This window comes from Pseudonocardia acidicola (assembly GCF_012911935.1).
Taxonomy (GTDB): domain Bacteria; phylum Actinomycetota; class Actinomycetes; order Mycobacteriales; family Pseudonocardiaceae; genus Pseudonocardia; species Pseudonocardia acidicola.
On sequence record NZ_JAAXLA010000037.1, the window covers coordinates 1 to 55120 of the forward strand.

General features: G+C 71.6%; 62 protein-coding genes and 1 pseudogene (1 of these 63 cut by a window edge). 37 read left to right on the forward strand and 26 right to left on the reverse strand.

Going from position 1 to position 55120, the window contains the following annotated elements:
* The 13 genes from HF526_RS19435 to HF526_RS19495 form a co-directional block, all read left to right on the forward strand.
* A partial coding sequence (locus HF526_RS19435) for a thiamine pyrophosphate-dependent enzyme (RefSeq protein ID WP_239028884.1) occupies window positions 1-883 on the forward strand: 883 nt, incomplete at its 5' end.
* Between the two features lie 178 nt (window positions 884-1061).
* Complete coding sequence (locus HF526_RS19440) at window positions 1062-2417, forward strand: MFS transporter (RefSeq protein ID WP_338051599.1); 1356 nt, start codon at window positions 1062-1064, stop codon at window positions 2415-2417.
* Between the two features lie 161 nt (window positions 2418-2578).
* Window positions 2579-4168, forward strand: a complete 1590-nt coding sequence (locus tag HF526_RS19445) for a histidine kinase (protein WP_169382961.1) — start codon at window positions 2579-2581, stop codon at window positions 4166-4168.
* Window positions 4165-4857, forward strand: a complete 693-nt coding sequence (locus tag HF526_RS19450) for a response regulator transcription factor (protein ID WP_169382962.1) — start codon at window positions 4165-4167, stop codon at window positions 4855-4857. Before HF526_RS19445 ends, HF526_RS19450 begins: the two co-directional genes overlap by 4 nt.
* A 193-nt stretch (window positions 4858-5050) precedes the next feature.
* The gene (locus tag HF526_RS19455) at window positions 5051-6043 is read left to right on the forward strand and encodes a PDR/VanB family oxidoreductase (RefSeq protein WP_338051600.1); all 993 of its coding nucleotides are present in this window, start codon (window positions 5051-5053) and stop codon (window positions 6041-6043) included.
* 49 nt (window positions 6044-6092) lie between these two features.
* Window positions 6093-6827: a PIG-L deacetylase family protein gene (locus HF526_RS19460; protein WP_169382963.1), complete on the forward strand. Its 735-nt coding sequence runs from the start codon at window positions 6093-6095 to the stop codon at window positions 6825-6827.
* The gene (locus HF526_RS19465) at window positions 6824-7540 is read left to right on the forward strand and encodes a 4-carboxy-4-hydroxy-2-oxoadipate aldolase/oxaloacetate decarboxylase (RefSeq protein ID WP_169382964.1); all 717 of its coding nucleotides are present in this window, start codon (window positions 6824-6826) and stop codon (window positions 7538-7540) included. Before HF526_RS19460 ends, HF526_RS19465 begins: the two co-directional genes overlap by 4 nt.
* An 18-nt stretch (window positions 7541-7558) precedes the next feature.
* Window positions 7559-8626, forward strand: a complete 1068-nt coding sequence (locus HF526_RS19470; RefSeq protein WP_211177498.1) for a Rieske 2Fe-2S domain-containing protein — start codon at window positions 7559-7561, stop codon at window positions 8624-8626.
* A complete protein-coding gene (locus HF526_RS19475) occupies window positions 8623-9327 on the forward strand; it encodes an alpha/beta fold hydrolase (RefSeq protein ID WP_169382965.1) in 705 nt (234 codons plus the stop codon). Before HF526_RS19470 ends, HF526_RS19475 begins: the two co-directional genes overlap by 4 nt.
* A 27-nt stretch (window positions 9328-9354) precedes the next feature.
* Window positions 9355-9633 (forward strand): muconolactone Delta-isomerase family protein, encoded by a 279-nt coding sequence (locus HF526_RS19480; protein ID WP_169382966.1) that lies wholly within the window; start codon window positions 9355-9357, stop codon window positions 9631-9633.
* On the forward strand, window positions 9630-9806 hold the full coding sequence (locus tag HF526_RS19485) for a hypothetical protein (protein ID WP_169382967.1): 177 nt from the start codon (window positions 9630-9632) through the stop codon (window positions 9804-9806). The genes HF526_RS19480 and HF526_RS19485 overlap by 4 nt, the downstream gene beginning before the upstream one ends.
* Window positions 9796-10155 (forward strand): protocatechuate 4,5-dioxygenase subunit alpha, encoded by a 360-nt coding sequence (gene ligA / locus HF526_RS19490; protein ID WP_169382968.1) that lies wholly within the window; start codon window positions 9796-9798, stop codon window positions 10153-10155. The genes HF526_RS19485 and ligA overlap by 11 nt, the downstream gene beginning before the upstream one ends.
* Window positions 10145-11008, forward strand: coding sequence for a class III extradiol dioxygenase subunit beta (locus tag HF526_RS19495; RefSeq protein ID WP_169382969.1), 864 nt, complete (start codon window positions 10145-10147; stop codon window positions 11006-11008). Before ligA ends, HF526_RS19495 begins: the two co-directional genes overlap by 11 nt.
* Here the strand turns inward: HF526_RS19495 and HF526_RS19500 are convergent.
* The 4 genes and pseudogenes from HF526_RS19500 to HF526_RS19510 form a co-directional block, all read right to left on the reverse strand.
* Window positions 10933-11334, reverse strand: a pseudogene (locus tag HF526_RS19500) (OsmC family protein); the annotation flags it as partial. The gene HF526_RS19495 and the pseudogene HF526_RS19500 sit on opposite strands and share 76 nt — an antisense overlap.
* Before the next feature lie 52 nt (window positions 11335-11386).
* Complete coding sequence (locus HF526_RS36985) at window positions 11387-11566, reverse strand: cupin domain-containing protein (RefSeq protein WP_239028886.1); 180 nt, start codon at window positions 11564-11566, stop codon at window positions 11387-11389.
* A gap of 147 nt (window positions 11567-11713) precedes the next feature.
* Window positions 11714-12892, reverse strand: a complete 1179-nt coding sequence (locus HF526_RS19505; protein WP_169382971.1) for an LLM class flavin-dependent oxidoreductase — start codon at window positions 12890-12892, stop codon at window positions 11714-11716.
* Between the two features lie 30 nt (window positions 12893-12922).
* Entirely contained in the window at window positions 12923-13720 is a 798-nt protein-coding gene (locus tag HF526_RS19510; protein ID WP_169382972.1) for an alpha/beta fold hydrolase, read from the reverse strand.
* 267 nt (window positions 13721-13987) lie between these two features.
* Between HF526_RS19510 and HF526_RS19515 the strand changes: the two genes are divergently transcribed.
* On the forward strand, window positions 13988-15070 hold the full coding sequence (locus HF526_RS19515; protein ID WP_169382973.1) for an AraC family transcriptional regulator: 1083 nt from the start codon (window positions 13988-13990) through the stop codon (window positions 15068-15070).
* Window positions 15071-15076: 6 nt separating this feature from the next.
* Here HF526_RS19515 and HF526_RS19520 read toward each other — a convergent pair whose 3' ends face one another.
* From HF526_RS19520 to HF526_RS19530, 3 genes are all read right to left on the reverse strand, one after another.
* Window positions 15077-15757, reverse strand: a complete 681-nt coding sequence (locus tag HF526_RS19520) for an alpha/beta fold hydrolase (protein ID WP_169382974.1) — start codon at window positions 15755-15757, stop codon at window positions 15077-15079.
* A complete protein-coding gene (locus HF526_RS19525; RefSeq protein ID WP_169382975.1) occupies window positions 15754-16299 on the reverse strand; it encodes a VOC family protein in 546 nt (181 codons plus the stop codon). Before HF526_RS19525 ends, HF526_RS19520 begins: the two co-directional genes overlap by 4 nt.
* A 106-nt stretch (window positions 16300-16405) precedes the next feature.
* On the reverse strand, window positions 16406-17854 hold the full coding sequence (locus HF526_RS19530; protein ID WP_169382976.1) for an amidohydrolase family protein: 1449 nt from the start codon (window positions 17852-17854) through the stop codon (window positions 16406-16408).
* Between the two features lie 209 nt (window positions 17855-18063).
* Here HF526_RS19530 and HF526_RS19535 point away from each other — a divergent pair, with 209 nt between their 5' ends.
* The 14 genes from HF526_RS19535 to HF526_RS19600 all read left to right on the forward strand — a co-directional run bounded on the left by HF526_RS19535 (window position 18064) and on the right by HF526_RS19600 (window position 29128).
* A complete protein-coding gene (locus HF526_RS19535; protein WP_169382977.1) occupies window positions 18064-18870 on the forward strand; it encodes an IclR family transcriptional regulator domain-containing protein in 807 nt (268 codons plus the stop codon).
* Between the two features lie 100 nt (window positions 18871-18970).
* A complete protein-coding gene (locus tag HF526_RS19540) occupies window positions 18971-20161 on the forward strand; it encodes a CaiB/BaiF CoA transferase family protein (RefSeq protein ID WP_169382978.1) in 1191 nt (396 codons plus the stop codon).
* Complete coding sequence (locus HF526_RS19545) at window positions 20154-20996, forward strand: citryl-CoA lyase (protein WP_420821642.1); 843 nt, start codon at window positions 20154-20156, stop codon at window positions 20994-20996. Before HF526_RS19540 ends, HF526_RS19545 begins: the two co-directional genes overlap by 8 nt.
* On the forward strand, window positions 20989-21852 hold the full coding sequence (locus HF526_RS19550) for a DODA-type extradiol aromatic ring-opening family dioxygenase (RefSeq protein ID WP_169382979.1): 864 nt from the start codon (window positions 20989-20991) through the stop codon (window positions 21850-21852). The genes HF526_RS19545 and HF526_RS19550 overlap by 8 nt, the downstream gene beginning before the upstream one ends.
* The gene (locus HF526_RS19555; RefSeq protein WP_169382980.1) at window positions 21849-22211 is read left to right on the forward strand and encodes a hypothetical protein; all 363 of its coding nucleotides are present in this window, start codon (window positions 21849-21851) and stop codon (window positions 22209-22211) included. The genes HF526_RS19550 and HF526_RS19555 overlap by 4 nt, the downstream gene beginning before the upstream one ends.
* Window positions 22212-22225: 14 nt before the next feature.
* The gene (locus tag HF526_RS19560) at window positions 22226-23167 is read left to right on the forward strand and encodes a quinone oxidoreductase family protein (RefSeq protein ID WP_338051601.1); all 942 of its coding nucleotides are present in this window, start codon (window positions 22226-22228) and stop codon (window positions 23165-23167) included.
* A gap of 23 nt (window positions 23168-23190) precedes the next feature.
* Window positions 23191-24231: a uroporphyrinogen decarboxylase family protein gene (locus tag HF526_RS19565; RefSeq protein ID WP_169382982.1), complete on the forward strand. Its 1041-nt coding sequence runs from the start codon at window positions 23191-23193 to the stop codon at window positions 24229-24231.
* Window positions 24232-24426: 195 nt separating this feature from the next.
* The gene (locus HF526_RS19570) at window positions 24427-24915 is read left to right on the forward strand and encodes a hypothetical protein (RefSeq protein WP_169382983.1); all 489 of its coding nucleotides are present in this window, start codon (window positions 24427-24429) and stop codon (window positions 24913-24915) included.
* An 11-nt stretch (window positions 24916-24926) separates the two neighbouring features.
* Complete coding sequence (locus HF526_RS19575; RefSeq protein ID WP_169382984.1) at window positions 24927-25271, forward strand: Lsr2 dimerization domain-containing protein; 345 nt, start codon at window positions 24927-24929, stop codon at window positions 25269-25271.
* An 82-nt stretch (window positions 25272-25353) separates the two neighbouring features.
* A complete protein-coding gene (locus HF526_RS19580; protein ID WP_169382985.1) occupies window positions 25354-25515 on the forward strand; it encodes a hypothetical protein in 162 nt (53 codons plus the stop codon).
* 83 nt (window positions 25516-25598) lie between these two features.
* On the forward strand, window positions 25599-26372 hold the full coding sequence (locus HF526_RS19585) for a hypothetical protein (protein WP_169382986.1): 774 nt from the start codon (window positions 25599-25601) through the stop codon (window positions 26370-26372).
* 256 nt (window positions 26373-26628) lie between these two features.
* Entirely contained in the window at window positions 26629-27966 is a 1338-nt protein-coding gene (locus HF526_RS19590) for an MFS transporter (protein WP_338051602.1), read from the forward strand.
* 263 nt (window positions 27967-28229) lie between these two features.
* Entirely contained in the window at window positions 28230-28604 is a 375-nt protein-coding gene (locus HF526_RS19595) for an STAS domain-containing protein (RefSeq protein ID WP_169382987.1), read from the forward strand.
* Complete coding sequence (locus HF526_RS19600) at window positions 28601-29128, forward strand: ATP-binding protein (RefSeq protein WP_169382988.1); 528 nt, start codon at window positions 28601-28603, stop codon at window positions 29126-29128. Before HF526_RS19595 ends, HF526_RS19600 begins: the two co-directional genes overlap by 4 nt.
* 19 nt (window positions 29129-29147) lie before the next feature.
* Here HF526_RS19600 and HF526_RS19605 read toward each other — a convergent pair whose 3' ends face one another.
* The 8 genes from HF526_RS19605 to HF526_RS19640 all read right to left on the reverse strand — a co-directional run bounded on the left by HF526_RS19605 (window position 29148) and on the right by HF526_RS19640 (window position 37286).
* Window positions 29148-30740, reverse strand: coding sequence for a fused response regulator/phosphatase (locus HF526_RS19605; protein WP_169382989.1), 1593 nt, complete (start codon window positions 30738-30740; stop codon window positions 29148-29150).
* Window positions 30737-32515, reverse strand: a complete 1779-nt coding sequence (locus HF526_RS19610) for an ATP-binding protein (RefSeq protein WP_169382990.1) — start codon at window positions 32513-32515, stop codon at window positions 30737-30739. The genes HF526_RS19605 and HF526_RS19610 overlap by 4 nt, the downstream gene beginning before the upstream one ends.
* Window positions 32512-33552, reverse strand: coding sequence for an ATP-binding SpoIIE family protein phosphatase (locus HF526_RS19615; RefSeq protein WP_338051603.1), 1041 nt, complete (start codon window positions 33550-33552; stop codon window positions 32512-32514). The genes HF526_RS19610 and HF526_RS19615 overlap by 4 nt, the downstream gene beginning before the upstream one ends.
* Complete coding sequence (locus HF526_RS19620) at window positions 33540-33950, reverse strand: ATP-binding protein (protein ID WP_169382991.1); 411 nt, start codon at window positions 33948-33950, stop codon at window positions 33540-33542. Before HF526_RS19620 ends, HF526_RS19615 begins: the two co-directional genes overlap by 13 nt.
* Complete coding sequence (locus HF526_RS19625; protein WP_239028887.1) at window positions 33947-34393, reverse strand: STAS domain-containing protein; 447 nt, start codon at window positions 34391-34393, stop codon at window positions 33947-33949. Before HF526_RS19625 ends, HF526_RS19620 begins: the two co-directional genes overlap by 4 nt.
* On the reverse strand, window positions 34393-35238 hold the full coding sequence (locus tag HF526_RS19630; RefSeq protein ID WP_169382992.1) for an STAS domain-containing protein: 846 nt from the start codon (window positions 35236-35238) through the stop codon (window positions 34393-34395). The genes HF526_RS19625 and HF526_RS19630 overlap by 1 nt, the downstream gene beginning before the upstream one ends.
* Before the next feature lie 161 nt (window positions 35239-35399).
* On the reverse strand, window positions 35400-36473 hold the full coding sequence (locus tag HF526_RS19635) for a DODA-type extradiol aromatic ring-opening family dioxygenase (protein WP_169382993.1): 1074 nt from the start codon (window positions 36471-36473) through the stop codon (window positions 35400-35402).
* Window positions 36474-36563: 90 nt separating this feature from the next.
* Window positions 36564-37286 carry a FadR/GntR family transcriptional regulator gene (locus tag HF526_RS19640; RefSeq protein WP_169382994.1) on the reverse strand — a complete coding sequence of 241 codons (723 nt, stop codon included), beginning with the start codon at window positions 37284-37286 and terminating at the stop codon, window positions 36564-36566.
* 127 nt (window positions 37287-37413) lie between these two features.
* Here HF526_RS19640 and HF526_RS19645 point away from each other — a divergent pair, with 127 nt between their 5' ends.
* Genes HF526_RS19645 through HF526_RS19660 form a run of 4 tightly spaced genes read left to right on the forward strand, consistent with a single transcriptional unit; the run spans window position 37414 to window position 41019 of the window.
* Entirely contained in the window at window positions 37414-38433 is a 1020-nt protein-coding gene (locus HF526_RS19645; protein ID WP_169382995.1) for an amidohydrolase family protein, read from the forward strand.
* A complete protein-coding gene (locus HF526_RS19650; RefSeq protein WP_169382996.1) occupies window positions 38430-39710 on the forward strand; it encodes an SRPBCC family protein in 1281 nt (426 codons plus the stop codon). Before HF526_RS19645 ends, HF526_RS19650 begins: the two co-directional genes overlap by 4 nt.
* Window positions 39707-40246, forward strand: coding sequence for an aromatic-ring-hydroxylating dioxygenase subunit beta (locus HF526_RS19655; protein ID WP_169382997.1), 540 nt, complete (start codon window positions 39707-39709; stop codon window positions 40244-40246). Before HF526_RS19650 ends, HF526_RS19655 begins: the two co-directional genes overlap by 4 nt.
* Window positions 40243-41019 carry an SDR family oxidoreductase gene (locus HF526_RS19660; RefSeq protein ID WP_169382998.1) on the forward strand — a complete coding sequence of 259 codons (777 nt, stop codon included), beginning with the start codon at window positions 40243-40245 and terminating at the stop codon, window positions 41017-41019. Before HF526_RS19655 ends, HF526_RS19660 begins: the two co-directional genes overlap by 4 nt.
* Window positions 41020-41044: 25 nt before the next feature.
* Here HF526_RS19660 and HF526_RS19665 read toward each other — a convergent pair whose 3' ends face one another.
* Both HF526_RS19665 and HF526_RS19670 read right to left on the reverse strand, forming a co-directional pair.
* Window positions 41045-41749, reverse strand: coding sequence for a dienelactone hydrolase family protein (locus HF526_RS19665; RefSeq protein ID WP_420821643.1), 705 nt, complete (start codon window positions 41747-41749; stop codon window positions 41045-41047).
* A gap of 226 nt (window positions 41750-41975) precedes the next feature.
* A complete protein-coding gene (locus tag HF526_RS19670) occupies window positions 41976-42491 on the reverse strand; it encodes a MarR family winged helix-turn-helix transcriptional regulator (RefSeq protein WP_338051604.1) in 516 nt (171 codons plus the stop codon).
* Window positions 42492-42599: 108 nt separating this feature from the next.
* On the opposite strand from HF526_RS19670, the gene HF526_RS19675 reads away from it, so the two are divergent.
* Window positions 42600-43256 (forward strand): FMN-dependent NADH-azoreductase, encoded by a 657-nt coding sequence (locus tag HF526_RS19675; protein WP_169383000.1) that lies wholly within the window; start codon window positions 42600-42602, stop codon window positions 43254-43256.
* Window positions 43257-43352: 96 nt separating this feature from the next.
* Here HF526_RS19675 and HF526_RS19680 read toward each other — a convergent pair whose 3' ends face one another.
* The 6 genes from HF526_RS19680 to HF526_RS19705 form a co-directional block, all read right to left on the reverse strand.
* Entirely contained in the window at window positions 43353-44528 is a 1176-nt protein-coding gene (locus tag HF526_RS19680; protein ID WP_420821644.1) for a globin domain-containing protein, read from the reverse strand.
* A 102-nt stretch (window positions 44529-44630) separates the two neighbouring features.
* Window positions 44631-45080, reverse strand: a complete 450-nt coding sequence (locus HF526_RS19685) for a hypothetical protein (protein WP_169383001.1) — start codon at window positions 45078-45080, stop codon at window positions 44631-44633.
* Window positions 45080-45811, reverse strand: a complete 732-nt coding sequence (locus tag HF526_RS19690) for a helix-turn-helix transcriptional regulator (RefSeq protein ID WP_169383002.1) — start codon at window positions 45809-45811, stop codon at window positions 45080-45082. Before HF526_RS19690 ends, HF526_RS19685 begins: the two co-directional genes overlap by 1 nt.
* A 59-nt stretch (window positions 45812-45870) precedes the next feature.
* A complete protein-coding gene (locus HF526_RS19695; RefSeq protein ID WP_169383003.1) occupies window positions 45871-46236 on the reverse strand; it encodes a DUF488 domain-containing protein in 366 nt (121 codons plus the stop codon).
* A 40-nt stretch (window positions 46237-46276) separates the two neighbouring features.
* Window positions 46277-46771, reverse strand: coding sequence for a universal stress protein (locus HF526_RS19700; protein ID WP_169383004.1), 495 nt, complete (start codon window positions 46769-46771; stop codon window positions 46277-46279).
* A 95-nt stretch (window positions 46772-46866) separates the two neighbouring features.
* Window positions 46867-47901: a tellurite resistance/C4-dicarboxylate transporter family protein gene (locus HF526_RS19705; protein WP_211177501.1), complete on the reverse strand. Its 1035-nt coding sequence runs from the start codon at window positions 47899-47901 to the stop codon at window positions 46867-46869.
* Window positions 47902-48167: 266 nt separating this feature from the next.
* Between HF526_RS19705 and HF526_RS19710 the strand changes: the two genes are divergently transcribed.
* Window positions 48168-49508, forward strand: a complete 1341-nt coding sequence (locus HF526_RS19710) for an acyl-CoA dehydrogenase family protein (RefSeq protein WP_169383005.1) — start codon at window positions 48168-48170, stop codon at window positions 49506-49508.
* 75 nt (window positions 49509-49583) lie between these two features.
* Here the strand turns inward: HF526_RS19710 and HF526_RS19715 are convergent, their stop codons facing one another.
* Together HF526_RS19715 and HF526_RS19720 are read right to left on the reverse strand one after the other, a co-directional pair.
* Entirely contained in the window at window positions 49584-51002 is a 1419-nt protein-coding gene (locus HF526_RS19715; protein WP_169383006.1) for a DNA-binding protein, read from the reverse strand.
* A gap of 332 nt (window positions 51003-51334) precedes the next feature.
* A complete protein-coding gene (locus tag HF526_RS19720; protein ID WP_169383007.1) occupies window positions 51335-51988 on the reverse strand; it encodes a DJ-1/PfpI family protein in 654 nt (217 codons plus the stop codon).
* A gap of 108 nt (window positions 51989-52096) precedes the next feature.
* Here HF526_RS19720 and HF526_RS19725 point away from each other — a divergent pair, with 108 nt between their 5' ends.
* Window positions 52097-52714 (forward strand): TetR/AcrR family transcriptional regulator, encoded by a 618-nt coding sequence (locus tag HF526_RS19725; RefSeq protein WP_169383008.1) that lies wholly within the window; start codon window positions 52097-52099, stop codon window positions 52712-52714.
* A gap of 72 nt (window positions 52715-52786) precedes the next feature.
* On the opposite strand, the gene HF526_RS19730 is transcribed toward HF526_RS19725, so the two are convergent.
* Window positions 52787-53485 (reverse strand): helix-turn-helix transcriptional regulator, encoded by a 699-nt coding sequence (locus HF526_RS19730; protein ID WP_239028902.1) that lies wholly within the window; start codon window positions 53483-53485, stop codon window positions 52787-52789.
* Between the two features lie 540 nt (window positions 53486-54025).
* Here HF526_RS19730 and HF526_RS19735 point away from each other — a divergent pair.
* Window positions 54026-54205, forward strand: a complete 180-nt coding sequence (locus HF526_RS19735; protein ID WP_169383009.1) for a hypothetical protein — start codon at window positions 54026-54028, stop codon at window positions 54203-54205.
* Window positions 54206-54236: 31 nt separating this feature from the next.
* On the forward strand, window positions 54237-55120 hold the 5' portion of the coding sequence (locus tag HF526_RS19740) for an FAD-dependent oxidoreductase (protein WP_169383010.1). Its footprint extends 676 nt past the window's final position; 884 of the gene's 1560 nt are visible here — the first part of the coding sequence; its start codon is at window positions 54237-54239; its stop codon lies beyond the right edge, outside the window.

The following is a 55120-nucleotide window of genomic DNA, read 5'->3' on the forward strand; positions in this document are numbered from 1 at the left end:
GTGCCCCTTCCCCACCCGGCACCCGCTGTGGCAGGGCGTGTTGCCGCCGAGCATCGCCGGCGTCAGCGAGCACCTGGCCGGCCACGACCTCGTGCTCGTCCTCGGCGCCCCGGTCTTTCGCTACCACGCCTACCGCCCCGGGCCCTGGCTGCCGGCCGGCACCGAGCTGGTCGCCGTCGGTGCCGACCCGGGGGCGGCCGCGCGGGCGGCTTTCGGGGACGCCGTGGTCGCCGACGTCGCGGCGGTCGTCGGCCAGTTGCTCGACGCGCTCCCCGCTGACCCCTCCCGAGCCGGCGTCCCGTCCCGGGAACGCCCGGCCGCGTCCGTGCCGGAGGCCGCGCCCTTCCCCGCCGACGCGGTGTTCGCGCAGATGGCCCGCGTGTTGCCGCCGGACGTCCGGCTGGTCAACGAGTCGACCTCGAACACGACCCAGTTCTGGGAGCACCTGGATCTGAACCGGCCGCGCAGCCTGTTCTTCCCGGCCGCCGGCGGGCTGGGCTTCGGGCCGCCCTCGGCGGTGGGAGTGGCGCTGGCCGACCCGCACCGGCCCGTCGTCGCCGTGCTGGGGGACGGCGCGCTGCAGTACGGCGTGGCCGGCCTGTGGACGGCCACGCAGCTCGGCCTGCCCGTCACGTTCGTCGTGCTGCGCAACGGCGGGTACGGCGCGCTGCGCAGCTTCGTCACGCAGCTGGGGGTCGCCGATGCCCCCGGGCTGGACCTGCCGGGCATCGACGCGGTGCAGATCGCCGCCGGCTACGGCCTGCCCGGCGAGCGGATCACCAGTTCAGAGCAGCTGGCGAGCGCTCTGGCCTGCATCTCGTCACTGCGCGGGCCCCGGTTGCTGGAGGTGCCGATCACGGCGGAGACCCGGCCGCTGGGGTGAACACCCCGGACGAGACAGATGACGTAGACCGGCCGTTACAGAAGACCGGCTCAGGGCAGGTCCGCGTGCCCACGACTTCCGGGCGCCGACCGACTTGCATTCCTACAGCCGTGAGACCGCCCTCACCTGCGTGGTCGCACGTATGTCTGCCTTCCGGCGTCCAGAGGAGTACGCAACCGTGGCCCCACCCAGCACCACCAGTGCCCCGTCCAAGAAGGGCATCTTCGCGGCCAGCATCATCGGCACGTCGATCGAGTGGTACGACTACTACATCTTCGGTACCGCGGCAGCGCTGGTGTTCGGGAGCCTGTTCTACCCCGGTTTCTCCAGCGTGGCCGGCACCCTGGCCGCCTTCGGCACCTTCGCCGTCGGCTTCATCGCCCGTCCGCTGGGGGCCGCGGTCATCGGGCACTTCGGGGACCGGGTCGGCCGTAAGTCGATGCTCGTGCTCACGCTGCTGATGACCGGTGGCTCGACGTTCCTCATCGGTGTGCTGCCCACGTACGCCGCCATCGGCGTCGGCGCGCCGCTGCTGCTGGTCGCGCTCCGCCTCATCCAGGGCTTCGGGGTCGGCGGCGAGTGGGGTGGCGCGATCCTGATCGCCACCGAGCACGCCTCCCCGCGGCGCCGTGCGGTCTACGGCAGCTTCGCCCAGTTCGGCGTGCCGGTCGGCGTGCTCACCTCGAACCTGGCGTTCCTCGCCGTCTCCGGTATGTCCAACGAGGACTTCATGTCCTACGGCTGGCGGATCCCGTTCCTGATCAGCGTGGTGCTGGTGATCGTCGGATTCCTGGTCCGCAGCCGGCTGCAGGACGCGCCGGAGTTCCAGCAGGTGAAGCAGGACAAGGAGGTCAGCAAGGTCCCGGTCGCGGAACTGTTCCGCAGCCAGCCGCGCAACCTGCTGCTGGCCAGCCTGGCCTCGATCGCCCCGCCGGCGGTCGGCTACACCGTCATCGTCTACATGCTCACCTACGGCACCAAGGTGGTGGGCTTCGACCGGACGACGCTGCTCACGCTGATCCTCGCCTCCACGCTGGTCTGGATCGCCACCATCGTCGTGTCGGCCCTGGCCGCCGACCGCTTCGGCTCGAAGAAGGTCTACGCGCTGGGCGCGCTGACCGCGGTGATCTGGCCGATCCCGATGTTCGCGCTGGTCAACACCGGGAACACCGGTCTGGCGCTGCTCGCCTTCGCGGTGGCCGCGATCGTGCAGGGCGTCATGGCCGGTGCCCAGGGCGGCCTGTTCACCGAGATCTTCGACGTCCGGTTCCGGTACAGCGGGATCTCCATCGCCTACCAGGTGGGCGGCATGATCGGTGGTGCCGTGACCCCGATCGTCGCGACCGCGCTGTTCGGGACCTACGGCTCCTCGACGCCGATCGCGGTGTACGTGATGGCGCTGTCGCTGATCAGCTTCGTGACCGTCCTCGGGCTCCGCGGGGGTTCCGCGCCCGCCGCGACCGAGCACGCGAACGGGCCCGCCGGGACGGCGCCGGCGGCTGCGCCGACCGCCGCGGCCCGGCCGGCGAGCTGACCGCACGGAGGGGTTCTCGACGCGCCGGCCGGGGCCGCTGTGGCCCCGGCCGGCGCACGTGTCGTCTCCGGGCGCCCCGGGAGCGGGGTGTGCGCCCTCAGTACCGTCTGGTGGGGAGGCAGCGGCCCGCTGCCGGTCCCGGGCCGGGGGAGGTGGCGCAGGTGCACAGCGATGTGGACACCGACGTGGACACCACTGCCGGTGCCTCGTGGCGGCCGGGCCGGATCGACGGTTCCGTTCTCCGGGCTCTGGTGGACGTGTCCGCCGACGGACTGGCGGTGCTGGACCGGCACGGTCGTTTCACGGCGCTCAACGCCGCGGCCGCGCACATCCTCGGTCTCCCGGCCGACGACCTCGTCGGAGGTGCGGCCCCGTTCGACACCGCCGAGCCGAGCCCGGACCGGCCCCGTGAGGACCGTCGCCGCACGACATGGCCGGCCCCGGACGGGCGTCGCCGAGACCTCGAGTACCGCCTCGCCCCGGCGGCCGCAGACGGGTACGTGGTCTGGTTCAGCGACGTGACCGACGCCCTGCGCCAGCAGGGACGGCTGACCGCCATCACGCGGGCGGCCTCCAGCGTCGCCGACGTGGGCTCGCTGCGCGCCACCCTCGACGCCGTGGCGCACGAGGTCGTGATGACGGCGAACATCGCCGCCGTCCAGATCCTGGCCATCGACGACCCGCGCGAGGAACTGCGGGTGCTGGGCATGGCCGGCTTCGGCGACGCCGCCGAGTTCACCGAGCGGCTGAGCGCCTGCCGGCGGCTCGGCGCCCGGGTCCGCTTCATGGACGCCTTTCAGGGCGGGGAGCCGGTCGTGGTCCTGAACCGGAAGCCCGCGATCATGGCCGACCCGACCTGGGTCCCGCTGCACGCGATCATGGGCTACCCCGACTGGGACAGCTTCGTGTCCATGCCCCTGGTGGTACGCGGCCGGACCCTCGGCGTGATCAACGCCTACTACCTCCCCGGCGAGGACCCCGGCCCCAACTCGCTGGCCTTCCTCGAGGCGATGGCCGATCACGCCGCGGTGGCGATCGACACCGCCACGCTGCTGGCCCAGAGCCGGTCGCAGGCCCAGCTCGACGAGCGCCGCAGGCTGGCCCGGGACCTGCACGACTCCGTGGTGCAGCAACTGTTCTCCATGCGCATGCAGGCGAAGGCGCTGCGCGCCCAGGTCGATCGCGCGGGCGCCGACCCGGCCCGGGTGCGACGTGGCGCCGAGGAGCTCGCGGAGCTCTCCCAGAACGCACTGGCGGATCTGCGTGGGCTCGTCTTCGAGCTGCGTCCCCTGGACCTGGCCGAGCGCGGCCTGGTCGACGCCGTCCGCGCGCACGCCGCGAGCCTGGAGGCGCGGACCGGACTGGTCGTCGACGTGCAGGCGCCCCCGAGCCTGGAGCTGGACTCCGGGATGGACGTCCAGGAGGACCTGTACCGCATCGTCCAGGAGGCGCTGCACAACGTGGTGAAGCACGCCCGGGCCACCGCGGTGGGCATCCGGTTCACCGAGGACGACGGCGGCCTCGTCGTCGAGGTGACCGACGACGGGAGCGGTCCCGGTGTGTCGTCCGAGGGCTCCGGCGGTGGTGTGCCCCGGGACACCCTCGGGCTGGTGTCGATGCGGGAACGCACCCAGCGCTGGGGTGGTCGGCTGATCGCCGGCCCGCGCCCGTCGGGCGGCTGGACGGTGCGGGTCACGCTGCCGGCCCCCGGCGCGGCGGTGTCCGCGGAAGGAGAGGCAGGGAACCGATGACCGAACCGATCAGTGGGGACGCGACCCCGGGCGAGGTCATCCGGGTCATGGTCGTGGACGACCACGCGATCGTCCGCCGTGGCCTGCAGGCGTACATCGACACCGTGGCCTCACTGCACATGATCGGGGAGGCGGCCGACGGTCAGCAGGCGATCGCCCAGCTGCAGCAGTGGCAGACCCTCGGCGAACCCCTGCCGGATGTGATCCTGATGGATCTGCAGATGCCCAACATGGGCGGCGTGGAGGCGACCGAGGCCATCGCCCGGGCGCATCCCGAGGTGAAGGTCGTCGTGCTCACCAGCTTCGGCGAGGTGGAACGGGTCCACGCCGCACTCGCCGCCGGCGCGGCCGGCTACCTGCTCAAGGACGCCGAACCCGACGAGGTGGCCACCGCGGTCCGGGCCGCCGCAGCCGGGGAGGTGCACCTGGACTCGGCCGTGGCCCGTCAGCTCACCCGCCGCATGGCCGCCCCCCAGGTCGGGCTGGCGTCGCTGACCGCGCGGGAGCGGGAGATCCTGATCCTGGTCGCCCACGGGTACTCCAACCGGGACATCGCCCACCGTCTGGTGATCAGCGAGCGTACGGCGCGGACGCACGTCAGCAACGTGCTGAGCAAGCTGCAGCTCTCCTCGCGCACCCAGGCCGCCCTGCTGGCCATCCGCGAGGGGCTCATCCCCGCACCCAGCTGACCTGGTGCGGAGCGACCATCAGCCCGGGGAGCGGCGGGCGCGACGGATGACGTAGTCACGACCTGTCGTATCGGCAGGCCGTGAGCTGACATCGAGCCGATTTGCCGTGCTGCGCGGCTTCCTACGTTTGTCGGTGAGCGCGGTCGCCCGGCTGCGCCGAGCCCGCCGACGACGCAGGGAGGTCAGCGCCGCTGTGACCACGTCCACCGTCCTCGACACACGCGCCCCCACGACCCGCACCACCTCGGACTTCGAGGCGGACGTGGTCGTCACGGCCCGTCGCGAGGAGGCCGAGGGTGTCGTCGGCGTGGAGCTCGCCCTGCCGTCCGGGGATCCGCTGCCCTCGTGGACGCCCGGCGCGCACATCGACCTCGAGCTGCCCGGCGGGCTGACCCGTCAGTACTCGTTGTGCGGTCACCCGGCCGAGGCCGCATGGCGCATCGGCGTCCTGCGGGAGGCCGCCGGGCGCGGTGGCTCCCGGTGGATCGCGGACGAGCTCACCGAGGGCACGACGCTGCGCGTGCGCGGGCCGCGCAACAACTTCCCGCTGCAGCCCGCCGGCCGGTACGTGTTCGTGGCCGGTGGCATCGGCATCACCCCGCTGCTGCCGATGATCCGGGCCGTCGCCGCGGCCGGCGGCAACTGGGTGCTGCACTACGGTGGCCGCAGCCGCGCGTCGATGGCCTTCCTCGGCGAGCTCGCCGGGTACGGCGACCGGGTCCGGGTGCACCCGCAGGACGAGGTCGGCATGCTCGACCTGGACGCCGTGCTGGGCGCCCCCACCGCGGACACGCTGGTCTACTGCTGCGGCCCCACCGGCCTGATCGAGGCCGTCGAGGTCCGCTGCCGCACCCGGGGCCCTGGCGTGCTGCACGCCGAGCGGTTCACCGCCGCCCCGGTCGTGACCGACGGCGAGGACACCGGGTTCGAGGTCGTCTGCGAGCGCTCCGGCCTCACCGTCGCGGTGCCGCCGGAGCTTTCCGTGCTCGAGGCGCTGGGGAACGCCGGGGTCGACGTCCTGTCCTCCTGCGAGGAGGGCATCTGCGGCACCTGCGAGACCACGGTGCTCGACGGCGAGCCGGACCACCGTGACTCCCTCCTCACCGACGAGGAGAAAGCTGCGGGCGACACGATGATGATCTGCGTCTCCCGCTGCCGCGGCGCCCGCCTGGTCCTCGACCTGTAGACCCCGCGCCATCCACCAGCCCGTCCACGACCCGGAGAACGGCAGAACCATGTCCGAGAACCTCGCGACCCCGTCCGTGCTGGTGATCAGCGCGCACGCCGCCGACTTCGTCTGGCGCGCCGGCGGCGCCATCGCCCTGTCCGCGCAGCGCGGCTCCGCCGTGCACGTGGTGTGCCTCAGCTTCGGGGAGCGCGGCGAGTCGCAGGGCCTGTGGAAGCAGGAGGGCATGACGTGCGAGCGGGTCAAGCAGACCCGCCGCGAGCAGTCGACCACAGCCGCCGAGGTGCTCGGTGCGAGCATCGAGTTCCTCGACCTCGGCGACTACCCGCTGCGGGTGGACGAGGCGGCCCAGGACCGCATCGTCGCGATCATGCGGCAGCACCAGCCCGACGTGCTGCTCACCCACGTGGCGAACGACCCGTACAACCGTGACCACAACCTGGCGCACGAGACCACGCTGCTGACCCGGATGGTCGCCCAGGCCCACGGGCACGACCGGTCCACGACACCGCTGGGCGCGGCCCAGGTGCTGCAGTTCGAGCCGCACCAGCCCGAGGTCTGCGGGTTCGCCCCGGACCTGCTGCTCGACATCACCCCGGTCTTCGACGTCAAGGTCAAGGCGATGCAGGCGATGAGCGGCGCCCAGGGCCACCTGGTGCAGTACTACACCGACCTCGGCGTCCGCCGCGGCGTCCAGGCCGTGCGCAACGGGGCGCCGAAGACCGTCACCCGCGCCGAGGCCTACCAGCGGACGTTCCCGACCGTGGGGGAGGAGCTGCGATGAATCGGCACGTGATCGTACGGACCAACCGGCGCCCGGACGCCGAGGCCGTCGAGGTGCTCGGTCGGGTCGGCGTGGCGACCGCGCACGAGGCGATGGGACGCCGCGGCCTCACCCACCCGGTGCTGCGGCCGATCTACCCGGGCGCGCGGATCGCCGGCCGGGCCGTCACCGTGCTCGGCCAGCCCGGCGACAACCTGATGATCCATGCCTGCATCGAGCAGTGCGGGCCGGGCGACGTCCTCGTCGTCACCACGACCTCGCCGTCGACCGACGGCATGTTCGGCGAGCTGTTCGCCACCCAGCTGGCCGCCCGCGGCGTGCTCGGGCTCGTCATCGACGCCGGCGTGCGCGACGTCGCCGACCTGACCGCGATGGGCTTCCCGGCGTGGTCCCGCGCGGTCTCCGCGCAGGGCACGGTCAAGGCGACGCCCGGGTCGGTCAACGTTGCGGTCGTGCTCGCCGGCGCCCACGTGCGCCCGGGCGACGTGGTCGTCGCCGACGACGACGGTGTGCTGATCGTCCCCCGCGAGGAGGCTCCCGCGGTGGCGGCCGCGTCGCTGGCCCGCGAAGCCAACGAACAGGAGAAGCGGGAGAAGTTCCAGGCCGGCGTGCTCGGTCTGGACGTCTACGGCATGCGCGCGACCCTCGAGCGTCTCGGCGTCACCTACGTCGACGAGCCGGCCGACGAGACCGCCCCCACCCCCACCGTCTGATCTTCCTCTGGAGAAGCCGTGGCTACGAACCCGATTGTCAAGAACGGCTGGTATATGGGCGCCTGGTCCGACGAGGTGGGCCGGACCCTGCTGCAACGGTGGATCCTGGGGCGGCCGGTCTGCTTCTACCGGCTGCAGGACGGTGGCGTCACCGCGGTCGAGGACCGCTGCCCGCACCGCAGGTACCCGCTCTCGCTGGGCCGCCTCGACGGTGACGTGATCGAGTGCAACTACCACGGCTACCGGATCGACGCGGGCGGCGTGTGCGTCGGGGTGGCCGAGCAGCCGGACACCCCCAAGGCGGCGGTGCACCGGTTCCCGCTGGTCGAGCGCGACGGCGTGGTCTGGATCTGGCCCGGCGACGCCGGGCTCGCCGACCCGGCGCTGATCCCCGACACGGGCTGGCTCTCCGACGCGGGCTGGACGCACGTGAAGGGACTGGTGCCGCTGAAGGCGCGGCAGGTGCTGCTGGCCGAGAACCTGCTGGACCTGACCCACGAGACGTTCCTGCACCCCAGCAGCATCGGCAATGCCGCGGTCGCGGCCACGCCGATCGACGTGACCAGCGAGGGGAACCGGGTCTCCTTCACCCGGCACATGGTCGGCATCGAGGCCCCGCCGTTCTACGAGAAGTCGATGGGCCTGACCTCGCCAATCGACCGGTGGCAGGACGGGGACTTCTACGCGCCGGGCGTGTTCGTCCTCAACATCCGGCTCGCTCCGACCGGCACCGAGGAGCCCGAGGGCTTCCACATGAAGGTGCTGTACGGGATGACCCCGGCCACCGAGACCGAGACCCACGACTTCTTCGCCCTCGGCCGCGACTACGAGATCGACGACGCGGAGCTGTCGAGGTTCCAGCTGGAGCAGCAGCTCGCGGTGATGCAGGAGGACATCGACGCCCTCGAGGTCCAGGAGGTCATGGTCGCCACCGAGCCGCCCGGCGTCCGGGAGTCCAGCATCCGATCCGATGTCGCGGGCATCCGTGGCCGCCGGCTGCTGGAGAAGATGGCCGCCAAGGAGGCCGCCGCGGCCGAGGCGGCCCCGGCGCGCGAGCGGCCGCGGGCGGCGGTGGCCGGGGCATGAGCACCTTCGTCCTCGTCCACGGTGCCTGGCACGGCGGCTGGTGCTGGGACCGGGTGGTCCCGCTTCTGCGCGCGGCAGGGCACGAGGTCCACACGCCGACGCTGACCGGGCTGTCGGAGCGCGCCCACCTGCTCTCCCCCCAGGTGGGGCTCGACACCCACGTCGAGGACGTGGTCCGGCTGCTCGACGTGCTCGGGCTGACCGACGTCGTCCTGGTCGGGCACAGCTACGCCGGCCAGATCGTGACCGCGGTCGCCGACCGGCGGCCCGCGGCGATCGCGAAGCGCGTGTATCTCGACGCCTTCGTCGGGGGCGACGGGGAGACGGCGGTCGAGCAGCAGCCCGAGACGGTGGCGCAGCACTGGGCGGAGTCCGCGGCCGAGACCGGCTTCGGCTGGCTCGTCCCGGTGCGCAAGCTGTCGGTGCTCGGCGTGACCGAGCAGGCCGACGTCGACTGGCTGACGCGCAGGCTGACCCCGCACCCGTGGAAGACCTACACCGACCCGCTGCGCCTCACCGGCGCGGTCGACGACGTCCCCGCTGCGTTCATCGAGTGCGTGAGCTGGATGCGGGTGTTCCAGGCCCACGCCGAGCGGGCGCGCGAGCGCGGCTGGCCGGTGCACGAACTGGAGACCGGGCACGAGGCGATGGTCACCGCACCCGAGGCGCTGGCCGACGTCCTGCTCGAACTGGCCCACTGACCCCGTCTGCGAAACCAGGAGTGACCCGTGGAGTTCCTCGTCCGTTCCGAGAACCGACTGCCCGTCGACACCCCGGCCGACCGTCGCGAGGAGCTGCGGGCCGGTGAGCGCGCCCGGGCCATGGAACTGCGCGCGGCCGGCGTGCTGAAGCGGCTCTGGCGCGTGCCCGGGCGCAACGCGACCATCGGGTTGTACGAGGCCGCCGACCCGGCCGAGCTGCACGACGCGCTGATGTCGCTGCCCATGGCGCCCTGGCTCGACGTCACCGTCGAGGCCCTGGCCACTCATCCGCAGGAGCGCACGTGACCACCGGGACTGCGCGCGAGCTGCGCATCTCCTTCCGCCAGCACGACGGCGAGATGCTCGGCCGCTGCTGGTGCGGGCGGACGTGGACCAGCGCGCATCCCCGCGAGATGTGGGACTGGCTGGACGACCACGAGCACGCCCCGGCCTGCGGTGGGAGCCACGATGCCGACTGAGCGGTTCGAGGTGCCGGGCACGCCGGTCTTCGACGGGGAGACCAGCCGGCGCGGCTTCCGGATGAACAAGCTGTTCATGAGCCTGCGCTTCGCCGAGAACCGGGAGCGGTTCCTGGCCGACGAGGCGGCCTACTGCGAGGAGTTCGGCCTGGCGCCGGAGCAGCGGGAAGCTGTCCTGAACCGTGACTGGCAGGCCATGACCGACCTCGGCGGCAGCATCTTCTACGTCTACAAGCTGGCCATGATGGACGGCCGGTCGATGCAGTACCTCGGGGGTGTCTTCACCGGGATGACCGAGGAGGAGTTCGTGGCGGCGATGCGCGCAGGAGGGCGGTCCGATGCCGGCTGAGGTGATCTGGGGCCTGGCGACCTCGCACGTCCCGTCCATCGGGGCCGCGATGGACCGCGGCATGACACAGGACCCGAACTGGAAGGCGCTGTTCGACGGCTACGAGCTGGCCCGCGAGTGGCTGGCGCAGCACGAACCGGACGTCGCGATCGTGGTCTACAACGACCACGCCAACGGCATCGACCTGGACATCGTCCCCACCTTCGGGATCGGCACCGCGGACCGGTACGCCGTGGCCGACGAGGGCTTCGGCAAGCGGCCGGTGCCCGACGTGATCGGTGACCCGGAGCTGTCCCTGCACCTCCTGGAGAGCCTGGTCGACGAGGGCTTCGACCTCACCGTGTTCCAGGAGTTGGACGTCGACCACGGGTTCACCGTGCCACTGTCGGTCTGGACGCCGGATCCGGGCGACGCCTGGCCCTGCCCGGTGATCCCGCTGCTGGTGAACGTGATCCAGTACCCGCAGCCCACCGCGGCGCGCTGCTACGCCCTGGGCAAGGCGATCGGCCGCGCGCTCGCGAGCTACCAGAAGGACATCACGGTCGGCATCCTCGGCACCGGGGGCATGTCGCACCAGCTGGCCGGGCGCCGCGCGGGCTTCATCAACCCCGAGTTCGACGCCATGTGGCTCGAGTCGATCGAGAAGGACCCGGCCGGGCTCGCCGCGCTCAGCCGGGAGGAGCTGATCCGTCAGGCGGGCTCCGAGGGCATCGAGCTGATCATGTGGCTGATCATGCGCGGCGCGATGAACGACCAGGTGGCCAAGGTGCACTCGCACTACTTCGTGCCGGCGTCGAACACCGCCGCCGGTCTCGCTCTGTACGACAACCGCCTGCCCGCCCGATCATCCTGAGCCCCGGGCGCCCGGGTGGGTCGGCGCAGATAGCCGCCGCCGTCACGGACGATCGTCTGGCCGGTGATCATGCGGGCGGCGGTGGCCTTGGAGTAGGGGCAGATGGTGTGGGTTCGCTCCATCACCGCCCGGGCCTGATCGGGCTGCAGCCGTGGGGCGCGGAAATCCAGCTCGACGGCGAGTTGGAAGTCGCTGGGCTCCTCCTCGAGGAAGTGCACGCGTGCCGTGACGTGCGAGTCCCGCAGCGCATCGCGGGACAGCCCGAGCTGCGCGAGGGCGAACCGCATCGCGCTGTGGAAGCAGGCGGCACAGCCGGCGGCGAAGAGCTGCTCGGGGGAACCGGAACGTGTGCTGCGAGTGTCTACCCGAGACCGCCGCTCAGCGGATGAACCGGTCGACGTGGTCGGCGCCGAGGCCGACGTGGTCGTGGTGCACCCGAGCGTTCTCGATCTCGGTGAAGACGTCCTCGACCCCGACGGCATCGCCGTCCGGGTCGGCGTAGATGTAGGCGTCCGTGAGGTGGAACAGGGTGGCCGCCTCGTCCACCCCGTCCGGCACCTCGATGGTGTGGGTCTCGCCGGGCGGCTCGAAGGAGTGTCCGCCCGCCTCGGCCCAGCGGTCGTGCTCGACGGCGCAGCGGGGCCACCGCGCAAGCGCGCCGCCGACCGGACGGGCGGACGGCGGCGCGCCGCTCCGGAGAAGGCCTCAGGCCTGCGCGAGAGCGACCACCGGCGTCTCCTGATCCTGCCCGGCCCGGAAGTGGGGGATGACGTCGGTCGCGAAGATCTCGGTGTTGCGCCGGGTCATCTCGGCCGACATGTCACCCATGGCGAGCATCGTCATGATCTGCCCGAAACCGAGCTCGTCACGCAGCTCGCCGATCCGGTTCCGGACGGATTCCGGCCCCCCGACGATGACGTACCCCTGCTCGACGAGCTCCTCGAAACTGAGTTCGGGGTACGGCTTCATGCCCGACGTCAGCAGCCCGCGCATCGCCGGGGCCGACATGTACCCGGGCGGGAACACGATCTCGGCGCCCTGCCGCAGTCCCTTGTGGAACAGCCACTCCACGTGCTGCCGGGCCTCACGCAGCGCGGAGGAGTCCGATTCCCCGATGAACACCGGGGTGGCCAGCGCGATGTTCTCCGGGTCGGGCTCGTAACCCAGGTCGGCGGCGGCCTTGCGGTAGCCGTCGAACCAGGTCTTGACGACCTTGGTGGGCGCGTACACCGACACGTACATGTAGCGGTTCTCCGCCACCCAGCGCATGGTCTCCGGGCTACCGGCCCCCGGCACCGCGATCGGCGGGTGCGGGGCCTGCAGCGGCCGGGGCCACACGTTCACGTAGCGGTACTCGTAGTGCTCCCCGGTCCACTGGAAGGGCCCCTCGGTCGTCCAGGCCTTCTTGATCAGGTCGTGCGCCTCGTTGAACCGGGACCGGGACTCGGCCGGGCTGACGCTGTGCGCGTAGTGCTCCCAGCCGATGCCGCGGACGAAACCGGAGACCAGCCGCCCCTTCGTCAGGTGGTCGAGCATGGCGATCTCCTCGGCGACCCGCAGCGGGTTGCCCCGGATCGGGATGGCGTTGCCGAGCACCATGATCCTGGAATGGGAGGTGCGCCGGGCCAGTGCCGCGGCCATCACGTTCGGCGAGGGCATCATCCCGTAGCCGGACTGGTGGTGTTCGTTGACGACGATGCCGTCGTAGCCCAGCCGGTCGGCGTACTCGAGTTCGTCGAGGTAGCGGTGGTAGAGCTCGACACCCTTGGCCGGGTCGAAGTGCCGGTTGGAGAACGTCAGCGACATCGACGGGTACTTCTCCACGTCGTCGAAGTCGTCGGGCAGGTAGGGGTAGGGCATGAGGTGGAAGAAGTTGAACTTCATGATCAGCTCTCCGGGGCGGGTAGCGGGGCGTCAGTCGGCCAGGAAGTCGGCCACGGCGGCGGTGACGGCGTCCGGGCGCTCGCCGTGGAGGGCGTGCCCGCAGCCGTCGACGACGACGAGTTCGGCGTCCGGGATCGCGGCGGCGTAACGCTCGCAGTGCGCCCGCGGAATGATCCGGTCGTGCTCGGCGGCCACCACCCGGGTGGGCGCCGAGATGCGACGCAGCCGGCCTTCCAGCTTCGGGTTGCTCAGGTACGGCTTCCACCCGAAGCGGGCCAGCGCGCCGAGATCGCGGTAGGACCGCAGGATGTCCTCGACGCCGGGCTCGGTGGCGAGCAGGCTCTCGACGATTCCGGGATCGTGGAACAGGGCCCGCAGCAACTGCGGCGGCGTCATGATGAACAGATCGGCCACCGGGTGTTCGGGAATGCGCAGGCCGGCCGGGCCGAGCAGGACGAGCTTGCGCACCCGGTGCGGCGAGTGCACGGCGAGCTCGGCGGCGAGCCAACCTCCGAACGACGCGCCGACGAGGTCGACCTGGTCGAGCCCGAGCCGGTCCAGGACGTCGAGATAGTGATAGACGAGATCGTCCATCGCCCGCACTTCCGGGAGATCGTCCGACAACCCGAAGCCAGGGTGGTCCGGGGCGATCAGGTCGAACCGCTCGCTGATGAGCTGGTGGTGCGGTCCCCATTCGCCGGCTCCGCCGGCTGCGTGCAGGAACAGCACCGGGCGCCCCGATCCCGCGCGGAAGTAGCTGATGGCGCCGCTCCCGATCTCCAGGCGCCGCGCGGAGGCGGCGGTGGGCTGTTCGACGGTCGTGGTCACAGGTCCTCCTGTTCGACGAGGCGAGCGGCAGGCAGCCGCGGACGGGCCGGCCCGGACCGGGCGGACCGAGGCGGGACGACGCAGCTCGGATCGGACTCGTGGTCACGCCACCGCGTCGGCTCGCCGTGAGCGGACGAGGGGTGTGAGGCACGCAACCCTCTGGTGCGGCAGACGGTAGGGCGGGCGGTTCACACCCGCGAGCCGCTTCCTGCAGCCCTGGGCCGGTTCCTGCATCGACATCGCGGTGGTCGCGACCTTGACTTCCGAATGAACGCCGACGAATCTGACGGCATACGGACAAATGTCCGCCGCAGGGAGGCGAGCATGGGCAGATTTCCGGAGCCGAGGACGTCGACGGAACTGCATGACGGCATCGATCTCGTTCCCGGTCGCGCCACGGGGTTCTCGACCCGGGATCCGCACGAGGCGAAGATCCGTACCGAGGAGCTGCTGAACTGCGGCCACACGATGGTGGTGCTCGATCGTGCCAGCCCGTTCCGGGCGCGGGTGAGCTACGCGTCGATGGACGGCTTCGGGCTGATGTCGTCGACGTACGGGTCGCCGGTCGAGATCGTCTGCGGCCCGCCGATCCCGTGGGTGACGGTCAGCTTCATCGCCGGTGGCACGGCGGCCTTCACACAACGCGGCGCCGACACCGCGCTGGTCGGTTCCTCGCGCGCGGCGGTGCTGGCCTACGACCGGGGCGTGGCGATGCGGTGGCCTGCCGGGGTCGATCAGCTCATGGTGACGATCGCGAAGTCCCGCGTGGAGAAGTTCCTGCGGCGGTTGCTGAACGAGCCGCTGCGCGAACCGATCCGGTTCGACACCGCACTCGACCTCGACGGCGACGGGCGCGGTGTCGTCGCGGCGGTGTCGACCCTGCGCCGCGCGCTGGCCACGTGCGGGCCGGGCGGGCCGGCGCCCGTACTGGCCGCGGAGGTCGAGCACAGCGTGGTGTCGGCGCTGCTGTTCGGGCAACGCCACAACTACACCGACGCGGTCTTCGCCCCGCCCGCCCTGCCGTCGTCGCGGGTCGTCGGCCGGGTCGTCGAGCTCATCGAGTCCTCGACCGATACCGCCTTCACGGTCGCGGACCTGGCCGCGTTCGCCGGGGTGAGCGAGCGTTCGCTGCATGCCGCGTTCCGCCGCCGGCTCGGCGCGTCGCCGATGGCCTACGTGCGCCGGCTGCGCCTGGAGCGGGTGCACGAGGAACTGCTGCGGCTCGAACCGAACGGGACGAACACCGTCACCGAGGTCGCCCTCCGCCACGGGTTCACCCACGGCGGCCGCTTCGCCGCGGCCTACCGCGCCCGCTTCGGCGAGTCCCCCTCCGACACCCTCCGTCGCTGACGCCGCTCATCCGGTTGTGGCGGCCGCGGCCTGCGCGGCGAGGATGCCGGACAGGGCGGTGGGGGCGGAGAAGAAGGGGGAGTGGTCGCAGGCGAGCTCGATCGACTCGTCGGCTCGGGCGGCGCATGCGCGCTGTGCCTCGACCCGGACCGTGCGGTCGCCGGTGCACACCACGTACGTGCTGGGCAGCCTCGTCCAGGCCGGGTCGGGGACCGGCTCCCGCGGAACCTGGCTCCACATCGGCCGCCACCGCGTCGCGGCCAGCGCGGCGAGGTTGCGCGGTGAGCCGCTGTAGAGCACGTCGCCGGCGGCCGGGGTGAGGGTGACCGCGCCGTCGTCGCGGACGGCCCAGGCCGCTCGGAACTCCGGGTGCCCCCACCGCGGGGTGAGCGCGGCGGGGGACTCGCCGGGGGCCGGCATCCGGGCGGCGACGAACACCAACCGGCTGGCCTCGTGACCACCCGCGGCCACCGGGAGCCCGCCATAGCTGTGCGCGACGAGGACGACCGGATCGTTTCCGATCGCCCGTACCGCCTCGCGCACGGCGCCGGTGTCGTCGGCGAACGAGGTCAACGGCAGGTCCAGGGCCGTCGCTCGAATCCCGGCCCGGTCGAGCCGTTCCAGCACCGGGGCCCAGCACCAGCCGTCGTGGTTGGCGCCGTGGACCAGCAGGACGTGCCCGGTCACCGCCAGTGGTTGTTGCTGGTGTGGTCCCCCTCCAGCCAGGCCTTCAGCTCCGCGCGGGCGGTCCTGCGGCGCTCGGCGTCGGAGTCCTGGACCCCCGGGGCGTCGGCGGTGAACTCCAGCAGCAGGCCGTTGGGATCGGAGGTGTAGAGCGAGCGGCAGTAGCCGTGTTCGAGGACATAGGTCTCCTCGGGCTTCCAGCCGGCGTCCTCGAGGCGCTTCGCGATGGCGTTCTGCACCTCGTCGGTGACCTTCAGCGCGATGTGCTGGAAGGGGGAGAACGGCATCTCGGGGCCGAACTGTTCCTGGTCGGCAGGGTCGGCGAACTGGAAGAAGGCCAGCGCGCTGCCGTCGCCGAGGCCGTAGAAGGTGTGGCAGTAGGTGCGGACGGCGCCGAAGAGTTCGTCGGCTTCCTTCCAGGTGGCGACCAGCGGCAGGCCGATGACGTCCTCGTAGAAGGCGCGGGTGGCCTCCTGGTCGCGGGTGACGTAGGCGTTGTGGTGCAGTCGGGACGGCAGCGTCGAGACGTCCGGGGTGCTGGTCATGACGTGACTCCTTCGGCAGGGCAGGGCTCGGCGACGGCCGGGCAGATGGGATGGAGGCGCTCCGGCCGGCGGTCGGCCCGGAGCGCGCAGTAGTGCGCGGTGCGGCTCAGCGCCCGTGGGTGCTGGCGCTGTGGTAGTCGGTGTAGGTGTAGGGGTTGTCGAGGACCGTGGTCTCGGGCACGTCGGGGTTCATGCCCTTCTCCCACGCTTCCTCGCCGAGGGTCGAGCGCAGGTGCTCGACGGTCTGCTCGACCGTCCGCCGCGCGGCCGCGAGGTCGACGCCGAGCAGGCGATGGTCGTGCTTGACCACGCGGCCGTTGACGAGCACGGTGTGCACGTCGCCGCGCTGGGCCTGGAAGGCCACGTGCCCGTAGGGGTTGAGCAGCGGGAACATCACCGGCGAGTGGTCGTTCTTGATCAGTACGAGGTCGGCCTTCTTGCCCACTTCGATGCTGCCGAGGTCGCGGTCGCGGCCCAGGGCGCGGGCTCCGCCGCGGGTCGCCCAGCCGACGACCTGTTCGGCGCGCAGCGCCGCGTGGGTGACCGTCTCGCCCGTGGCGTGGGCCTCGAGATGCTCGCGGGAGCGGTCGGCGCCCAGCGTGGTGCGCATGGCTGTGAACAGGTCCCCGCTCCACCAGACCGTGGTGTCCATCGACAGCGACACCGGGATGCCGTGCGACCGCAGCGCCCAGGTGGGCGGGTAGCCCTGGCCGGCGCTCTGCTCGCTCTCGGTGGAGACCGAGACCGATCCGCCGGTGGCGGCGATGCGGTGGTAGGAGTCCGCGGACAGCGATGCGCTGTGCACGTAGACGGTCTCGGGGGTCATGAAGCCGTGGTCGTGCATGAGCCGGATGCCGTCGTCGCCGGTGGCGCCCCAGACCCCGGCGTGCGTGGTGACCGCGACGCCCAGGTCCCGGGCCGCCTCGAAGGCGGGCTTCTCGGGGAAGGCCGGATCGCCGATGACGTCGAAGGCGATCTGGAAGCCGAGCATGTCGTCGCCGGTGAGGCGCCGACCGACGAAGTCGCGGAACTCCGGCGCGGTGGCCCACTCGGCCGGGGCCTGCTGGATGTTGCCGTAGGCCAGCACGAACCGGCCGGGGACCGCCTGCAGCGCGTCGACGGCCGCGTCGGCGTGCTGGGTGGTCTGGAGTCCGTGAGACCAGTCCACGCAGGTCGTGACACCCGCGTCGATCGCCTCGATCGCGCCGAGCAGGTTGCCGGCATGGACGTCCTCGGGGCGGAAGGCCTTGCCCCACTCCAGGTAGTACCAGACGAAGTACTGGGTCAGGGTCCAGTCGGCACCGTATCCGCGCATCGCGGTCTGCCACATGTGCCGGTGGGTGTCGATCATGCCTGGCATCACGATGCCGTCGCTCGCGTCGATCTCGACGGTGCCGTCGGGCACGGTCAGGGCCGGGCCGATCGCGGCGATCCGGTCGTCGACGACCAGGACGTCGCCGCGCGGCAGCACCTGCTTGGCGTCGTCCATGGTGAGCACGGTGCCGCCGCGGAGCACCACAGGACGTCCGGGGCCGAACTCCGTCGGATCGCTCATCGCTCGCTCCTTCGCGGTGGCGGGACCGGGGGCGGACGTCTGTCCGCAATACGGTCAGCCGGCGGTCCGCGTCACTTTCGCCGACCTGGCGCCCTGCTGTCAATCCGCTACCTGCACCGCGCTCGCTGCAGATTTCGGCCGGTTGTGTCCGCAGAGCGGACAGTCGGTGGCTACCCTGCGGGAACGCTGTCGAGGTGAGGAGTCGCGTCATGCCGCGCGAAGGGACCGGACCGGATTTCATCGAGGCGCTGGCCCGTGGTCTGGAGGTCATAGCCGCGTTCGGGCCCGGCAGGCCGACGATGTCGCTGACCGAGGTCGCCACCGCGACCGGGCTGGCCAGGCCGACGGCCCGGCGCATCCTGCTCACCCTCACCGAGCTCGGGTACGTGCGCTCGGGGGAGCGCGGATTCGCGCTGACCCCGCGGGTGCTGGAGCTGGGGATGGCCTACGTGCGGTCGATGGGCCTGTGGGACGTCGCCCGCCCGCACATGGAACGCCTGGTCGCCCGGACGAACGAGTCGTGCTCGATCGCCCAGCTCGACGGCTCGGACATCGTCTACGTCGCCCGGGTCGCGGTGCCGAAGATCGTGTCGTTGGCGGTGCAGATCGGCACCCGGTTCCCGGCGCTGCAGACGTCACTGGGCAAGGTGCAGTTGGCGGCGCTGCCGGCCGACGAACTGGACCGGGTGCTGGCCGAGCCGAGCCGGTCGGGTCTGGTGCCGCGCTGGCAGCCCGGCCGCGCCGAGCGCGACGCCGAGCTGCGTGAGGTGCGGGCGCGGGGCTGGGCGCTGACCGACGAGCAGCTCACCCGTGGCATCCGGTCGGTCGCCGCGCCGCTGCGCGACGGGTCGGGCCGGGTGATCGCGGGCATCAACGTCAACACCCACGCCGCGGAGACGTCGGTCGAACGGCTGCTCGAGCACCATCTGCCGCTGCTGCTGCAGACCGCGGGGGACATCAGCGCGGACTTCGCGCGCCTGGAGGCGGCGCCACACGTGACGGTGAGCGCCTCGTAGTCACGCCGCGGTCGGCCGCCGGTCTTGACGGGCCGTCGTCCGGCGCGAACAATCCGCCCCAGCGGACAGGCGTCCGCTGGACGGACGAGGAGGCCTTCGGATGGCAGACGTCGCAGCCCGGGACGAGCGCGGGCCGGGCGGGCCGCTGTCGGGGCTGCTGGTCGCCGACTTCTCCCGCGTGCTGGCCGGCCCGTACGCGACGATGCTGATGGCGGACCTGGGCGCCGAGGTGATCAAGGTCGAGGGTCCGCAGGGCGACGAGACGCGCACCTGGATGCCGCCGGTCCGGGACCAGGTGTCCACCTACTACCTGGGTGTCAACCGCGGCAAGCGGTCGATCGCGCTGGACCTGCGCGACCCCGCGGACGCCGAGGTGGCCCGGGAACTCGCTCGCCGGGCCGACGTGCTGATCGAGAACTTCAAGCCGGGCGGACTGGCCAAGTACGGGCTGGACTACGACAGCGTGCGCGCCCGCAACCGGCGCATCGTCTACGCCTCGATCAGCGGGTTCGGGTCCGGGGCGGGCGCGCACGTGCCGGGTTACGACCTGATGGTGCAGGCGATCTCCGGGCTGATGAGCCTGACCGGGGACCCGGACGGGCCGCCGTACCGGGCCGGCATCTCGGTGTTCGACGTGATGGCCGGCAACCACGCCGTCATCGGCATCCTTGCCGCCCTGCGGCACCGCGACGCGACAGGGCAGGGCCAGCACGTCGAGGTCAACCTGCTGTCCTCGGCGCTGACCGGACTGGTCAACCACAGCTCGGCCTACGCCGCCGGCGGCGTGGTGCCCTACCGGATGGGCAACGCGCACCCGAGCGTGTTCCCCTACGAGCCGCTGCCCACCGCGGACCGCGACCTGATCATCGCCGCGGCCAACGACGGGCAGTTCCGCAAGCTGTGCGGGGTGCTGGGGATCCCCGAGATCGCCGAGGACCCGCGCTTCGCGCGCAACAAGGACCGGACCGCCAACCGGGAGGAGCTGCGCCCGATCCTGGTCGAGCGGCTCGCCACCCGCGGGGCCACCGAGTGGTTCGACGCGCTCGTCGCGGTCGGAGTGCCCTGCGGGCCGATCAACACCATCGACGGCGGCTTCGCGATGGCCGAGCGGTTCGGGCTCGACCCGATCGTGCAGGTCGGCCAGGGCGACCGCGCCATCCCGACCACCCGGCACCCGATCCGGTTCTCGGAGACCCCTGCGCACTACGAGCTGCCACCGCCCGACCTTGACGAGCACGGCGTGGAACTGCGCAAACGGCTCACCACCCCGCAGGAGGACGACCGTGGCTGAACAGATCGAGCGGCCGCAGTACCCCACCGCGCTGGGCGCCTCGGACCCGAAGTCGATCACTCTGCTCGGCCAGGACCTGGCCGAGGACGTGATGGGCAAGGTCGGGTTCGGCGAGCTCGCGTACTGGCTGGCCACCCAGCGCCGGCCCACCCCCGGCCAGACCCGGGTGTTCGAAGCGGTGCTCGCCGCGCTGGCCGACCACGGCTTCACACCGACCGCGATCGTCACCCGGCTGACCTACCTGTCCGCGCCGGACTCGATCCAGGGCGCGCTGGCGGCCGGGCTGCTCGGCGGGGGGTCGCGCTTCCTCGGGGTCACAGAGGACACCGGCGCATTCCTGCACGACGTGGTGTCCTCCGTGGACGGTCCGCTGCCCGCCGACGAGGCGGGCTGGGACGCACTCGCGCTCGAGACGCTCACCGCCCAGCGGGCGGCCCGCAGGTTCGTCCCGGGCCTGGGCCATCACGTGCACAAGCAGGGCGACCCGCGCACCCCGCGGCTGATGCAGATCGCGCGCGAGGAGGAACTGTTCGGGCCGCACCTGTCGCTGTTCGCAGCGATCGGCCGGGTGCACCCGCAGGTGCTGGGCAAGACGCTGCCGCTCAACGGCGCCGGGGTGTGCGGGGCCGCGCTGACCGACCTCGACCTGCCGATCGAGCTGCTCCGCGGGTTCGCCCTGCTCGCCCGCACCGCCGGGCTGATCGGCCAGCTCGCCGAGGAACTACGCCACCCGGTGGGTAACGAGATCTTCCTGTCGGTCGATCTGAACAACCGGTCGGTGCCACCTGATCCCTACACCCCGGAGCCGGAGACCGACGGAGGTCGTCATGGCTGAACTGGTCGCGGTGATCGCGTCCACCCACCATCCCTTCTACCACCGGGCCAGCACGTCGACCGGTGCGGACCGCCCGCCGTTCGCCGACGAGTGGGTGCGCAAGGTCGAGGCGTTCCGGGAGACGCTGACGAGGGCCCGTCCCGACGTGCTGGTGATGGTCGGCTCCGACCACTTCCACCAGCTGTGGCTGGACAACATGCCGCAGTTCCTGGTGGGCAAGGCCCCGTTCTACGACGCGAACTTCTACAACGAGGAGCGCGAGTTCGGGCTGCCGAAGATGCTGCTCAAGGGCCAGGAGGACCTGTCGGAGTACGTGCTGCGGGAGGGCCTGGACGCCGGGTTCGACCTGGCGTTCTCCAACGAGCTGCGGATCGACCACTCGATCACCTGCCCGATCATCACGCTGCGGCCCGAGGCCGACCTGCCGATCGTGCCGGTCTACACCAACATCTTCGCCCCGCCGCTGCCGCAGCCGAAGCGGTTCGTCCAGCTGGGCCGCACGATCCGGCAGCTGATCGAGTCCTGGCCGTCGGACAAGCGGGTGGCAGTGATCGGCACCGGGCACCTGTCACTGGAGCTGGGCGGCCCGCGGCAGTTCGGGCCGCACGGCCCGGACCCGCAGTTCGATCAGAAGGCCGTCGAGTGGATCTCGTCCGGGGACATCGAGGGCTGCCTCGCCGAGGTGACCCTGGACAGCCTGCACGCCCCGGGCAACGCCACCCACGGCTTCATGGACTTCATGCTGATGATGGGCGTCGCCGGTGAGGGCCGGAAGGCCGACTACGTCGACACCTACGACCTGTTCCACACCATGGAGGCCTACTTCACCTGGTACCCGGACGGCGGTGTGCGATGAGCAGGTACCTGCTGAACAAGTTCCTGTTCACCGTCGACCGCGACCCGCAGCTGGTCGAGCGCTACCGCGAGGACCCCGTGGGCACCGTCGCGTGGTGGGAGGCCGAGCAGGCCAACCGCATCCTCAACTGCCACGACGGTGAGGCCAGCACCTGGCTGTGCCTCGACGACACCGAGCGCGCCGCGCTCGCCGGGCACGACTACCCGAAGCTGTTCGCGCTCGGCGCGCACCCGTTCCTGACGCTGACCCTGTTCATCGCGATGTTCGAACGCGACTACGCCGAGCCGCTCGGGTTCCAGAAGGAGTACGCGCAGCGGCTCGCGCACTTCTCGCTGCCCTACCCCGACATCGCCACCTGACCATGCGCGCCGCCGTGATCGAGACGCCCGGCCGGCCGCCCACGGTGGTCGACCGGGAACCGCCGCAGGCCACAGCGGAGCAGGTGCTGGTCGAGGTGGCCGCCGCGCCGATCACTCCGCTGGACCTGCTGTGCGCGACCGGGACGTCCTACTTCGGCGTCCCGCAGACGCCGTACGTGCCCGGCGTGCAGGGAGTCGGCACGGTGGCCGGCCGGCCGGTCTGGTTCCCCACCGCGGCCGGGATGGCGCCGGGCGACGGCAGCATGGCCGGCCTCGCCGCGGTCCCGCGGGCCGATCTCGTCGCGCTGCCCGACGGCGTCGCCCCGGTGCTCGTCGCGGCGCTCGGGCTCTCGGCGGTCGCGGCGCACATGGCCCTGACCTGGCGCGGTGAGCTGACCGCGGGGGAGCAGGTGCTCGTGCTGGGTGCGGGCGGGGTGGTCGGGCAGGCTGCGGTCCAGCTCGCGCGCAGCGCCGGTGCCCGCCGGGTGATCGCCGGTGCCCGCTCGGTCGCCGCGCAGGACCGGGCGGAGCAGGCAGGCGCCGACGCCGTGGTCGCCCTCGACACCGACGACGTCGCAGAGCTGGCCGCGCGGTTCGAGGCGGCCTGCGACGGGCCGGTGGACCTCGTGATCGACCCACTGTTCGGCGTGCCGGCCGCCGCCGCGGCCCGCACCCTGCGTCCCGGCGGGCGGCTGGTCAACCTGGGCGGCTCCGCCGCGGAGACCAGCCCGATCGACTCCTCCACGTTGCGCAGCCGGTCGCTGCGGGTGCTCGGGTACACCAACAACGAGCTCACCCGCGAGCAGCGCGGTGCCGCCGTGGCCGCGGTCGCCGAGCAGGCCGCCCGCGGCGCGCTGACCGCGGCCCACGAGATCGTGCCGATCGACGACGTCGCCGCGGCCTGGGAACGCCAGGCGGCCGGCACGGCGGCCGGCCGGATCGTGCTGACCCCCTGACCGCCGTTTCCCGAGGAGGACCCGTGCCATCGTCGCCACTGCTGCCGACGTCGCTGGTCGGCAGCTATGTCCAGCCCGACTGGCTGATCGACCGCGGCAAGCTCGCCGGCCGGTTCCCGCCCCGGGTGCGCGCCACAGAGCTGTGGCGCATCGACCCCGAGTACCTGGCCCAGGCACAGGATGACGCCACCCTGCTCGCGATCCGCGCTCAGGTCGACGCCGGGCTCGACATCATCACCGACGGGGAGATCCGCCGGGAGAGCTACTCCAACCATTTCGCCACCGCGCTCGAGGGCGTCGACGTCGACAACCCCGGCACCGCGCTGGACCGCAGCGGCCATCCCAACCCGGTCCCGCGGATCATCGGCCCGATCCGGCGCCCGCGCCCGGTCGAGGTCGAGGATCTGCGGTTCCTGCGCGCGCACACCGACCGCACGATAAAGATGACCGTGCCGGGGCCCTTCACGATGTCTCAGCAGGCGCAGAACGACTACTACCCCGACGCCGAGGCCGCGGCGATGGCTTACGCGGCGGCGGTCAACGCCGAGATCCGCGACCTGTTCGCCGCCGGCGCGGACATCGTGCAGATCGACGAGCCCTACATGCAGGCCCGCCCCGACGCCGCCCGCGGCTACGGCCTGGCCGCGCTCAACGCCGCGCTGGACGGTGTCACCGGGACCACCGCGGTGCACATCTGCTTCGGCTACGCCGCGATCATCCATGACCGGCCCGAGGGCTACTCGTTCCTGCCCGAGCTGGCCGGCTGCCCGGTCGACCAGATCTCCATCGAGACCGCCCAGTCCGGGCTCGACCTCGGCGTGCTGTCCGACCTCACCGACAAGACGATCATCCTCGGGGTCGTCGATCTGTCCACTCCGGACGTGGAGTCGCCCGAACTGGTCGCCGAGCGCACCCGCCGCGCGTTCGACCGGATCCCACCCGAGCAGATCGCGATCGCCACCGACTGCGGCATGAAGTACCTGCCCCGCTCCAGCGCCGAGGGCAAGATGCGAGCCATGGCGGACGCAGCGCGCCTGCTGCGCGCGGAGCTGTCCGCGGCCTGAGGCCCGGCGGGCTCTCCCTGGGGTACAGCCGACACAAATCAGGCGCTGATACAGCCGCCGGTTAGGCTGATGTGCCCCGCGCAGACGTTGCAGGCGACGAAGCGCGGAGTACGCCCGGCCCGAGCACGTCACCGAAGGGGACCTCGACCGGCGGGGCGGTTCGACTCGTTTCCTACCGAAGGGGGCCGGTTCACGGTGGCGCAGGACGTCACGCATCTGCCGTCGATTCAAGGCGAGCAGCAGCAGGAGGCCGGGTGGGTCCGGGCGTCGGACGAGGACGTGGACCAGTACGTCGACCGGGTGTCTGACGAGGTCCTGGCCTGCCGGGAGCGGGGCCGGCACCTGTTCCCGACGATCCGGCAGGCCGGTATCAACTTCTCCGGTGTCGACGACGACGGGCTGTTCGTGCGCCGGCTCACCTGCACCTGCTGCGCGCTGGCGGTGAAGGTGGAGAAGTGGGAAGGCGTCCGACGAGGTCGGCGGGTGCGGTTCCAGCGGGTCGCGTCGCATCTTGAGTACCGGATCGGTGTTGACGGTCAGAGCTATCTCGCGCCGTCGGGCCGGGGTCACATGACTCCGCGGCAGATCGCCGACTCGGTGGCGTCGAAGGCCTTGCAGGGTCAGAGTTTGGCGGCGCTGCGGAAGGCGGCTCAGCGCGCCGGGGCCACGGCCGGGGACAAGTAGGAGGGCCACCTGTGGGAGTCCGGCAGATCCGGTACTGCGACATCTCCGGTACGGAGCCCGCTGAGTCGCACGAGATCAATATCGACCAGATGCGGATCGAGATCGATCTCAGCGGGGCGGAGTACGAGCGGTTGCTCGAGATTCTGGGGCCGTACATCGATGCGGGCCGGGTCGAGGCCGCCGCCCGGAACGTCAGGACCGCGCGGCCCGGCGGGGCCGGTGGGTCGTCCGCCCTCACCCCCGACGAGCGGGCCCGGCTCAAGCAGTGGGCCGCCTCGGCAGGCATCGACCTGCCGCCGAAGGGACGGTTCAAGCGGGCGATCATCGATCAATGGCGCGCCCAGGACCAGGGATGACACGGTTGCGAACGGCGGCACCATGGGCGGGTGAACGAGCCGGTCCGCGATGAGGACATGCGGGCCTCCGAGGCCGAGCCTGGTGTCGGCCACCACCGGCGAGGTCATCTGCCCCTGGCTCATGTGGACCGTGCTGCCGCTCGTCGTACCCGGGGTGCTCTACGTCGCCGGGATCGGATGCCACCCCGTGCGTTCCGACGGCCCGGCCGACGACCTGTGCGGGTCGCCGGACAGGCCCAGGTGACATGCCGACAGCCGCATGAGGCACGGTGGAGGTGCATCAACGTGCGGCGTCGGCGCTCGCAGAGCGCCGTGGGAGGTAGACGTATGACCGATTCACACCAGCCCGATCAGCCGGCAGGCGAGGAGACTCCCGGCCAGGACCGGGCGCCCGCCCGGATCAAGGACCAGGCCGGTGAGCGCCCCGCGCAGCAGGCCCTGCCCGCCGAGGCGCAGCACACCGGGGCCGAGGACCACCAGGCCGAGGACCACCAGGCCGAGGACCACCAGGCCGAGGACAACCAGGCCGAGGACAACCAGGCCGAGGACAACCAGGCCGAGGACAACCAGGCCGAGGACAACCAGGCCGAGGACAACCAGGCCGGGGACCCTCGCGCCGAGGACAGCCGGACCCAGGGCACCGAGACCGAGGACACCCAGGCCCAGGGGGCCCCTGACGCCCCGCAGAAGGCGGGTAAGAAGGGTCTGCTCCTCGGGCTCGGTGTCGGTGCGGTCGTGGTCGTCGCGCTGGTGCTCACCGCCTTCGTCTGGCCGGGCTTCCTCGCCGGCCCGGGCAAGCCGGATGGCAAGGCGGCGGAGGCGGTCGCGGCACTGGCCAGCAAGGACCCCGGGCAGTTGGAGAAGGTCTCCTGCCACGGTCCCGACGGCAAGGCGACCACGCAGATGCCGGCGCAGGCTCTGCAGCTGATCCAGGCCGCCAAGCAGACCGGCCCGCCGCAGCTGTTGCTGGACACCCAGGCGGTGGCGCCGGTCGACCTCACGCTGAGCGCGCAGGGCCAGACGCAGAACCTCCAGGCCGACGTGGTGCTCGGCGTGACCAACGGCGAATGGTGCATGAACGGTATCTCGCAGCGGCAGTAGCCGGGCGCGTGGATGACCTGCGCCCACCGCGCTGCGCGTACGAGGGCCTCGTGACCCGACGCGTCCGGGATGCTCCGGGCCGTGCTGCCATCATGGCCGGCGTTGTCATCGCCGGCCCGTTGTCGATCCACACTGGATGGACGCGGTGCCCTGACGTCCGGAGGACGTCCATGTCACCGTTCCCGCGCGTCCCTGCGCCGCGCGCCTGCCGTGGGCCCCTGGGTGCTGTTGCGCTCGCGGCGGCGCGGGGAGCGTCGTGAGCAGTACCCTCACCGACCGCCTGCCCGAGTCACCGGCCGCCGGGCCGCGCATGATCCTGGCGGCGAGCCTCGTCGGCACGACCATCGAGTGGTACGACTTCTTCCTCTACGCCACCGCCGCGAGCCTGGTGTTCCCGCGGCTGTTCTTCCCGGTCGGGAACGAGGTCGTCGGCACGCTGCTGGCCTTCGGCACGTTCGCGGTCGGGTTCGTCGCGCGCCCTGTCGGCGGGATCGTGTTCGGCCACATCGGAGACCGGGTCGGGCGCAAGCGCACCCTCGTCGCGACGATGGTCCTGATGGGTGCGGGCACGGCCTTGATCGGCCTGCTCCCCTCCTACGCGTCGATCGGTGTCGCCGCACCGGTGCTGCTGGTGGTGCTGCGGGTGCTGCAGGGCCTCGCGGTCGGCGGCGAGTGGGGCGGCGCCGTGCTGTTGGCCGTGGAGAACGCCCCGCCGGGGTGGCGCGGTCGCTACGGCAGCGTGCCGCAGATCGGGCCCGGGCTCGGGCTGGCGCTGGGCACCGGGGTGTTCGCGCTGCTCGGCGAGGTACTCGACGAGCAGGTGTTCCTGTCCGTCGGCTGGCGGGTGGCGTTCGTGCTCAGTGTCCTGCTCGTCGCGGTGGGGCTGCTGGTGCGCCTGAAGGTCCTCGAGACGCCCGAGTTCCGCAGGGTCTGTGAGAGCGGGGCCACCGCCCGGGTGCCGATCGTGCAGGTCTTCCGCGCCCGGGAGCACCGGCGGGGGATCGTGGCCGGGATGCTCGCCCGCTGGGCCGAGGGTGCCGCTTTCAACACCTGGGGCGTCTTCGCGATCACCTACGCCACCGCGACGGTCGGGATGAGCAAGATCGTGGTGCTGCTCGCGGTCACCGGCGGGGCGCTGCTGATGGCCGCGCTGACCCCGGTGGTCGGTCTGCTCGCGGACCGCTACGGACGCCGGCGGGTCTTCGGCATCGGCGTGGCCGGGTTCGGCATCACCGTCATGCCGTCGCTCGTCGCTGTGCGCAGCGGGGTCGCCTGGCTGGTCGTCGTGGTGCTGCTGGTGCAGCTCGGGGTCTGGTACGCGCTGATGGCCGGGGCCGAATCGACGCTGTTCGCAGAGCTGTTCGACACCGACGTCCGCTACACCGGCATGTCGCTGGTCTTCCAGGGGGCGGGGATCTGGGCTTCGGGGCTGACCCCGGTGTTCCTCACCGGGCTGCTCGCCCTGGGCGGTGGCGAGCCGTGGTGGGCGGCGGGCTATCTGGTGGCGACGGCGGTGGTCAGTATCGCCGCCGTGGTCGCGATGCCGCGGTGGATCGGATGGCGACCGCGGTGGGCCGGGGATGCCCGGTGGTGACCGCTCCGCTCGCCGGGACGCGGACGGGGATCCGGCCCGCCGGGGCCGCCGTGCGGCGCTGAAGCTGCTCCGTGGACGGCCCCGCGGTGGCCACCCGGCGTCGGAGAGGTCGCCGACGTAGGCTTGCAGCCCGACCCGTGTGCTCCCGGTGTGTGCGACTGGAGGACCAGACGTTGGACGCCATGCCTGTCCCCGATGGACGGCCGACCGACCTGAACCCGCTCCTCGGAGCCCCTGTTGCGGACGGGGCCGGCGAGGATGTGATGACGCTGGTGGTCGGGCGCGAGGGCGACGCGGTCGTGGTGGTCGTCGGGGGTGAGATCGATCTGGTCACCGGGGCGCGGTTGGGCGACACCCTGACCGCCGAGCTCACCGCGGGACCGAAGGTCCTGGTGGTCGACCTGGAGCAGGTCCGGTTCTTCACATCGGTGGGGCTGACCGCGCTCGCGCTGGCGCAGCGGATGGCGCAGGAACGGGGCGTCGATCTGCGCGTGGTCGCCACCACTCGCACCACGCTGCGGCCGCTGCAGATCACCGGCATGGTCGACGACCTGGCCATATACCCGAGCCGCACCGATGCCCTGAGCGGCTGTTCCGGGGCGGAGCCGGGCTCGGTCCCGCCGCAGCGGTCCGAGTGACCGCGCCGGTGCACGGCTCGTCGCACCCCGAGGACGCCGGACGCCGAGCCGCAGCTGCCGAGCCGGCCCGGCCGGTGGCGCAGTTGCTCGACGCTGCGTGGTCCGGGGTCGTGGTCGACCCGACCGTCCCGCCGCTGGTCTGTACCGGAATCCTGGGGGAGGCGGCCCGGTTGGCCGAGGTCCGCCGCCGGCTCGGCGAATGGGCCGCGACCGCCGGGCTGCCCGCGCCGAACGTGGAGGACCTCGTGCACGCCAGCTACGAGGCGCTCGCCAACGCCGCCGAGCACGCCTACGCGTCAGGTCCGCAGCAGGTGGACCTGATCGCGGCGCGCACGACCGACGGCCGGGTGCTGGTGACGGTCCGCGACCACGGGCGGTGGCGCCCACCGCCGGCTGATGCCGGGTTCCGCGGACGCGGACTCCTGATGATCAAGGCGATGGCGTACCGGGCCGAGATCCAGCGCGGCCCGAACGGAACGGCGGTGCACATGCAGTGGCGGCTGCCGCCGTCGGCGAGCGGCTGAGGCCGGCCGGCCCGGTGCGCTACCGGGTCTGGCGCAGCACGAGGAGCGCGATGTCGTCGAGCCGGGCCCGGCCGAAGCGCTCGAGCAGCCGTTCGCACATCTGTTCCGGCGCGTCGTCGGCCGAGGCGACGGTACGCAACTCCTCCAGCGCGCCGTCCAGGTCCACATCGCGTTCCTCGACCAGGCCGTCGGTGATCAGCACGATCGACCACGACGGCGGCAGCTCCAGGACCGTGTCCGGAGGCTGCGGACGCCGAAGGCCGAGCATCGGCCCCCGGACCTGCAGGTACTCCGCACCGGTCGGGTCGATGAGCAGCGGCGGCAGGTGGCCCGCGTTGGCGACGGTCAGGCTGTTGCGGTCCGGGTCCAGCAGCAGCACGCAGAGCGTCGCGAACTCCAGCGGGTGAAAGTGGCGCAATGTCCGCTCGAGCCGGTCGAGCAGTGCCCCCGGGCCGTGGCCCTCGATGGCGTAGGCGCGCAGAGCGTGCCGGAGCTCCACCATGACCGTTGCGGCGTGGATGGAGTGTCCGGCCACGTCACCGATCGCGACCAGGAGCCGCCCGCCGCCGAGTTCGACGAACTCGTAGAAGTCACCCCCGATCTCGGCGTTGCGAGCCGCCGGGACGTAGCGCGCTGCGATCTCCAGCCCCGGCAGCTCGGACGGCGGGCTGGGCAGGAAGCTGCGTTGCAGGGTCAGGGCGAGGGTGTGCTCCTCGGTGTAGAGGCGCAGCGAGTCGGCGGCGAGCGCCGCGGCCTGGCCGAGCTGGGCGAGCAGAGTGCTGCGTTCGTCGCGCAGCTCGGCAGCGTGGACGGCGATGCCGGCTGTCGGCCGCCCGCCGCGGGAGCCGAACAGCATCGCCAGGCCCTCGCCGTCGTCCGGGGTACCCGGGACGAGAAGCCGCCATGGCACGCGAGACACCGCGGTGTCCCCGGTGCTCCCGGTCGGCTGGGCCGACAGCGCACGCAGGAAGTCCGGAGCCGCGACGTCGCACACCGGCCCGATCCGCCGCTCGGGGTCCACGGTGGCCCGGCGCAGCGTGCCGTCCGACGCGGTGACCACTGCGACCGACGGGACGCCGAGAACGTCGGAGGCCCCGACCGCGATCGCCCGGGCGAGCTGGTCGAAGCTCGCCGCGGCGTTCATCGCCAGGGTCGCCCTGGTCAGTCGGGTCAGCCGATCGGCGAGTCTCTCCGCGGCCGCCCGGGCCCGGTAATAGCGCAGCACCGATCCGACGGTGGCCAGCAGTTCGTCCGGCTCGACCGGCTCCACCAGATAGGCGTCGGCGCCGCGGGTCAGCCCGTTCACCCGGTCGACACCGCGGATCGCGGTGGCCGACAGATGGATCACGGGCAGCGCCAGCGCGGGGTCGGCCTTGATCCGCTCGCAGACCTCGAAGCCGGTCATGTCGGGCAACCCGACGTCGAGCACGACGAGGTCCACCGGCCAGCGGGCCAGCGCCGCGAACGCCTCGGCGCCGGTGGCCGCCTCGACCACCTGATGCCCGGATCGGCGCAACCAACTGGCGGAGATGTAGCGGCTGGCCGGGGTGTCGTCGACGACCAGGATCAGCGCGGGGTCGTCCGCGTCCGGCCCGCCGGCAACAGTCGTCATCGCGGCCCCCTTACGAGCCGGGTGGCCGCTTCCGCGGCGGCCAGCAGCAGGTCACCGGAGAGGTTCGCCTTGTCCAGCAGGGCTGCGGTGGCGCCGAGGACACGGCGCTGCGCCGCGTCGAGCCCTGCCGAGGTCACCACGACCACGGGGACATCGCCCAGACCCGGGTCCCGGCGCATCTCGGCCAACACCGCCGCCCCGTCGGGTGGCGGGATGTTCAGGTCCAGCAGCACCAGGTCCGGGCGCTCGGAGTGCAGCGCCCGGAGCGCGCCGACCCCGTCGACGGCCTCACTGATCCGATCGGCGCTGCCGTCGAGCGCACGGTGCAGTACCGCCCGGAACGCCGGGTCGTCGTCGACGACGAGCACGGACGCGAATCGGACCGGCCGCACCTCGGCCGCGAGATCGAGCGGAAGCCGAAGGGTCACGGTTGTGCCGCGTCCGGGTTCACTGCCCAGCTCCAGTATTCCGCCCAGGATCCCGGCGAGCCGCCGCGCGTAGGGCAGACCCAGGCCGGTACCACCGGTACGGGACTGCAACTGCCCCGGCACCTGGTAGAACTCCTCGAAGACCCGCCGTTGGTGCTCCACCGGGATCCCGATACCGGTGTCGGCCACCACCACTTCCAGGGTTTCGCCCGGGCGATCGACGCGGGCGCTGCAGCGCACCTCGCCCTGCTCGGTGAACTTCAGCCCGTTACTGACCAGGTTGCGCAGGATGCGCCCGAGCAGCACGGGGTCGGTCCACAACGGCCCCACGTCCTCCGGGTCCTCGACCACCAGTTCCACCGCCGGGGTCGCTGCGACCGGTCGCAGCGCCGCCCGCAGCTGGTCGAACACCGTGCGCAGTTCCGTCGGCTCACGATGGGCCTCGATCTGGCCGGACTCGGCCTTCGCCACATCGAGCAGCTCGTTGACCAGCGCCAGCAGCATCTCGCCCGAGTCGCGGATCAAGTCCACCTGGTAGCGCTGCTCCGCGGTCAGCGGGTCCGAGCCCGGGTCGAGCAGCAGCCGGGACAGCCCCAGCACCGAGTTGAGCGGCGTCCGCAGCTCGTGACTGACGTTCGCCCAGAACCGGGTCTTGCTCTCGCTCGCCTCCCGCAGCCGGGTCGAGGCCTCGTCCAGCTCGGCGTACAGCGCGACGACACCGCGGTTGGTCTGCTCGAGCTCGTCGGAGAGTTCGGCGTGCAACGCCAGCACGCCGCGGTTGGTCTCCTCCAGCTCGGCGTTGGCCCGCAGCAGGTCCTCCTGGCGGGCCCGCAGGCTCTCCAAGGTCTGCAGCAGGTCCTGGTTCTGGCTGCGCAGCGCGTCGAGCGCGTTGCCCGGTCGGAACCGTCTGGACGCCTCCCTCATCCGCGCGACCCTGGCCTCGGTGGGCGCCTCGGCGCCCGCGGGCAGCTTCTTGGTGAGCGCGACCGACCCGCCGTCGTCTCGCCAGGTCACTGCGCAGGTGTCGGCCAGTCGCGACGCCGCGGCGATTCCCTCCACCGCGGCCAGCTCGTCACGGCCGGTCGTCCCCGGCAACCGGCCCGTCCAGTGGGCCCCGATCAGCAGCGCGGGCGCCGGTGCGTCGATCAGCGACAGGGTGATGGTGGCCGGGCGCGCGAGGGCGGCCAGCTCCCTGCTCAGCTCGCTCAGCGCGGTCGCCACCCGCACCTGGTCCTGGTTCTCCAACCCGGCCAGGGCGGCCACCTCGCGGCCTCGCTGCCGGGCCAGGAAGACGTCGTGTTCGCCGGCGATCCGCAGCCGCAGCAACTCGCCCCGGCCGGGGTTCACCGCCGGGCCCTCCCCACGAGCACGCAGGCGTCGTCCTGGCGGACGCCGGCGTCGCGCAGCAGCGTCGCCGCGATCATCAGCGGGGACCGCCCGAGCACACCACCGAGCTCGGCGGCGGCCCAGCGCGCCCGCACCCCGTCGGAGTGCAGCACCACGACGGAGCCCGGCGGGAGGGAGTACCGGAAGGTCCGGATGGTGGGGTCCCGGTAGCCGGCGACACCCCCGATGGAGACCATGCTGCGCTTGTCCCCGCCACTGACGACGGCGCCGGCGATGTTCCCGACCCCGGCGAAATGGACCAGCCCCGCCGCGGCGTCCAGCTCCGCCACCGCCACTGCGGCACCGCGGGTGCCGGACAGCACCCGGTGGATGCGGCGCACCGCCATCTCCGGCGACACCGGGTGCCCGGGATCGTTGAAGGCGCGGACCGCCTCGCGGGCGGCAGCCGCGGCCAGCGGGCCGTGGCCGGAACCGTCGCACACCATCAGCGACATCCGGGGGCCGTCGCCGCGTACGGCGTAGGCGTCGCCGCACACCGTCTCGCCGGAGAGCGCGCGGGTGATGCCGGCAGCATCGGGACCGGTGCTGTCGGAGCCCGGGGCAGCGACTCGACGGGCCTCGAACCGGGCGACCAGCACGGTTCCCCGGCCGGGAGCCGAGCTGATGTCGAGCGCATCGGCCAGCCGGTCGATCGATCCCAGACCGATGCCCAGCGTGCCCGCGGTCGAGTGGCCGTCCCGGCGAGCGGCCGTCAGGTCCGGGATGCCCGGTCCGTTGTCGACCGCGACGACCTCGAGGGCAGCGGCCGTTCCGGTACGGACCGATCGCAGCAGCAGCGCCCCGGCACCGGCGTGACGGTGCACGTTGGTGGCGATCTCGGTGACGGCGAGGCCGACCTCGGCGACGCGCGCCGCCGGCATGCCCAGCCGGTCCGCGAGCCGCTCGGTGGCCCGCCGGGCCGCGCCGGCGGCGCTGGCGTCGTCCAACGCCAGCCAGGCCATGTCCTCGGCGGCGGCCGCGCTGGTCACCGGGTCCACTTGACCACGGTAACGGTGGTGCCGCGGCCGACCGCCGTTTCGATGTCGAACTGGTCGACCAGGCGACGGGCGCCGCTCAGTCCGAGGCCGAGCCCGCTGCCGCTGGTCCACCCGTCGGTCAGCGCCAGATCCAGGTCGGGGATGCCCGGCCCCTCGTCGGCGAACGTCGCACGTACCCCCTGCCGCCCGTCCCGCGTGACGGTCTCCACCCGGGCCGTCCCGCCGCCGCCGTAGATCAAGGTGTTGCGGGCCAGCTCACTCGCGGCGGTGACCAGTTTGGTCTGATCGACCAGCGACAGCCGCACGGCCTGGGCGCGGACCCGGACGAGCTGGCGGACCCGGACGACGTCGTCGCCGCTTCGGATGGGGAGCTCCTCGACTGCGCCGGGCGTGGTCACGGCGTCGGCGGGGAGGTGGCCCCGCCCTCGACGGAGCCCGGTTCATCCACCGGCAGGTCCTCGTCGGTCGCCAGCCGCGGGCTGCGCTGCTCGGCGAGGCGACGCAGGATCTCCAGGCCCTTCTCGACGTTGAGCGCGGTGCGCACTCCTTCCAGGGAGAGCCCGAGCTCCACCAGGGTGATGGCCACCGCCGGGCGCATGCCCACCACCACGGTCTCCGCGTCCAGCACCCGCGACAGCGCGGCGGTCGAGGCGAACATCCGCCCGATGAAGGAATCGACGATCTCCACAGCCGAGATGTCGATCAGCACGCCCCGGGCCCCGGTGGCCACGATCCGCTCCGCGAGGTCCTCCTGCAGCGTGAGCACCGTGTCGTCCTGCAGGTCGACCTGGATGGACACCAGCAGCGCGTCGCCGAGCGAGAGGATCGGCACCCGGTCCATCAGAGGTTCCGCGATCGCTGCCGCCGGACGACCTCGACCCCGCTGCCGCGCAGCGCATGCAGCAACGCGTCGGCCAGTGTCGCCTTGGTCGGGATGTCGCCGAACTCGATGCCCAGTGCGACGATGGTCTGCGCGATCTGTGGGCGGATCCCGGAGATCGTGCACTCCGCCCCCATCAGCCGGGCCGCGACGACCGTCTTCAGCAGGTGCTGGGCGACCTCGGTGTCGACCGCCGGGACGCCGGTGATGTCGATGATGGCGTGCTCGGAGCCGGTGTCGACCAGGGTCTGCAGCAGCTTCTCCATGACGATCTGGGTCCGGGCCGAGTCCAGGGTGCCGATCAGCGGCACGGCCACCACGCCGTCCCAGAGCTTGACCACCGGGGTGGTCAGCTCGAGCAACTGCTCGGCCTGCTCGCTGATGACCTGCTCGCGGGCGCGGGCGAAGGTCTCGAAGATGAACAGGCCCAGCGCGTCGACCCAGCGGGACACCGCGATGACCGTCGCGAGCGGCGCGTCGCTGTCGTGGGCGCGTGCGAACAACGCCTCCTTCAGCGCGAACACGGCCGACGACGTCTCACTCGGGGTGAAGCCCCGACGCGCCCATTCCCGGGACAGCTCGGCGAGCAGCGCCCGCGCGCCCGCGTACGCGTCGGAGCCGACGTCCGCGCCGTCGTCCAGCGCGCCGGACAACTGGCCCAGCAGCTCGCTGCAGGTGCGCTCGAGCTCGGCCTCGGTGAGACGGCCCTGCATCGGCCCCACCGCCGCGGCCACCCAGCGCTGCAGCACATCCCGCTCGTCACCGCGCACCAGGTCCCGCACACACCGGCCGTCGTCCTCCGCCATCGCCCACCTCCAGATCGATTCGCCCGGCGCACTGTAATCAATGAGTGCCGGGAGGCGTCGATCGTCCGGTAAGTGGCCATGTCCGCACCCGTCGGGCGCAGGCCTGACGGCTCGTGCGCGGGAATAGTCGCCGGAACGACGTTATTCGCGCACGGGCCCCCTCACCGGCGGTCCTGGTCGAAGACGGCGAAACACTTGTTGGAGTTGAAGACGTCCGTCTTCACCAAGGTCGACCAGTCCAGCGTCATGCCCAGCTCCGTCATCGCCCCGAACAGGCAGAACCAGTTGAGCATCTCGTGCTGGCCGGCATCGACGATCTCGGCGCCGGTCACGGCCTTCCAGGTCGCGGTGTCGCCGCGCACGAACGCGTCGTAGAGCCGCTCGTCGGCTTCGGTGTCCGGGCGGATGTGCCAGAGCCGGTCGACGAGGAACGCGTGCGACCAGCTCGACGAGGCGACGAGCGCGATCCGCTTGTCGGTGGCCGACAGCGTCCGCGCGACGGCGGCACCGAGGTCGAAGCAGCGGGCCGGGGTGGGCCCGACCGGGTCGAGCTGCTCGTCGCGGATCTCGGCGAACCGGGCCAGGCCGCCGCGCCGGGCGATCGCGTGCTGGCCGTAGCAGTTCACCGTGATCGGGACGATCGGGTAGGGGAACTCGGTGCCGGCGTTGTCGTAGTCGAGGAAGAGTTGGGTGTTGGCGATCGCGTGCGGGAACGGGGAGTTCTCGCGCTTGGCGTAGGAGTAGGCGACGTCGAAGCCGGCGTTGATCAGGCCGTCGGCGAGGTCGCGGGAGGCCTTCTGGTCGCCGCGCAGGGTGAAGGTCATGTGGTCGGGGCGGCCCCACGCGTTGGGGCTGCCGCGGCTGGTCATGAACTCGAACGGCTCGACCTCGGTGTCGCCGTAGGCGAGCACGCAGAACGGCGGGACGACCTCCTCGCGGAAGTTCTCGTACTGGTCGTCGCCCCACACCACCAGGAAGTCGGGCCGGAACTCGTCGAGCGCCTTGCGGCAGCGGACGAGCCCGTCGCGCAGCTCGGCGCGGTGCCGGGCGGCGGCGGCGACCCCGCCGTCGTGGCCCCACTCCTGCTGCATGAGCGGGGGCCAGGTCGCCGGGTCCTTGGCCTCGTCGGGGATGTCCGGGTCGGTCAGGGTCCAGCGCAGCAGCCCGGCCATGTGCTCGTCCGTGCCGGCCAGCAGCGGGTAGTGGGTGAGTCCGAGACCGAGGAACTCTGCCATGACTGCCTCCTCGTCCCCGGCCACGCCGCCGGGGCTGTGTCCAACCCTAGGCAATCCTGCATGCAGGTTTCAAGAGAAGTCGCGGTGCTGTCAGTCCGGATCGGCAGGGGAGCGGGAAGCGTCCACCGCGCGCACCAGGTCCTGCCGGTGCAGCGTCATGAGCTTGGTGAGTGCCTCCCGGTTGCGGTCGCGGATCGCGGCGACGATCTCGGCGTGCACGTCGACGTTGCCGGAGTAGATCTCCTCGTGCCCGGGCAGCAGTTCCGCCCTGGTCAAGGTGCCCTGGATGATCGCGGCGATGGCCTCGTACATGCCGGTGAGGACCGGGATCCGGGCCGCGCGGGCGATCGCCAGGTGCAGGCGGAGGTTGGCGTCCAGGTAGGCCCGGGCGTCGGCGGCTCCGCGCATCTCCTCCAGTGCCCACTCCATGTCGCGGACGTCGGTGGGCCCGGCGCGGTCGACCGCGACCGAGGCGAGCACGTCCTCGAGGTGGGTGCGGGCCTCGAACAGGTCGAGCGGGTCGGTGCCGGTCCCGGAGAACCACAGGTCGAGCGCACCGAGGCGGACCTGCGGGGGTTGGCTGGCCACGAACACCCCGCCGCCGGGGCCGGGCTTGACGACGACGAGGCCGCGGTCGCGCAGGATGCGCAGGACCTCGTTCATGACCGTGGGGCTGACCTTGTGGCGCTCCATGAGGTCGGTGCGCCGGCCGAGCGACGTGCCCACCGGGGTGCGCGCGGCCAGCAGTTCGTTCTCGATCGCGGCGGCGACCTGCTGGGCGCGTGACAGCTGCGCTCCTGCTCGCGACGGCATGGGTCCCCTCGTGGCGTCGGTGTCCGAGGCTGGCAGCCCCGAATCTCTTGAAATCATACGTACATGATTGTTAGCGTGGCCGCGGTCCAATCGCACCCAGACGACGGCGTCCCGGGGGTTGATCATCGTGAGTCAGCAGGTCCCCGAGGGTCTGATCGACGTGCACACCCACGCCATTGCGGACCGGTTGCCGGACCTGACGGGCTACCCCGGGCGATGGCCGTCGATCGAGCGGACCGCCGAGGACCGCGCCCGCATCATGCTGGACGGCGCCGTCTACCGGGAGATCGACGACCGCTGCTGGTCGGCCGCGCGGCGGCTGCGTGACATGGACGCCGAGGGTGTCGCTGCGCAGTTCGTCTCGCCGATCCCGGTCACGCTCTGCCACGACCAGCCCGCGGCGGGCGCCGCGGTGCTCGCCGCCGCGCAGAACGACTTCCTGGCCGACCTGGTGGCCCACGCGCCCGGCCGGTTCTTCGCGCTGGGTGCGGTGCCGCTGCAGGACCCGCAGCGGGCGGTCGCCGAGCTGCTGCGCTGCGTCGACGAGCTGGGCTTCCCCGGGGTCGAGATCGGCACCCGGGCCGGCGACGTGGAGCTCGCCGATCCCGCGCTCGACCCCTTCTTCGACGCCGCGGCCGACCGCGGTGCGCTCGTCCTGGTGCACCCGGTGGACCTCACGCTCGACCCGCGGCTCGCCGCGCTGGGTATCGGCTTCGGGCTGGGGATGCCGGTCGAGACCGCGACTGCGGCCGCCGGTCTGCTCACCGGGCGGGCGCGCCGCCCCGGGATGCGACTGTGCCTCGCGCACGGCGGAGGAGCGCTGCCGTCGATCCTGCCGCGGCTCGACCGCGGTGCACACCTGGCCGGACGCGGCGACGAGCCGTTGCCGAGCGCGCGGGCCCGCGATCTCTGGTGCGACTCGCTGACCTACGACGCCGCGAGCCTCGACCTGGCGGTGACCCGGTTCGGTGCCGACCACGTCCTGCTCGGTACCGACTACCCGTTCGCGGCACGCGAGGCGCCGCCCGGAGCGGTGCTGTCCGGGGTGGGCGGGCGGCTGCGCGCGGCCGTGGGCCGGGACAACGTGCTGGCCCTCCTCGACACCGTCCATCCGCTCGTCACCGATCCACTCGGAGCGAAGCCGTGACCGTGACGAACGACCCCACCCGGCAGACGGTGCCCAGCGGTCCGCTGGTGGAGGAGGACCGTGAGCACCACCGCTTCCGGGTGCGCCGGTCGACGATGACCTCGCCGGAGATCTTCGCGCTGGAGATCGAGCGCGTCTTCGGGCACAGCTGGCTCTATGTGGGGCACGAGTCGGAGGTCCGGGAGCCGGGCGACTATGTCCGGCGGCCGGTCGGCGGCCGCCCGGTCTTCATGGTCCGCAGCAGCAAGACCGGCGAGGTGAACGTCTTCCACAACAGCTGCACGCACCGCGGGGCTGTGGTGTGCCGCAAGGACTCCGGCAACGCGAAGGTGTTCCAGTGCTTCTACCACGCCTGGTCGTTCAACACCGACGGTGAGCTCGTCGGGGTGCCCGATCGGGACGCCTACGGCGACGGGCTGGACTTCTCGATGCTGGGCCTGCGGCCGGTGGCCCGGGTGCAGAGCTACCGGGGCTTCGTCTTCGCGAGCTTCGACCCGGACATCGTCGACCTCGTCGACTACCTGGCCGGGGCCACCGAGTACCTCGACCTGGTGGTCGACGCCGCCGGTGACGCGGAGATCATCAGGGGCACCAACGAGTACGCCATCGACGCCAACTGGAAGCTGCTGGTCGAGAACAGCATCGACGGCTACCACGCCGCCCCGACCCACGACACCTACTTCAAGTACCTGGTCGCGCTGGGCACCGACCTGTCCACCGGTGTCGACGGGGTGGGGCGCTCGCTGGGCAACGGGCACGCGGTCATCGAGTACCGGGCACCCTGGGGCCGACCGGTGGCCAAGTGGGAACCGATGTTCGGCGAGGAGGCACGTGAGGAGATCGCGCGGCTGCGCGCCGACCTCGTCGAGCGCTTCGGCGGGGAGCGGGCCCGGCGGATGAGCGAGTCCAACCGGAACCTGTTCATCTACCCGAACCTGATCGTCAACGACATCATGGCGGTCACCGTGCGCACCTTCATGCCGGTCACGCCCGACCGGATGACGGTGACCGCGTGGGAGCTGGCCCGCCGCGACGAGCTGCCGCAGCTGCGGCAGCGCCGCCTCGACAGCTTCCTGACCTTCCTCGGCCCGGGTGGCTTCGCCACCCCCGACGACATCGAGGCCCTCGAGTCCTGCCAGCAGGGTTTCCGCAGCGGCGGGGTGGAGTGGAACGACATCTCCCGCGGCATGGCCCGCGATCCGCACGCAGCCGACGAAGAACAGATGCGCGCGTTCTGGCGGCGCTGGAACGAGCAGATGATCGGAGCCATGCGATGACCGCCGCTGCCGCCGAGCCCGCACTCCGGCTCATCGGCCCTGAGGTGACCGACCTGCGAGCGGTGACCCGGGCTCAGGTCGAGGACTTCCTCTACGCCGAGGCGGAGTTGCTCGACGACTGGGACCTCGACACCTGGTTCTCGCTGTACACCGAGGACTGTCGCTACGTCGTCCCTTGCAACGACACCCCCGACGGGGACCCGTCCCGGGATCTGGTGCTGATCGACGACAACGCGCTGCGGCTGCGGTCCCGGGTGGAACGGCTCAACAGCCGTAAGGCGCATCGCGAGTACCCGCACTCCGCCACCAGCCACCAGGTGTCCAACGTCCGGCTGCGGGCGGTGGAGAGCGACGAGCTCCCGGTCGTCGCCGAATTCGTGGTGTGGCGGTTCCGCGGCGATCGCTCGAACACCTACGTCGGCCGCTACTCCTACCGGTTGCGCATCGTGGACGGCAGGCTGCGAATCCGTTCCAAGCGTGCGGTCCTGGCGATGACGACGCTGCGCCAGGTCTCCGACGTCGCGATCATCCTGTGAGCGCGCCGCTGGCCGCTCGGGCCGCGATCGTCACCGGGGGCGCCACCGGCATCGGTCTCGCGATCTCGCGACGGTTGCTCGCCGACGGGGCCGCGGTGCTGGTGGCGGCCCGCACCGAGGACGAGCTCAAGACCGGGCTCGACGTGCTGCGCGAGTCCGGCGCCGATCCACGGGGCTTCGTCGGTGACCTCGCCGTCGCCGGCGAGGCCGAGGCCATGCTGAACGCGGCGGTCCACTCGTTCGGCGGGGTGGACATCCTGGTCAACAACGCCGGCGGCGGGGTCATCCTGCCGACGCTGCAGCACACCGAGGACACGCTGCGCGCGACGATCGACAACAACCTGTGGACCACGTTGCGGTCCACCCTCGTGCTGCTGCCGCACCTGGTGGCGCGCGGCGGCGGGCGCATCGTCAACATCGGGGCGGAGTCGGTGCGCAACGGGCTCACCGCGCATGCGGTCTACAACGCGGCCAAGGGCGGCGTGCATGCGCTCGCCACCGGGCTCGCCCGGGAGTTCGCGCACGCCGGGATCACCGTCAACACCGTTGCGCCCTCCTACACGCTGACCCCCGAGCTGGCGGCGGCCATCGACGCCGGGAAGCTGCCCGAGCAACTGCGCCCGGTCCTCGACGACGCCGTCGCGCTGATCCCGATGGGCCGTCCGGCCGAGCCCGACGAGGTCGCCGCCGCCGTCGCCTACCTGGTCCGGCCCGAGGCCGGTTTCGTCACCGGGCAGGTGATCAGCGTCAACGGCGGCAGCAGCATGGGATGAGCCGTAGCGAGCCGACTCTCGGGCTCTACCTCGAACGCAGGTGCACGTCGAAGAAGCGCAGGATGCGCGCCCAGGCGTCCTCGGCGGAGGGTTCGTGGTAGTTGAAGCCGGCGACGCGCTCCAGGACGCTGAAGGGCCCGGAGTTGTGCCGGTTGAGGAAGGAATGCCCGGCTTCGGGGTATTCCTTCACGTCGTGCTCGACGCCGAGAGTGGTCAGAACCCGTTCGAGCTTGTCCGCGGCGCCGCGCAGGGCACGGTCGCGGCGGCCGTAGCTGGCGACCACCGGGCAGGCACCGCGCAGCACGGTCTCGGCGTTGTCCGGTACCACGCCGTAGTTGGGGGCGGAGGCGTCGAAACCGCGGGGCGCGGCGAGCAACGCGAACCCGCCGCCCACGCAGAATCCGACGACGCCCACGGTTCCGGTGCAGTCGGTCCGGCCGGCGAGCCAGCGGCGGGCGGCCTCGATGTCGCCGAAGGCGGGACCCTGCCCGCTGGTCAGGGCCGCGAAGGTGGAGCGCAGGCAGCGCACCGCCCCGCCTGCGGTGAACAGATCGGGGGCGACGGCGACGTAGCCGGCGGCGGCGAGCCGGTCGGCCTGTTGGCGGATGTCGTCGTTGAGGCCGAACGCCTCGTGCAGCACGACGACGCCGGGCCAGGGGCCGTCGCCGACCGGCGGGACGGCGAGGTGGGCGCGGAGTTCGGGCGCGCTCGCCGCGCCGGGGATCGTGATTGCGGGCACGGGGCCTCCCGGTTCAGTCCGATGGTGCGGGCGACGGTGGGGAAGGATAGGCCGCCGCGACCTCCCCGCCCCCCGGTTCAGGGGCCGAGACCACAGCGCGTCTGATCTTCCCGGCCGGGTATGGCGTGGCCCGGCTGACCGCGAACAGATCCTGGTAGAAGGCGTTCATGAGGGATGGGACCGAAGGCCGAGTAGCTGGCTACTTCCGTACCGGTGGTCAGCGGCGCCGCGCCGGATCGGGCTTCGGGTCGGCGTCGCAGAGGTCCTGCGCCGCCGGGCAGGCGCCCGCGTCCGCGCCGGACCGGGTGGCCAGCCGCCGCAGTAGGTGTCGCAGCGCGGCGCGGTCGGTCTCGTCGAGGGGTTCGAGCACCTGCTGCTCGGCGGCGCGCAGGTCGCGCTCGAGTGCGCAGAGCCGCTCCCGGCCGGCGCCGGTGAGCAGGATCTGGCGAGCGCGCCGGTCGGCTGGGTCGGGCCTGCGCTCGACGAGGCCGGCCCGCTCGAGGTCGTCGATCAGGTAGGTCATCACGGTGCGGTCGACGCCGAGCTGCTGGGCCAGTGCGAGCTGGGTGCGCGCGTTCTCCCGGCCGGCCGCGGCGAGGACCTGGTAGCCGCGCGGTCCGCCGGGCAGATCGTCCATCACGTGGCTCGCGGCCCGCCGGTAGGACCGGAACACCACGCCCAGCGTCCAGCCAAGGTCGGCCTCGACGGGGGTGGTCGTGGGTTCGCTGGTCACGGGCCCATCGTAGCCGGGAATGTGGCGCCGAATACGGTTCGTTGACTATATCATCTGCAAAGCAGAACATCTGATCTGCAGCACGACTGTTCGCACGGAGGTAGTCCGATGACCCTGTTCCGCCTCGACACCAGCATTCGCACCGAGGGCTCGGTGAGCCGCGAGGTCGCCGACTCCGTCGAGCGCGCCTGGCTCGCCGCGCACCCCGGCTCCGCCGTCGTCCGCCGCGATCTCGCCAGCCATCCGCTGCCGGCCGACGCCTGGGCACGTGCCGCGACCGCCGGGATGACACCGCCCGAGGGGCGCACGCCGGAGCAGAAGGCGGCCGTCGTGCTCGCCGCCGAGCTCGCCGACGAGTTGCTCGCCGCCGACGCCGCCGTGATCGGCTCGCCGCTGTACAACTACGGCGTCTCGCAGCACCTCAAGACCTGGATCGACCTGCTCATCGCCGACCCGCGACTCGGACCGGGGCAGCAGCCGCTGGCCGGGCGGCCACTCGCGCTCGTCGTCGCCCGCGGTGGCGGTTACGGGCCGGGCACGCCGCGCGAGGGCTGGGACCACGCCACTCCGTGGCTTCAGCGGATCTTCGGCGACTCCTTCGGGATGGACGTCCGGGTGGTCGTTGCGGAGCTCACGCTGGCCGAGGTGAACCCGGCGATGGCCGACCTGCGCGACATGGCCGCGCAGTCCCGCAGTGACGCCCACGCGCTCGCCGAGGCCGCCGGGCGCGACTTCGCCGGTCGTGCCCTCGCCGCATCGGCCTGAGCGCGGCCGCGCTCGCCCGGGGACTGGTCGACGACATCGGGGCCGGCGCGGCGCACGGCCGCTGACTGCTCCTCCCGGAGGAGGGTGGGCCGGTTGCTAATCCATGGTGAACGGGTCGTAGTGGATCTGGTCCAGCTGGGTGCCGGCCACCAGCATCTGGGTCACCGTGGCCCGGATCATGGCGGGGGAGCCGGAGACGATCACGTCGTGGCCGACCCAAGCGCCGTAACGGGTCACCGCATCGGCCAGCGTCCCGTGTTGGGCCCCGGTGTTGCCGTGGTCGTGCTCGAGGACCGGAATGATGTCGAGCCAGGGCTGTGTGTAGGACAGCGTGCGGAGCTCGGGCAGGGCGTACAGGTCGTCGGGGGTGCGTCCGCCCAGAAACAACTGGGTGCGGCGTTGCCCGCCCTGTTCGACGAGTTGGGTGAGCAGGGCCTTGATCGGTGCCACGCCGGTGCCTCCCGCGATCAGGAGCAGTTCCCGGTCCGTGGTGGGGTGCAGGCTGAGGCTGCCCAGTGGTGGCCCGATCCGCCAGGTGTCGCCCGGGTTGGTGTGCGCGACGATGGCACGGCTGACCCAGCCGCCCTCGACGGCGCGGACGTGGAATTCCAGGGTCCCGTCGTCGCGGGGCGGAGTGGCGGGGGACAGGTACCGCCACAGCCGCGGCCGCTGCGGGGTCTCCACGCTGAGGTACTGCCCGGCGCTGTAGGGGATCGGTTCCGTGGTCTGGACCGTGATGATGGCGAGGTCCCAGCCCAGTCGCCGATGGCTGATCACCTGTCCCAGCCAGGACGCCGGACCGCGCTCGGCGGCTGCGGCGGCCCGCATGTGATGCGACACGACGGCGTAGGCGTCGGTCCAGGCGCGGGCCACGGCCGGGGTCCAGGCGTCACCGGAGAAGTGCGCGACCGCGCCCAGCAGCGCTGACCCGAGTGCGTCGTAGTGCTCGGCGATGACGTCGAACTTGCGGTGGTCGCGGCCGAGTTGGCTGAGGAACGGCGCCAGCTCGTCGGGTCGATCGACCATCTGCACCACGTGCACCACAGCCCGCAGCAGCCGGCTGCGCTGTACCTGCATGTTGACCGGGAACAGGTTTCGGGTCTGCGGGGCGCGCTCGAACAACAGCCCGTAGAACAAGCGAGCCAGCTCGCCGGAGTGTGGCTCCACGGCCGCCCAGCTCGCCTGGATGGTCGTCACCATGTTCGCCGCTTCGGCCGGCGTGGGCTCGACCGGCTGTGGTGTCGTCGTGGGGAGCAACGGTTCCGCAGGCATTGGCATGGGCAGCTCTCTCATGTCACCGGTCGGCGCCGGGTCGGGTGCGCTTCGTGCGTGCTGTAGGGGGTCAGACGGTCGCGTCGGGTGTGGGAGCTGCGGTCATGTCGTGAGCCGCGCGACCAGCAGGACCCCGAGAACGACCAGCAGCGGGACCTTGAGGCCCTCCAGTGCGATGTAGGCCAGGTGGTGGTGCGAGCGCGGCACGGTCTCGCCCATCATGATCCGGCGAGTGCGCTGGTCCAGCCGGGGCCGGAGCGCGCCCACCTGCATGACGAGAACGGCCCAGAGCGCGATCAGCACTCCCACGATCGCAGTGGTCGGCACCCGCGAACCGTCGGTGAGTACGGCCGCGGTGAGCGCGACGGCGAAGGCGATCTCGCTGATGTTGAGGGCGCGGAAGACCAGCCGGCCGATGCCGAGGCCCAGTGGCACGGTGATGCCGGGGGCCCGGAACTTCAACGGCGCCTCCAGGAACGAGATCGCCAGCACGGCACCCAGCCAGATGAACGGGACGGCCACCTGGAGGAGCCCGGCGATTCCGGGCGTCATCACCGCCTCCCGGCCCCGAATGCCGGGGATGTCGACTCCGTGCCCGGGGCGAGGTGCGCGATGCACAGGTGTGGTCCGACGAAGGGCGTCAGGTCGATCACCGTGACCGGTGCTCCGAGCCCGGCCAGGGCTCCGCGGAGCAGGCCCAGGTGCATCGTGCACACGACGTCGGGGTGCTCGCGGGCCACCGCGGAGAACGGGCAGGCGTGCAGGCGGATCTGCAGGTCGTCGCCGTCGTGGGTGAGTTCGGGTTCGAAGCCGAGTTCGGCGAACAGGCCGCTGACCTGGGCCACGGCCTGCTCAGCGCTCGGGCCGCCGGTGGATGGCGGCGCGAGCCGGTGCTTCTCGGCGATGGCCCAACCGGCCTGCTCGGCCCGCTGCCCCGGTTCAGGGGACGGATCCGTCCAGTGCGCGGCGAGTGCCGACGCCAGCATCTGATAGCTGTCGGTGCCCGGCGGGTCGCCGGGATCGCGCCCACTGGCAGGGGTGTAGAGCACCCGTGGACGTCCCCGGGCCCCGGCCCGGACGGACTCGCTGCGCACCAACCCCGCCTCCCGCAGAACGTCGAGGTGGAACCGCACGGTGGTGACGTGGAGCCCGCAGGCCGCCGCCAGTTCTCGCGCGTCCAGTCCGTGCTCGCCGGCGCGCAGCGCGTCGAGCAGTCGCACGCGGCTGGCCGCGGCCAGCGCCCCGTGCGTCCTGTGTCGCTCGACCATCTCGCTACCCGCCATGGCTGCACCCTATTAAAGAGGATCGCCATCATCTATAAGTGGGTGGGCGGCGGGCGGACCTACCCGGTGGCTCCCAGCACCTCGGCGAGCACGGCGGCCTGGCTGTGTTCTACGTCGCGGGTTGCGGTGAGCAGTGTCAGTGGCTGGTCGCGGACCAGTTCGCGCAACCGGTTCAGCGCCTGCCGAGCCGGCGCCTCGTCGAGTTCACTGCGGTAGCGAAGCCGGAACTCGGCGAACTTGCTCGGGTCGTGCCCGTACCACTTGCGTAGTTCGGTGGAGGGAGCGACATCTGTGAGCCAGGCGTCGAGCCGGGCGCCCTCCCGGGTCAACCCCCGTGGCCAAACTCGATCCACGAGTACCCTCGCGCCGTCACCGGGGCCGGGCTCGTCGTAGACCCGGCGGACACGGATCGTTGCGTCCGGCATGTGCGCTTCCCGTCCCCCCGGCTGTCGACCGCCGGCCCGTTCAGGGCACGACGGTGATCGGACGCCGGGCGTGGCGGAGCAGCCGGCCCGGCACGGATCCGAGCACGTGGCGTGCCGGGGATCGGGGCCGGCCGGTGACCAGGACGTCAGCGCGCCGCTCGTCGGCCAACCGTTCGAGCTCATGGGCCGCATCCCCCCACCCGACCGTGAACCGCCAACCCGCAACCGCCCCGTCGAGGATTTCCGTGGCCAGTGCGGCGATCTCGTCGGTCTCCTCCTGGCTCACGCTGCAGGGGAGCTCGGCGCCGAGCGGTGTCAGTCCCACGGCCGGTGGGGCCGGGGCGATGTAGGCCACCACCAGGGCCGCCCGGTTGCGCTGCGCCAACCCGGCGGCGTAGACCAGCGCGCGCCGGCTGGGAACGGAGCCGTCGAAGCCCACCATCACCAGCATGGGCCCGATCGATCGGGGGGCCGGCACGGCCGGGCGGGGGAGCGGGACCCGATCGGCCCCGTCCGCCTCGCCGGTCTCGTGCACGGGCCCCATCGTAGGGGCAGCCGGTCCAGCAGCCCGATGGGCAGAGCGAGGGGCCGTCACCGCCTGCTGTGCCGGCCCCGGCTGCAACGCCCAGGTCATGAGCCGGTTCTGGGTCGGGAGGAGCCTTCGTGCCACTGTTCGTGCAGCAGCCCGAGCGCGACGAGTAGCCAGGTCGTCATGGCGAACCAGAAGAAGGCGAGCGATATGGCGCCCAATGCCGGGATGCGCAGTTCCACGGCGAGGCCGGACGTCGCGGTCGAGTACATCCCCAGCGGGAAGACGGCCGCCCACCACATCCGGTCGTAGTGCAGCGATGCCGCGCATCGGCCGGCGCGCCACATCTGTGCGTACAGCAGCAGCGGAATCCATGCGCTGGCTGTGATCCACAGAGCCAGGGTCGCCGGTCGTGCGAGCGTGAACAGCCAGTCGAGTCCGGATGTCGCCGGCCCGGCCGCGATGATGCGGTCTCCGGTGAGGGTCGCGATCGCCAGCGCGCCCATCAGGATCCAGCTGTCCGGCGTCACCTGCTCCGGCACGAACGGCGTGGCCACCGCACGCCACACGATCAGCCAGGTCACAACGAGGTAGCCGACAGCGCCGAGCATCCACCAGGCCAGAGCCAGGAGCAGCAGCGGACGAGCCACCGCGCCGTGTGCCAGATGGGCCGCTGAGATCGCCAGGGACTGGGTGCCCACCGGCGCGAGCAGCCACGCACCATGAGCGTGGTCGCGCAGCTCGCCGGTGGGCCGCGACCACATATCGATGATCGCCAAGGGAACCAGACTCGACCAGACGACGAGTGCAGCACCGCCGAGCGACCACACGAGCGGTGCCTGACCCTCCCCGAGCCTGGCAGCGAGGACACCGCAGGCGGCGACGAAGGTGAACGATCGCAACGCGACGTCCGGGTCCCGCAGTTGCCGCCCGAAGGCAGCGGGGACACGCCGGACATGGGCACTGACCGTCATGGTGAGCAGCGCGAAGACGGCGGCGGCGAGGACGCCGAGGATCAACGCGATCACGTGGTACTGATGATCGACCGCCGCTACCGAGACGATGCCGGTCGCCATGACCGGCGCGAACGCGTCCGGCGAGGGCCCGGCGGCCGCTGCTGGCGGTTCGTGCACCACACCATGATGGTCCGGTGGACGAGGCAGTGGCGGAGTCTTCCGCCAGCCTCCCAGCCTCCCAGAGATCTGGCTCGCCGCTGGTGCGCGACATGTCGCCGCTGGTGCCATGAATGGTGTCTTCTGTGCCATCTCCCTTCACACCCGGGCGCGGGGACTGCATCGTGATCGTGAACGAATGGCTGCCGATTCCAGTGGCCGGCCCGCGTCCGACTGACCTGTCTCGGACAGATTCAGCGCCGCGTTGAATGGACGGGAGAAGCGATCAGATGGCTATTGACTTCACTCTTACCGCCGAGCAGAAGAGAATCCAGCTGGGCGCGCGCGACTTCGCTGAGAACGTGCTCGCCCCCGTGGTCCGCGACGCCGACCGTGAACCGGATCCGCTGAAGGCTTTCCAAATGACCAAGCCGGCCTACGTGGAGGCTTATCGGCGCGGGATCGCGTTCGGAATGTTGCCCAAGGAATATGGCGGAGGCGGGCTGACCAATGTCGAGCTGATCCTCGCCGCGGAGGAGATCTGCGCCGTCGATCCCGGGTTCGCGTGCACCGTGCTGGTCAACGGACTCGCGTTGCTGCCGGTGTGGTACTGGGGGACCGAGGAGCAGAAGAAACGGGTGATGGGAGCGGCCACCTCGGATCCGTCGGGCGAGTGGATCGCCGGTTATGCAGCGAGCGAGCCTCCGGGCTCGCCCGGTGGCACGGCGAACTTCGACACGCCCCTCCCGTACCCGGTGGGTATCGGCGTCACTGCTCGCCGGGACGGGAACGAGTACGTTCTCAACGGCCGGAAATACTGGCCGTGCAATGTTGGTGGTTGGGACGGGAACGGCGCGAACGTCAACCTTGTGGTCGTCCGGACCGATCCGGAGAAGGGCGGCACCGAAGGGCTCTCGGCGGTGCTGGTCGAACGTGGCACGCCGGGCGTTACCTATACCATCATCGACAGCTTCGGGCATCGCCTCACGCCTAACTCTGAAATCCTGTTCGAGGATGCCCGGATCCCGGCGGACAACCTGATCGAAGGTACCTACGGGAACGGCGACCTGCTCATCAATCGCAATTTCGCCTGGTCTGGGCCGGTCGCCGGGATCGCTGCGGTCGGCGTTGCCCGAGCCGCCTACGAAGCGGCCCTCACCTGGACGAGGACCTACACCGCCGGATCTCCGTATCCGATGATCCATTTCCAGAATGTCGGCTACGTGCTCGGTGACGTGGCGGCCCGGATCGAGGCGTGTCGCTACTTCTGCTGGAAGGCGGCGCATTACATCGACGAGCACGACTATCATGGCGAGTTGATCGGCGCCATGAACAAGACCTACTGCACCGAGACACTTCTCGACAGCGTCTACAAGTGCATGCAGGTGGTCGGTGTGAACAGTGCGGACAAGAAGCACATGTTCGAGAAGTATCTCCGCGAGGCGGCCATCTTCCCGATCTATGACGGTGGGAACTTCGGTATGCAGCGGCGGCGGGTGCATGGCGTGCTCGCCAGTCCCGGCTTCAACCCGCGCGCGTTGATGGATAACGAGTTCGTTGACTTCACCAAGGAGATGGAGTCCATCGACACCATTGCACACATCGAGGGAAAGTCGCTCACCAGCGCATAGGCGCGGTGGCCCGGCTGGCCGGACACCGCGTAGTTCCTCGTGGTGTCCGGCTGCTGCGTTCGTCGACGGCACCTCTCACCCGGTCGCGCGGCCGGGCTGGATGCCGAGGGCGTCCCGCAACTGGGCGGTGTGTCGTCGCGCCACCGGGATCGTTTCCCGACCGTGGTGCTGAGTGCTCACCGTCAACGTCCCCTTGTACGGCCCCTGGTCGACTTCCCGAATGCGGTGCAGGTTCACGAGGTAGCTCCGATGAACACGGAGGAAGCCGAACCGCACGAGTTCGCGCTCCGCGTCGTCGAGTCCGCGGCAGGCCGCCCGGACGCGCCCTTGGTCGGTGACGAGCCACACCGTGTGCTTGTCGGCCTCGGCGTACCGAATCTCATGTGCGGTGAGGATGATGATCCGGTCCTCCTGAATCCCGACGACCCTTTGCGGAACCCTGCTCGGTAATTGCGGAGGGGCGGTGTGGATTCGCTCGCCGTCCGGGCCGCCCGAAGCTGTGAGTATCAGGCCGATCACGTCGTCCGCCGACCTGATCGGACGCAGCTCGAACGTGGTCGTCTCGTCGGACGGGAAGTCGAGTTGGGCGACGCCGGCCCAGCGCGGTTCCCGCTCGGCGTGACACAGGGACGCTCGAGTGAGATCACGCAGCTCTGGTGAGTCCGGCGTCCATCGACGCCGCGGCTCCGTCGCAGGGAGCACGGGGAGCGTTTCGCGTAGCGCGTGGGCACGTTCGTTCACCACCACGACGTTGCCCGCGGCGTCGACCGCGACGAGAATCTCTCCCGGCGACGCCTTGCTCTGCGCGACGCCGAACGCCTCGGCGATCTCGATCCCGTTGCGGACCGAACGCCGATGCAGGTCGGCCTCGAGCGGTGCCACCTCTCGCGCGAGCCCGGTCGGCAGGCACCTCGGGAGATCTCCTCGCCAGAAGGAGACGTTCAGTACCGCGATCGGTTGGCGAGTCACGGGGTCCCGGATCGCGACTCCGGTGCAGCTCCAATCGTGCAGACCCGCGCACCAGTGCTCCGGGCCGCGGACGGACACCGGTCCTGTCCCGCTCAGTGCCGTGCCCATTCCGTTGGTGCCGGTCGCGGGTTCCGACCAGGTGAACAGCGGGGCCAAGTGGCTGTCGGCGCCTCTCCGCAGAACCGCTCGGGTGCCCCAGCAACCGAGGACCCGCCCGCCGTCGTCGGTGACGGTGGTGAGGGCGCCGTCCGTGTGGTCGGCGATCGAGGCCGCGATGCCGCCCAGCTGGATGCGGACGCTGTTCTGGAGCAGCGAGTCGGTGCCCGAGCCGCCGCACGGTGGCGGCCTCGTGCGCAACGGGTCGACGAGGTAGAGATCCCGGCTGCGATGCCAGGAAAGCACGATCAGTAGAGGTACTCCGTGGACGTCGTCCTCGCCCGCGACGAACTTCTCCCACGCCGCGGCGGTCCGACGCTCGCGCTCGGTGAGCTTCCGCGTGACGACACGGGGTGCGTCGGTGCCCATGGTCAGCTCCTGAACCCGGCGGTCATCGCTCCGCGCAGCCGTACCAGGGCCCGGATCGCGCCTCGGCGGTGAGCACCATTGCCGTCGCCGAGGGCTGGGATGCCGGCGGCCGGCCTGCTCGTATCACGATCGCCACGACGCCCTCCTGAGCGACGCGTTCGAACCAATGCACGTGGCCATATCCCGAGGACGAGCCCAAGAGCTTACGACGCTACCGCTGTCACGGAGTTTCGGAAACTGTTGCGGGCGATACGCCGCGCCGGTGGACCTCCTGAGCCGCGCGGGCCGGGTGGCCACGTCGCCCCGTGCACCCGCTGAAGGGTCTGCGACGCTCAGGAGGCGATCTCGACGTCGTCGCGGTAGAGCTTGTAGGCGTCCTGATACTCCATGACCCGGGCGACCTCGCCGATCAGGTCCTCGGCGTAACCGGCGCGGCGCAGCAGGTGGAAGCCCAGCTCGAAGCCCGACGCGATGCCGCCCGCGGTGACGATCCGCCCGGCGTCGACGACCCGGGCCCGGCTGATCCGGCAGGACGGCGCGAGATCGGCGAGCCGGTCGATCGGCACCTTGCCGGGCGGGTTGGCCTCGACGCGGTCGGGTTCCTTGCGGCTGGTGGCGGGGATGCCGTCGAGCAGTCCCATCGCCGCGTAGACCCAGGAGCCGGTGCAGACGCTGGTCAGCAGTGTCTCCGCAGGCTGGCTGCGGACGAACTCGTGCAGCCGGCCGTTGCGGATCTCCTGGCGCGTGCCGAAGCCGCCGGGGATGAGGAACGCGTCCATCGCGGGCCGGTCGCCGAAGGAGTAGTTGGGCAGCACCGTGAACCCGGCCTGGGCCTGCACCGGGCGCATCGCGTCGGCGATGAGGAAGGCCTCGAGCTCCGGATCGAACCGCCGGGCGACGGAGAACACCCCGTGCGGCGCCGCGAAGTCGACGATCTCGACGTCCTTGAACACATAGATGCCGAGCCGGAACCCGTTGGTAGCCATCGCGCACGTCCTTGCCGCCAGGTCGGAAAACGGTCGTTCTCCGAACAGGGGTACCGTAGGAGAACGCTCGTTTTCCGTCAAGCCCGCCGCGTCCTATGCTGGGTGGCGATGAGCCCGACCCGAACTCTCGAGCCCGATGTCTCGCAACGGCTGCTCGACGCGGCGGAGCGGCTGTTCTACGCCCGAGGCGTGCAGGCGGTCGGGATCGACGCCGTGGTGGCCGAGGCCGGTGTGGCGACCAAGACCCTCTACGCGCACTTCGGGTCCAAGGACGGCCTGGTCGAGGCCTACCTCCGGCGCCGGGACCAGCGCTGGCTCAACTGGCTGCGCGGCGCCGTGGCGGCCGCCGAACCGGGGCCGGCGCGCGTTCTCGCCGTGTTCGATGCCCTGGGCGAGTGGTTCGGCGAGCCCGCATACAACGGGTGCGCGTTCATCAACGTTGCCGGCGAGCTCGCGGCCAGCCCGGCTGCGCGGGCCACCGCCCGCGACCACAAACTGGCGCTGCGCGCGCTGCTCAACGAAGTGGCGGCCGGGGCCGGCGTTGCCGACCCGGCCGTGCTGGCCGAGCGGCTGATGCTGCTCGTCGAGGGTGCGATCGTCACCGCGCACGTCGAAGGTGACGCCGACGCAGCGCTGCGGGGCCGCTCCGCCGCCGAAGCGCTGCTCGAGCACGACCGGTTGACCGGCGCTACGGCGCCGCCTCGAGTGGATGCCGCCACCGCGTGATGGCCGGTGGTTCGCGGCGGGTGTCCGGGCACCGTCGCAAGCCGGATACCCCCTCGGTCGGAGTGCGATGAATCAGTCGTCGGGGTCCACTGCCGACGACCCGGGAGAGTCGGACGAGTCATGGTGAGCGGTGTCCGCCCGGCGGGCGGCCCGCAGTTCGACACAACACTCACCGCTGTGCGGGTCGAGGACCGCTTCCACCGTCCGGGAGTCGAGGCCGGTGAGCATCCCGGTGAGGAAGGCGTGATTGATGCCGCACACCAGTTGTGGGGCCTTGGCTGCGAGTGGATGGAAGGGGCAGTTGCGCAGCCGTATGCAGGTGGGATCCTCCCGTGCCGGTTCGAAACCTTGGCGTTCCAGAATTCCGGCGGCCAGGGTCAGCGCGCGTTCGAGCCCCAGCCCGCCGGGCCGGGCGCGTTCCCGCTCGACGGCCCCGATCCGGCTGCCGTGACGGTGAGCGACTCGTACCACCGCGTCGCGGGGGTTCTCGGTCTCCTGCGCGGTGAGCACCCCGTCCAGCAGGATGTCGGCCAGGACGTCGTGCTGACGTCGCGGGACGGTGACCTGGATGTCCAGCCCGGACGGCTCGTAGACCTTCGGTCTGCGGCCGACCTTCCGGGTGCCGCCGACCGGCTCGTAGTGGGCCCGCAACAGGCCCACCTGGACCAGCTTGTCCAGGTGGAACGCGGCGAGCTTGCGGGAGATCCCCACCGACGCCGCAGCCTCGTCCCGGGTCACCGGCCGGCGCGCGCGCCGGATGAAGGCATGCATCCCGCGTCGCAGCTCGTCCTCCAGGGCGGCGACGGCTCTGATCGCCGGATCGGTCGAGAGGGCGGCTGCGCTCGGATCCGTCGTCACGCAGCGACGGTAATGCCGACGCGCGGATCCGCAAGTCCGATAGGACCCGATGGACCGGGGTGGTGACCGCGCAAGAAACGAGACCGAGACCTACTGGTGAACGGCGGGGCCGATCGTCCTCCCATCGCGGCGCCGCAGTGGTGGAGGGTGGACCGGCCTCGAGTGAAGCGTTCCCTCTCATGGCACAACCGCGGGACAGTCGAGTCGATCACGAGTCCGGAGCAACGAGCCGGCACTCGCCGCGGACCGCGATCCGCGGGTTTTCCCGGGCCTCATCCGGAGGCGCAGCGGGGGAGTGGCGGATGGTGCGCATGCCCCTGACGGGTGGCGGACCATCCACACGGAGGAACACTCTTGCCTCGAGCGAACCGATCGAGCGATCATCTCCGCACACCGTACGAATCCCTGTGATCACGCAGGGTGAGAATCGGTGCGAGTGCGAGGGGGACGACGATGTCGGCTGATCACGACTACTCGGGTGACTACGGCTACGACCTGCTGGACGAGGTCAGGGCCGCGCTCCAGCTGCCGTCCCCTCGCGGAAGCGTCCTGCCGGTCCATGGCGGTCGCGTCCCCCGTCGCGAGCTCTACTCGAACGGGGACTACGGCTACGACCAGGCACACGAGCTGTAGTCCGGCGGCCACCCCTGCGAAGCTCTCCGTCGTGAGCACGCAGCACGTCGACGTTCTCATCGTGGGCGCCGGCCTCTCCGGGGTCGGCGCCGCGTACCGGCTGCAGACGCAGCACCCGCAGCGGACCTACGCGATCCTCGAGGCCCGGGGCGCGATCGGCGGGACCTGGGACCTGTTCCGCTACCCGGGGATCCGCTCGGACTCGGACATGTTCACGCTCGGCTACCCCTTCCGGCCCTGGAGGGGCCCGAAGGCGATCGCGGACGGTGGGTCGATCCTGAGCTACGTCCGCGAGACCGCTGCGGAGTTCGGCATCGACGACCACATCCGGTTCGGTCGGCGGGTCGTCGCGGCGTCGTGGTCGTCGGCCGAGGCGCTGTGGACCGTCGAGGCCCGCACCCGCGACGACGTCGAGCGCTACACGTGTGCCTTCCTGTATCTGTGCAGCGGCTACTACAGCTACGAGTGCGGGCACACGCCGGACATCCCCGGTCTCGGCTCCTTCGGCGGGCCGGTCGTGCACCCGCAGCAGTGGCCCGACGATCTCGATCTCGTCGACCGCAGGGTCGTCGTCATCGGCAGCGGCGCGACGGCGGTGACCCTGGTGCCGGCACTGGCCGAGCAGGCCGCGCACGTCACCATGCTGCAGCGCTCCCCGTCCTGGCTCACGGTGCTGCCCGGCACCGATGCCGTCGCCGATGCGCTGCGCCGTGTCCTGCCCGGACGCCTCGCGCACGCGGCGGCCCGGTGGAAGAACGTCCTGATGACCCTCGGGTTCTACCAGTTGTGCCGGCGTGCCCCGGGGGCGGCGAAGCGATTCCTGCGCGCGGGAATCGCCCGGCAGCTGCCGGACCCCGCAGCGCTGGCCACGGACTTCACCCCGCGTTACGACCCGTGGGACCAGCGGCTGTGCGT

What these genes read in the sequence shown, in the direction of transcription:
- HF526_RS19625 (WP_239028887.1), bottom strand. Translation starts at nt 34,393, where the DNA reads ATGGACCGGGTGCCGATCCTCTCGCTCGGCGACGCGCTGCTGGTGTCC.
- HF526_RS19720 (WP_169383007.1), bottom strand. Translation starts at nt 51,988, where the DNA reads ATGGCTACCAACGGGTTCCGGCTCGGCATCTATGTGTTCAAGGACGTC.
- HF526_RS19685 (WP_169383001.1), bottom strand. Translation starts at nt 45,080, where the DNA reads ATGACGCCCGGAATCGCCGGGCTCCTCCAGGTGGCCGTCCCGTTCATC.
- HF526_RS19475 (WP_169382965.1), top strand. Translation starts at nt 8,623, where the DNA reads ATGAGCACCTTCGTCCTCGTCCACGGTGCCTGGCACGGCGGCTGGTGC.
- HF526_RS19505 (WP_169382971.1), bottom strand. Translation starts at nt 12,892, where the DNA reads ATGAAGTTCAACTTCTTCCACCTCATGCCCTACCCCTACCTGCCCGAC.
- HF526_RS19465 (WP_169382964.1), top strand. Translation starts at nt 6,824, where the DNA reads ATGAATCGGCACGTGATCGTACGGACCAACCGGCGCCCGGACGCCGAG.
- HF526_RS19585 (WP_169382986.1), top strand. Translation starts at nt 25,599, where the DNA reads ATGACCGATTCACACCAGCCCGATCAGCCGGCAGGCGAGGAGACTCCC.
- HF526_RS19450 (WP_169382962.1), top strand. Translation starts at nt 4,165, where the DNA reads ATGACCGAACCGATCAGTGGGGACGCGACCCCGGGCGAGGTCATCCGG.
- HF526_RS19535 (WP_169382977.1), top strand. Translation starts at nt 18,064, where the DNA reads ATGCCGCGCGAAGGGACCGGACCGGATTTCATCGAGGCGCTGGCCCGT.
- HF526_RS19525 (WP_169382975.1), bottom strand. Translation starts at nt 16,299, where the DNA reads ATGACCAGCACCCCGGACGTCTCGACGCTGCCGTCCCGACTGCACCAC.
- HF526_RS19710 (WP_169383005.1), top strand. Translation starts at nt 48,168, where the DNA reads ATGGCTATTGACTTCACTCTTACCGCCGAGCAGAAGAGAATCCAGCTG.
- HF526_RS19735 (WP_169383009.1), top strand. Translation starts at nt 54,026, where the DNA reads ATGTCGGCTGATCACGACTACTCGGGTGACTACGGCTACGACCTGCTG.
- HF526_RS19605 (WP_169382989.1), bottom strand. Translation starts at nt 30,740, where the DNA reads ATGACGACTGTTGCCGGCGGGCCGGACGCGGACGACCCCGCGCTGATC.
- HF526_RS19730 (WP_239028902.1), bottom strand. Translation starts at nt 53,485, where the DNA reads ATGCATGCCTTCATCCGGCGCGCGCGCCGGCCGGTGACCCGGGACGAG.
- HF526_RS19515 (WP_169382973.1), top strand. Translation starts at nt 13,988, where the DNA reads ATGAACGCCGACGAATCTGACGGCATACGGACAAATGTCCGCCGCAGG.
- HF526_RS19635 (WP_169382993.1), bottom strand. Translation starts at nt 36,473, where the DNA reads ATGGCAGAGTTCCTCGGTCTCGGACTCACCCACTACCCGCTGCTGGCC.
- HF526_RS19550 (WP_169382979.1), top strand. Translation starts at nt 20,989, where the DNA reads ATGGCTGAACTGGTCGCGGTGATCGCGTCCACCCACCATCCCTTCTAC.
- HF526_RS19495 (WP_169382969.1), top strand. Translation starts at nt 10,145, where the DNA reads ATGCCGGCTGAGGTGATCTGGGGCCTGGCGACCTCGCACGTCCCGTCC.
- ligA (WP_169382968.1), top strand. Translation starts at nt 9,796, where the DNA reads ATGCCGACTGAGCGGTTCGAGGTGCCGGGCACGCCGGTCTTCGACGGG.
- HF526_RS19690 (WP_169383002.1), bottom strand. Translation starts at nt 45,811, where the DNA reads ATGGCGGGTAGCGAGATGGTCGAGCGACACAGGACGCACGGGGCGCTG.
- HF526_RS19655 (WP_169382997.1), top strand. Translation starts at nt 39,707, where the DNA reads ATGACCGCCGCTGCCGCCGAGCCCGCACTCCGGCTCATCGGCCCTGAG.
- HF526_RS19540 (WP_169382978.1), top strand. Translation starts at nt 18,971, where the DNA reads ATGGCAGACGTCGCAGCCCGGGACGAGCGCGGGCCGGGCGGGCCGCTG.
- HF526_RS19630 (WP_169382992.1), bottom strand. Translation starts at nt 35,238, where the DNA reads ATGGCGGAGGACGACGGCCGGTGTGTGCGGGACCTGGTGCGCGGTGAC.
- HF526_RS19715 (WP_169383006.1), bottom strand. Translation starts at nt 51,002, where the DNA reads ATGGGCACCGACGCACCCCGTGTCGTCACGCGGAAGCTCACCGAGCGC.
- HF526_RS19725 (WP_169383008.1), top strand. Translation starts at nt 52,097, where the DNA reads ATGAGCCCGACCCGAACTCTCGAGCCCGATGTCTCGCAACGGCTGCTC.
- HF526_RS19675 (WP_169383000.1), top strand. Translation starts at nt 42,600, where the DNA reads ATGACCCTGTTCCGCCTCGACACCAGCATTCGCACCGAGGGCTCGGTG.
- HF526_RS19680 (WP_420821644.1), bottom strand. Translation starts at nt 44,528, where the DNA reads ATGCCTGCGGAACCGTTGCTCCCCACGACGACACCACAGCCGGTCGAG.
- HF526_RS19530 (WP_169382976.1), bottom strand. Translation starts at nt 17,854, where the DNA reads ATGAGCGATCCGACGGAGTTCGGCCCCGGACGTCCTGTGGTGCTCCGC.
- HF526_RS19640 (WP_169382994.1), bottom strand. Translation starts at nt 37,286, where the DNA reads ATGCCGTCGCGAGCAGGAGCGCAGCTGTCACGCGCCCAGCAGGTCGCC.
- HF526_RS19595 (WP_169382987.1), top strand. Translation starts at nt 28,230, where the DNA reads ATGACGCTGGTGGTCGGGCGCGAGGGCGACGCGGTCGTGGTGGTCGTC.
- HF526_RS19695 (WP_169383003.1), bottom strand. Translation starts at nt 46,236, where the DNA reads ATGCCGGACGCAACGATCCGTGTCCGCCGGGTCTACGACGAGCCCGGC.
- HF526_RS19555 (WP_169382980.1), top strand. Translation starts at nt 21,849, where the DNA reads ATGAGCAGGTACCTGCTGAACAAGTTCCTGTTCACCGTCGACCGCGAC.
- HF526_RS19460 (WP_169382963.1), top strand. Translation starts at nt 6,093, where the DNA reads ATGTCCGAGAACCTCGCGACCCCGTCCGTGCTGGTGATCAGCGCGCAC.